At 51.2% G+C, this 57,671-nt stretch carries 33 protein-coding genes (1 of these 33 only partly in view); 20 read left to right on the top strand and 13 right to left on the bottom strand.

The genetic code is table 11. The annotated features are described in order from the left end of the window. Positions 1 to 217 precede the first annotated feature (217 nt). A complete protein-coding gene (locus tag Pr1d_RS14785) occupies positions 218 to 1,126 on the bottom strand; it encodes a PEP-CTERM sorting domain-containing protein (RefSeq protein ID WP_148074246.1) in 909 nt (302 codons plus the stop codon). A gap of 503 nt (positions 1,127 to 1,629) precedes the next feature. Beyond that, a complete protein-coding gene (locus tag Pr1d_RS14780; protein WP_148074245.1) occupies positions 1,630 to 2,790 on the bottom strand; it encodes an AraC family transcriptional regulator in 1,161 nt (386 codons plus the stop codon). A gap of 201 nt (positions 2,791 to 2,991) precedes the next feature. Here Pr1d_RS14780 and Pr1d_RS14775 point away from each other — a divergent pair, with 201 nt between their 5' ends. After that, on the top strand, positions 2,992 to 4,017 hold the full coding sequence (locus Pr1d_RS14775; protein WP_148074244.1) for a DUF1559 domain-containing protein: 1,026 nt from the start codon (positions 2,992 to 2,994) through the stop codon (positions 4,015 to 4,017). A gap of 78 nt (positions 4,018 to 4,095) precedes the next feature. Beyond that, complete coding sequence (locus tag Pr1d_RS14770; protein WP_148074243.1) at positions 4,096 to 4,728, top strand: EF-hand domain-containing protein; 633 nt, start codon at positions 4,096 to 4,098, stop codon at positions 4,726 to 4,728. Positions 4,729 to 4,801: 73 nt separating this feature from the next. On the opposite strand, the gene Pr1d_RS14765 is transcribed toward Pr1d_RS14770, so the two are convergent. Next, complete coding sequence (locus tag Pr1d_RS14765) at positions 4,802 to 6,331, bottom strand: glycoside hydrolase family 28 protein (RefSeq protein ID WP_168205245.1); 1,530 nt, start codon at positions 6,329 to 6,331, stop codon at positions 4,802 to 4,804. A 530-nt stretch (positions 6,332 to 6,861) separates the two neighbouring features. Then, positions 6,862 to 10,968: a CotH kinase family protein gene (locus Pr1d_RS14760; protein WP_238476725.1), complete on the bottom strand. Its 4,107-nt coding sequence runs from the start codon at positions 10,966 to 10,968 to the stop codon at positions 6,862 to 6,864. Between the two features lie 568 nt (positions 10,969 to 11,536). Here Pr1d_RS14760 and Pr1d_RS14755 point away from each other — a divergent pair. Continuing rightward, a complete protein-coding gene (locus Pr1d_RS14755; RefSeq protein WP_168205499.1) occupies positions 11,537 to 12,883 on the top strand; it encodes an alkaline phosphatase family protein in 1,347 nt (448 codons plus the stop codon). Positions 12,884 to 12,962: 79 nt separating this feature from the next. Here Pr1d_RS14755 and Pr1d_RS14750 read toward each other — a convergent pair whose 3' ends face one another. Then, entirely contained in the window at positions 12,963 to 15,587 is a 2,625-nt protein-coding gene (locus Pr1d_RS14750; protein WP_168205244.1) for a hypothetical protein, read from the bottom strand. A gap of 638 nt (positions 15,588 to 16,225) precedes the next feature. Between Pr1d_RS14750 and Pr1d_RS14745 the strand changes: the two genes are divergently transcribed. Genes Pr1d_RS14745 through Pr1d_RS14720 form a run of 6 tightly spaced genes read left to right on the top strand, consistent with a single transcriptional unit; the run spans position 16,226 to position 25,700 of the window. Beyond that, positions 16,226 to 18,385 carry a pectate lyase family protein gene (locus Pr1d_RS14745; protein ID WP_148074238.1) on the top strand — a complete coding sequence of 720 codons (2,160 nt, stop codon included), beginning with the start codon at positions 16,226 to 16,228 and terminating at the stop codon, positions 18,383 to 18,385. Then, complete coding sequence (locus Pr1d_RS14740; RefSeq protein ID WP_210417718.1) at positions 18,385 to 20,883, top strand: alpha-L-fucosidase; 2,499 nt, start codon at positions 18,385 to 18,387, stop codon at positions 20,881 to 20,883. Before Pr1d_RS14745 ends, Pr1d_RS14740 begins: the two co-directional genes overlap by 1 nt. 28 nt (positions 20,884 to 20,911) lie before the next feature. After that, on the top strand, positions 20,912 to 22,339 hold the full coding sequence (locus Pr1d_RS14735; protein WP_148074237.1) for an L-fucose/L-arabinose isomerase family protein: 1,428 nt from the start codon (positions 20,912 to 20,914) through the stop codon (positions 22,337 to 22,339). A gap of 39 nt (positions 22,340 to 22,378) precedes the next feature. Next, the gene (locus Pr1d_RS14730; protein ID WP_148074236.1) at positions 22,379 to 23,212 is read left to right on the top strand and encodes a transketolase; all 834 of its coding nucleotides are present in this window, start codon (positions 22,379 to 22,381) and stop codon (positions 23,210 to 23,212) included. Beyond that, complete coding sequence (locus Pr1d_RS14725; protein WP_210417717.1) at positions 23,209 to 24,225, top strand: transketolase family protein; 1,017 nt, start codon at positions 23,209 to 23,211, stop codon at positions 24,223 to 24,225. Before Pr1d_RS14730 ends, Pr1d_RS14725 begins: the two co-directional genes overlap by 4 nt. Beyond that, positions 24,222 to 25,700, top strand: coding sequence for an FGGY-family carbohydrate kinase (locus Pr1d_RS14720; RefSeq protein ID WP_148074235.1), 1,479 nt, complete (start codon positions 24,222 to 24,224; stop codon positions 25,698 to 25,700). Before Pr1d_RS14725 ends, Pr1d_RS14720 begins: the two co-directional genes overlap by 4 nt. Positions 25,701 to 26,136: 436 nt before the next feature. Here Pr1d_RS14720 and Pr1d_RS14715 read toward each other — a convergent pair whose 3' ends face one another. Continuing rightward, positions 26,137 to 27,801, bottom strand: a complete 1,665-nt coding sequence (locus tag Pr1d_RS14715; RefSeq protein ID WP_148074234.1) for a DUF7453 family protein — start codon at positions 27,799 to 27,801, stop codon at positions 26,137 to 26,139. A 1,215-nt stretch (positions 27,802 to 29,016) separates the two neighbouring features. Further along, positions 29,017 to 30,744: a DUF5060 domain-containing protein gene (locus Pr1d_RS14710; protein ID WP_148074233.1), complete on the bottom strand. Its 1,728-nt coding sequence runs from the start codon at positions 30,742 to 30,744 to the stop codon at positions 29,017 to 29,019. A gap of 126 nt (positions 30,745 to 30,870) precedes the next feature. On the opposite strand from Pr1d_RS14710, the gene Pr1d_RS14705 reads away from it, so the two are divergent. Genes Pr1d_RS14705 through Pr1d_RS14690 form a run of 4 tightly spaced genes read left to right on the top strand, consistent with a single transcriptional unit; the run spans position 30,871 to position 36,026 of the window. Next, on the top strand, positions 30,871 to 32,370 hold the full coding sequence (locus tag Pr1d_RS14705) for a purine-cytosine permease family protein (RefSeq protein ID WP_148074232.1): 1,500 nt from the start codon (positions 30,871 to 30,873) through the stop codon (positions 32,368 to 32,370). Further along, positions 32,367 to 32,558 (top strand): hypothetical protein, encoded by a 192-nt coding sequence (locus Pr1d_RS14700; RefSeq protein WP_148074231.1) that lies wholly within the window; start codon positions 32,367 to 32,369, stop codon positions 32,556 to 32,558. The genes Pr1d_RS14705 and Pr1d_RS14700 overlap by 4 nt, the downstream gene beginning before the upstream one ends. Further along, on the top strand, positions 32,555 to 35,374 hold the full coding sequence (locus Pr1d_RS14695; protein WP_148074230.1) for an alpha-L-rhamnosidase: 2,820 nt from the start codon (positions 32,555 to 32,557) through the stop codon (positions 35,372 to 35,374). The genes Pr1d_RS14700 and Pr1d_RS14695 overlap by 4 nt, the downstream gene beginning before the upstream one ends. Positions 35,375 to 35,411: 37 nt before the next feature. Beyond that, positions 35,412 to 36,026: a 3-keto-disaccharide hydrolase gene (locus Pr1d_RS14690; RefSeq protein WP_148074229.1), complete on the top strand. Its 615-nt coding sequence runs from the start codon at positions 35,412 to 35,414 to the stop codon at positions 36,024 to 36,026. A gap of 23 nt (positions 36,027 to 36,049) precedes the next feature. Here the strand turns inward: Pr1d_RS14690 and Pr1d_RS14685 are convergent, their stop codons facing one another. The 6 genes from Pr1d_RS14685 to Pr1d_RS14660 form a co-directional block, all read right to left on the bottom strand. Further along, the gene (locus Pr1d_RS14685; protein ID WP_148074228.1) at positions 36,050 to 37,132 is read right to left on the bottom strand and encodes a substrate-binding domain-containing protein; all 1,083 of its coding nucleotides are present in this window, start codon (positions 37,130 to 37,132) and stop codon (positions 36,050 to 36,052) included. A 71-nt stretch (positions 37,133 to 37,203) separates the two neighbouring features. Further along, positions 37,204 to 38,637 carry a DUF1501 domain-containing protein gene (locus Pr1d_RS14680; protein ID WP_148074227.1) on the bottom strand — a complete coding sequence of 478 codons (1,434 nt, stop codon included), beginning with the start codon at positions 38,635 to 38,637 and terminating at the stop codon, positions 37,204 to 37,206. A 78-nt stretch (positions 38,638 to 38,715) separates the two neighbouring features. After that, positions 38,716 to 41,883: a PSD1 and planctomycete cytochrome C domain-containing protein gene (locus Pr1d_RS14675; RefSeq protein ID WP_238476508.1), complete on the bottom strand. Its 3,168-nt coding sequence runs from the start codon at positions 41,881 to 41,883 to the stop codon at positions 38,716 to 38,718. A gap of 4 nt (positions 41,884 to 41,887) precedes the next feature. Continuing rightward, entirely contained in the window at positions 41,888 to 42,832 is a 945-nt protein-coding gene (locus Pr1d_RS14670) for a dihydrodipicolinate synthase family protein (RefSeq protein WP_148074226.1), read from the bottom strand. Positions 42,833 to 43,048: 216 nt separating this feature from the next. Then, entirely contained in the window at positions 43,049 to 44,158 is a 1,110-nt protein-coding gene (locus Pr1d_RS14665) for a sialidase family protein (protein ID WP_148074225.1), read from the bottom strand. 206 nt (positions 44,159 to 44,364) lie between these two features. After that, positions 44,365 to 46,812: a sugar-binding domain-containing protein gene (locus Pr1d_RS14660; protein ID WP_148074224.1), complete on the bottom strand. Its 2,448-nt coding sequence runs from the start codon at positions 46,810 to 46,812 to the stop codon at positions 44,365 to 44,367. A gap of 172 nt (positions 46,813 to 46,984) precedes the next feature. Here Pr1d_RS14660 and Pr1d_RS14655 point away from each other — a divergent pair, with 172 nt between their 5' ends. From Pr1d_RS14655 to Pr1d_RS14625, 7 genes are all read left to right on the top strand, one after another. Beyond that, positions 46,985 to 48,130, top strand: coding sequence for a glycoside hydrolase family protein (locus Pr1d_RS14655; protein WP_210417716.1), 1,146 nt, complete (start codon positions 46,985 to 46,987; stop codon positions 48,128 to 48,130). A 1-nt stretch (position 48,131) separates the two neighbouring features. Next, the gene (locus Pr1d_RS14650) at positions 48,132 to 50,609 is read left to right on the top strand and encodes a glycoside hydrolase family 95 protein (protein WP_168205242.1); all 2,478 of its coding nucleotides are present in this window, start codon (positions 48,132 to 48,134) and stop codon (positions 50,607 to 50,609) included. Between the two features lie 68 nt (positions 50,610 to 50,677). After that, positions 50,678 to 53,980, top strand: a complete 3,303-nt coding sequence (locus Pr1d_RS14645) for a glycoside hydrolase family 2 TIM barrel-domain containing protein (protein WP_168205241.1) — start codon at positions 50,678 to 50,680, stop codon at positions 53,978 to 53,980. 88 nt (positions 53,981 to 54,068) lie between these two features. Then, positions 54,069 to 54,836, top strand: coding sequence for a class II aldolase/adducin family protein (locus Pr1d_RS14640; protein ID WP_238476506.1), 768 nt, complete (start codon positions 54,069 to 54,071; stop codon positions 54,834 to 54,836). Positions 54,837 to 55,055: 219 nt separating this feature from the next. Continuing rightward, positions 55,056 to 55,739, top strand: a complete 684-nt coding sequence (locus Pr1d_RS14635; RefSeq protein WP_148074221.1) for a DUF3826 domain-containing protein — start codon at positions 55,056 to 55,058, stop codon at positions 55,737 to 55,739. Between the two features lie 83 nt (positions 55,740 to 55,822). Continuing rightward, a complete protein-coding gene (locus Pr1d_RS14630; RefSeq protein WP_148074220.1) occupies positions 55,823 to 57,538 on the top strand; it encodes a polysaccharide lyase in 1,716 nt (571 codons plus the stop codon). Between the two features lie 24 nt (positions 57,539 to 57,562). Continuing rightward, positions 57,563 to 57,671, top strand: the start of a protein-coding gene (locus tag Pr1d_RS14625; protein WP_148074219.1) for a ribulose-bisphosphate carboxylase large subunit family protein. The gene runs 1,187 nt beyond the window's last position; the window shows 109 of its 1,296 coding nt (coding positions 1–109); the start codon lies at positions 57,563 to 57,565; its stop codon lies off the right edge, out of view.

The raw sequence follows: 57,671 nt of genomic DNA, 5'->3' as shown, positions 1-57,671 counted from the left end.
ATCTCTGGCCAAACACCTTGAGGTTGTAAGTTCGGTCTCTTGCCGAACGAAGATCCTCGTAGGATCTCGAGTAACCTCGAGATCGCTGCCCCTTGATTTGCTTTGGCAATAAATTTGCGAAAATCGCAGATTTCATTACAACGCTAGAGACCTCCCCCCTCGTGGGAATTCACGAAGGGGGGGCCAAGAAACTAAAACTAATCTCTACTGCGAACTATCAGCTTCGTTTTCGGAAACCGACCAAAGCCAAGCTCGCAATGCCCAACAAAGCAAAGCTGGCTGGTTCTGGTATGGTAATCAATGCCGGGGCAAATGCGTTTGCCTTGGAACCGCTGTAAGGGCTAGCCGGATCATTGTTCAACATAGTTTGCTCTTTAGGATTAAAGAGGTAGTTGAAGTTAATCCAATTACCATTGGGACTGTCAGCAGGGTGCGAAACGCCCATGACAACCGTGACAGTTTGATGAGCGGTTCCCTGAGCAATGGCAATTGCTTGGTGCAAAGCACTATTGGGCGGTAGGGAAACTAAATCGAAAGGCGAGCCAACGAGCAAATGTCCACTCGGTTGGAGACCGGCACTATCAAAGGAGTTGCTACCGAGATAGGTTAATCCTGCAGTTGGCGTTCCGGGGGTACCAGTGGGTTTGGTTGAAAAATTACCATCAAAGGCATAGCCAGGTGCTGCTACAGTGCCCGCCATAGCGTTAGTCAGTGGAGCAATCGTTGTTTCATCCCAGTCTGCACCTGCCAGCGTAGGGTCGAGGACGAAATAATCGAAGCCAGCATTCGCTCCATTTTGTACATTGGGGATCTCAATTCGCCCAGCGGTGATATTGGTGTTTCGGATCGTTGTCCTAACCTTAATATTGCCAGCCAATTCTGCAGGAGTAATGTTACCCACGCCGAACTTGAGATAGATCACACTATTGCGTCCGTTTGTTCCCGGGGCAATACGCGATGCAATTTCAGTACCAGTACCACGAGCAGTTGTTGGTGTCGATTCACGCAACTCTGCATCTGCACCACCTGGATCATAGGTGAAGATGCGACCAGCTTGGGCATCGACTGCCAGCAAGCTCATGACGGCAAGCGCCGCGCAAAGAGAAACAGATTTTCGGAAACTCATTAGAACTTCTCCTCAATAGGTGAAAAAGGCCGCTGACCTACCCGTCAGCACAAATAAAAAAGAGATCAACAATTCAACAAAAGTTAGTGACTAGAAAAACCGGTGTTGGCCGGCATACTGCCGCCGTTTGTCGATTAAGGAATAACTGAAGTACGGAACGAAAAGTCAGCTGCCTCTCCTACGATCAGCAAGGGGCCGCTTCCCCCACGTCTAAATTCCTCAACCGACATCATTCATTCTATTTGCCCAATCATTTCGGTAAACATGCGCTTTTTGCAATTTAGTTCTTATTTAACGCAGTGCATTGCGTGGATTGGGCTAATCCTTGCATTCTGTCGGTGCTAACTTGCATGCTTACAAGTCGAATTCACATAGCCAAGAGACAAGCGAAAGTCATGTTTCACTGGGTATTATCATATAGAACAGCATTTAAGGCAAATGAATTTGCAAGATTTCGGAGATATCTTTGTTTAGCTATTGGCTGAAGGCATTCTGCCCACTTACTAGTTTTTAGTTACCCGGCGGTATTCGCGTGGACTCATGCCAAAGTCCTGCTGGAAGGTCATCGCAAGTTGCTTTGCCGAGGAGAAACCGCTGCTTTGAGCAATCTTGTAGATTTTTGTTTTTGGCTCTTCGACCAACAGTCGTTTCGCTCGTGCCAACCTTTGTCGGCGCAGATACTGATACGGGGTTTCACCCAGAGCATCACGAAACGCATATTCCAACCACCGCCGCGAGACACTTGCCTGCCGAGTGATGTCATCAATCGAAAACAAGGGTTCATGCAAATGTTCATGTAGGTACTCAAGTGAATCGCGAAGTCGTGCGTCGGAGACTGCGAAGGTCCTCGTCGAATCCCTCTCGACGATTTCCAATGGTGGGATGGGAAGCAGTTCGTCAGGGACTTCTACGCCCTGCATGAGTTGGTCGAGAAGTTCTGCAGAACGATAGCCTTGGAGGAAATTATTTCTCGCCACACTGGTCAGCGTGGGACGAACGTGTCCACAGACCAAGTCTTCGTTGCCGGTGCCGACGATAGCCACTTCTTCAGGAACTCGGAGTCCCGAATTGTTACATGCATCAAGTGCCTGTCTCGCGCGATAATCGGAGACAGCAAACAATCCGAGCGGTTTGGGCAACGCCTCGAGCCACTGAGCAAGTTCATGATTATGCGACATCCAATCGCTCGCCTCATGGGCATAGGTTGGAGGTGACAGGAACTCATCCGAACTGAAATCGGCGGTTTCTAGCTTGTCATTGAAGCCTTGTTGTCTTTGCCGAGAATACTCAACATCTGCTAGGCCATAGTATGCAAAGGAACGAAAGCCTTTGCTGATCAAGTGGTCGGCGGCAAGCACGCCCATGGCGGCATTGTCGATAATACAACTGGGGACGGGCAGATCGGGCAAGGCGCTGGAAATATTGACAATCGGTACCTTCGAGGCCTTCGCACAAGCGGCTTCCTCTTCGGTATTGATCGCCGCGAGGATGCCGTCGCCTGGCCAGCTCACCAGATCAAGGACGCTTATCACATGGGACTCAAGGGCCGTGATGTAGCACCAGTTCAGCTCTTTCTCGTTGACGTAACTGAGCACCCCTTCGATCAAGAGTTCCAGGTGCCCGCCACGGGGAAATGCCAAGGCAATATCTTGGGGTTGAGTCATCGGTCATTCGCCACTTAAAACGCTTTGAGTTTGATTTATTCTGTTTGAAGAGATAAGATATCCACAGAGATTGCGTCATTTGGTGTCTTTATTGCAAAAACCGACACTGGGATGCAATGTTCTAGTCTTGTACGATGATTGAAAGGCGGGTGCAAGAGCCTTCTCACTTTTTGTTTTCTCTTTTCATGGGAGAGTATTCACATGGGCATGTCTATGCGTCGTACCTCAATCCGGACACTCCGAGGTTTCACTTTGGTGGAGCTGTTGGTAGTGATTGCAATCATCGGTGTCTTGGTGGCCTTGTTGTTGCCCGCGATTCAAGCAGCCCGCGAGGCAGCTCGCAACGCCCAATGCAAAAACAGTCTTCGGCAGATCGCCATCGGTATGTTGAACTACGAGAGTACTCACAAAGAGTTCCCCGCGGGTGGTTGGGGTTTCCGGTGGATGGGAGTTCCTGATCGAGGTGTCGGCCCAAGTCAGCCGGGCGGTTGGATCTACCAGGTTGCCCCTCTCCTGGAGCAAGGTAATGTGAACTTGCTTGGCGCTGGTCTCACTGGGACTGCCTTGAAAGCTGCACTTGCCCAACAACGATCTGTCGTAGTCCCTCTATTCAATTGCGCAAGCAGGAGGGCTGCGAAGCCACTTCCTGCAGTAGAGTTGTCATTCAATGCTGATATGCCTGAAGTAGATGCTAAAACCGATTACGCTGCTTCTGGCGGGCCAGCTAGTGTAGCTACTGAGCCTGGACCGGCGCCTAGTCCTGAATTCAATGACTGCAGAAATAAGTATCCCGCTTGTGATTGGAAAACTGATGACGCTTCAATCAATAATACTTTTAGAGGTATTGTGACTTTGCGGACGGGCGCGAGGATGAGGGAGATCACTGATGGGACGGCGAATACGATCATGGCAGGTGAGAAATTCGCGCATCCTCGCCATTACGAAGAGGTTGTCGTAGGCAATGAAAACCCAACAGGGAGCGATAACCCCGGCGATAACAACTCCATGTGGGAAGGCTACGATTGGGACACGGTCCGGTTTCCCAGTGGGAGTGCTATGCCAACCCGAGATAATGATGTTGAGCTGGGGCATAAATTGATGGGGAGCGCCCACCCTGCGACGGTGAATGTTGCTTACGTGGACGGATCGGTCCATGCTATAGCATACGATATTGATGAGGAGACGTGGGGAAACTTGTCCGCACGAGACGACGGCAAGGTCAATTGATCTCGATTCGTTGACTGGATAACTCGTAACATTATTCGTTGGATTGGATCTATACTTCTTGCGCATTGGATTACCCCCTTGTCAGCTCTAATTTGTAATCGACAATTAGTGGTGATTACTTTGTTGGCACCATTGCTTTCTTGTGGTGGGTCGGGAGCAAGTAATAAGCCTGGCATCGATCCTGGGATAGCTTCGGCGAAAGCCTTTGAGTTGCTCGACAAGAACTCGGACGGTTTGCTGAATGACGCTGAATTGCAAGGTGCACCGGGACTGGCTGAGGGAAAGTCACGAGCGGACACGAATGGTGACGGTCAAGTGAGCCAAGAAGAGCTGGCAAGTCGCATCAAGAGTTGGAACGATTCAATTTTAAGGCTAGTGGGTCCGGAATTGGAAGTGCAATTCAATGGGCGGCTCGTACCGGGCGCCACTATTATTATTGAGCCTGAATCATTCTTATCTGAATGGATTGAACCAAAGACAGTAAGCACAAACGAGCATGGGAAATGTACTCCTCAGATCTCTCGTGAACTCCCCGGCATGAATATGGGTTATTACCGTATCAAAGTTTCCAAAGAAGTTGGTGGCAAGGAAAGAATCCCCAAAAAGTACAACGAGCAAACACAGGTCGGCGTTGAATTTTGCCCGGACCGGCCTAGCGAGGAATACCAGCTCATCGAAATCCATCTTGGGAAGAAGAGCCGTCGTCGTTGAGAATTGCTAATTCAATTGCCACCCTTTTCTCGTATGTATTGAAGAGTAGGTGACCTCTCCTTCCATAATCTGGCTAACGTAACTCTTGCAGATCATCGCCCTCGGTGCCATCGCTAGTCTGGATCTCCATTCGGTCCAATTGGGGATCGCATTGTTCAAAGGTAACACTCTTTGTCTTGTTGCCGCTGGCTGTTACCACCAGGCGTGATCGGGCAGTTTCAAAGTTCACTCGCTTGAAGTGGACGCCGTTTGCGTCAAGCAGCAGAATCTCCGGCTCAGCCGCGTGAAACTGTGAATCTTGAATCTCGACATCTTCCACATCGGCGAGATGGATCAGTCCGTTGCTGCGGATGTCGCATTGATCCAGGGTGATGTCGGAGGCAGGACTCTCGGGGATCCCCTTGACTTTGAGTGCGTCTCCTTTGCACTCACCCTGGAAGCGGCGCAGCGTAATATTGCGATAATAGGGAGTTAGGTCTGTAATAGGCCGTATCGGCAGGCGGTTGGCAAGTTCGCCCACATACATGGTTGCTCCCAGCATGTCGAAGAAGATCGCATGGTTGTAGGCAGAGAAGGCGATTCGCTCGGCCAGGAAGTTTTCTCCTCCTCCACCTCGAGGTCGGCGTGTTTTGAAATAAACCGCATGGCGGACATTCTCGAAGAGGCAATCGTGAACATGGATATTGCGTATTCCCCCTGCAGTTTCGCTCCCGCAAGTGATTCCGCCAAACCCACCGAGGGCGTGATTGTGTCGGAATACGACGTTCTCTACCGCGCGTCCCGTACGTAGGCCATCCAAGTTTCGACCCGATTTCAGGGCGAAGCAATCATCACCCGTAGTGACACGACAGTATTCAACCAGCACGTCGCGACTTGATTCGATATTCACACCATCGCCGTTCACGACACTACGGCTATCAATGGTTACACCACGGACTATCACTCGCTCACAGTAAATCGGCACAATGTTCCACATCGGACCATTTCGAAGCGTGACACCCTCAATCAAGACATCCTGGCATTCGATTAGATTGATGAAATAGGGTCGAAAGTAGTGTCGTCCCTCACGACCGTCAAGAATTCGCTCTGCGACTCTCAGGTGTGGGTCTACCACTTTGTCAGAGAGCCCTGGGCGTGCTTCACGTACTGGCCCTGTTTTTGGCCCCACAAGAATGCCTATCCCCGTAACTGCGATGTTCTTCTCTTGATGGGCATAGATCAGGCCTCCAAGCCCCATGATCTCTACTCCTTCGTAACGAGAGAAAACCACAGGGAGGTAGTCTTCAATGCGGCCAGAAAAATGAAGCTCCGCCCCTTCGGCCAAATGCAATTCGACGCCTGACTTCAATTGGATCCTTCCGGTGAGCCACCGCCCCGTGGGAACAACCACGGTGCCGCCTCCCGCTTGCGAGACTTGGTCGATGCATTTCTGGATGATCTTAGTGACGGGCTCGTTCAAGCCAGGATGGGCGCCTTCATGACGGATGTCGACTGAGTGGTTTGGAAAACTTGGTCGGGCAGGCTGAGTCATTTCAAACGGCGGATCAAGCGTGGCGACCTCAGCCAACATGGCTTGCGGCCCTACAGTATCGAGTGTTGGCATTGGAAATTCTGCCGCATAGGCTTGCGACATAGTGAACAAACAGGAGGTCAACAAAACTAGATAAGTCCGACTCACGATCAAATGCACTTTCTGTGAAATCAGCAATGCCCGCTCTTGCGGACAGTACCCGTTTGTTTGCAAGATTGCCTACTAGAATTCCACCAGCAACTCAGATGATACTACACAATGCTCGTTGATGAATCTCATGGATGCGACAATCCCCAGCAGACTTCTTCTTGTGTTGTGGGGATTGGCAATTGAGTAAGAATCTCACTTCTGTGATACATTAGACTACTGAGTACTTTCGAACAATTCACTTTCAGCCAACCTATCAGAATCTCCAATGGTTGATAAATCAGTGAGGTACCACCGGCTGGATCGCTGTTGCTGGACTGGTCGTCAGCTTTCTCTGGCTGGTGAAATAGCCAACCTCAGCTAATTTACAGGTGACTAAGGAGAGTGCTTGCACTGAGATAGCAAGTGCTGTGTATCGAGCCTATCTATATGCAATATTCGTTTGAGGAATATAACTATCCTGCGAATCCAATTGCATGCTCCGCAAGTAGAGTAAGAACTTCTTCTTCCGCTGGATCTTGATCTGAATCTTGGGTTCCGAATATCGAAAGGGCTTCGTCGTGAGCAGACTGTTCACTCCCAGCAACTTGTCCAGGAAGTTCGATTGCAGAGTCAACAAATAGAAGCTCGATAGTCTCATCTGCGAAAATGGCGTCCTTGTCAGCTGAGTTACTCGTTCCTGAGGAATAATACAAACCAGTCACGCCAGTTAGTTGTGAACTAGCCGTTATAGGTTGCAGCTGCGATGTCTCGCTTTCAGCGACCAAGCTACTGGTCGTAGTCAAGGCAACAGGAACCGTCGAACCATACTGAGCCTGCCAGATGGTAAGATCTGTACCGTTAACTTGGCTGTCTCCATTGGCGTCGCCAGTGGAGTTGCTTACTCCAGAGGTTCTTCCAATGTTTCGCTGCCAAACTAAGAAATCTGATCCAGAAACTGAAGTGTCGTCGTCGAAGTCTGCATCTTCGACAGTGTTGCCGTCCACGCCTGGGGAACCACCATTTTGGGCACTGGCTTGCCAGTTGCTGGCTACCTCAAAAGGATCCCCAGGTGCGCCGTCGAGTGGGTTCTCGCCCGCATTGAGTGGACCGACGTACTCCAAGGACCGTCCCCCGCCGTCGGGCGTGGTCGGCCAACCTGCCAGGCCATCGTCGCTATAGGCGAAGGATTGGATCACGACGCCAAAAGAATCCTTCAGGGTTACGGTCTCGCCGCTATTACTCAAACTACCAGAGAATGGGCTCGCCTCGACATTGGTTACCAGAGGATACTGGCTCTGGAAAGCGGCCACGTCCTGGGCAACGACAATTCGCTCACCGGCCGCCAGGGTACCTCCTGCAAACGTGTATCCGCCAGAAGAAAAGTCAGCGAGCTGAACTCCAGTGAGATCAATGATTGAGGCACCGGTATTCAGTAACTCGATGTATTCCAGATCGCCGGCGGTGGCAGGATTGTACATGAGTTCGACAATCCGTAGTGTCAACGGCTCATCTTTGTTGAAGGTCTTATTGACCTCGGCACTCCAATCATTTGCCGTACCCGACTGGGACGTGTCACGTACACGTGCTCTCACCTGTGTCGAATCCGTCAAGCTGACTGTACCCGAGTAAACCAAGGCGGAAGCGCTGATACCCCCACCTGCCGTGCGAGGGTCTGTTCCATCCAAGGTGTAGTAAATCGTGCCACCGCCGTTGGGGTTGGTCATCGTGAGATTGAACGGCGTCGTAACAGTGCCGCCGAATTGATTGAAATCTGGCGATTCCAAATTTACTAGCCAATCGGTCTTGCCAACGCCCGATCCGCTGGTGTTGTTGAAGATGTCGATCATCTCGTCAGTGCGGCTTTGATAGGAACCATTGGCAAAGAAGAAGTGATCGCTCGTGTATTGCACATTGGTAGCCCAAGTGTCTCCGTCTTTGTCTGGGCTTCGGTTGTCTCCCCATCGCGCCGCCTCACCATTAATGGCGTCGGAGAGTTCGTCCACCCGAGCTTGCCAAACACTCTGTGCGCGGGCAGGTGTCAACACGCCATCGTTTTGCATGAGTTCTTCGACGCGATCAGAGAATCGCAAACGATATTCCTGGCTGCTCATCAACATGTGATGAATGCCGGTCGGACCGTATTGGTGTTCACCAAAATCTCCAGCGACCTGCAAGGTGTGATCGTAGTCTTGATTGCGACTGTCACCAGCGCCCGCGTTTTGATTATTTGGAAACGCGTGTTCTTGGTCCCAGGAGTGGAAATGCCATTGTCCGCTGGGAGCGACGCTGTCAAATGAGGCAAACCAATTGTTCTCTCCCCAATCATAGTTGCCTGCATAATACAACACGACCATATAATCGATGAACGAGTCAATGTCGAGAATGTTTTCGACTTGTTGATACTCGGCAAGGTTCGACATGTTGCCTCCAACGGTATTCAACAGATCGCGGTACGCATTTTCTGCAGTTAAACCGCCGTCGACTTGGAGAAACTTTTCGTGAGTCCCGCCATGGCTCATGTTGATGCCATCAAAGCCCTTGACCACCAGATAATCGTCTTTATCTCCACCATAGTATTCCTCGGCAAAGGAATCGTCCGGGCGTTCGTGGGCATTGTAGATTCCCCAGTACATCCCATTGATATAAAGATGCACCCATCGGCCATGCGGGGCTTCACTCCCCGCGAGGTTGGAGAGATCGGCAACCACCTGATCATGAATGATGGTGGCATACCGACTCTGAACGGACGTATTGGCGTGCGTAAACGAGTAATTATGCTGGGCATCGAGAATCAAGGTGTCGAACGCCGTGGCTGCATTCTGTCCATCGACGGCTGAATTGCCGAACAACGTTTCCGATTGCAATCGCGTATCGTAGGGTTGTTTGAATTTCACCTGGAAAGACAGCTTGTCTTCATTCCAGCGGTTGGCGCTCGAATGGCCCTGGATTTCGACGACTGCATCGATCTGAAATTCTTCAGTCAGTCCCTCGGTGAAATACTCGAGAGACGCAAATCGCTCATCACTGCGATCCCGCCAACCATCGGTCTGTGTATATATGCCGTGGCCATCGCTGCTTGTTCCGTTGCCAAACAACTCTTCCCAGTCCATGACAAGAGACATTGTCGGAATGGATTTCAGATCTTCCTTGAGGTTATCCGCACCAACGGCAGAAACTATGCTCTGATCGATTTCCCAGTCGGGATCACTGGAATGTCCCCAATCGCTAAATGTGGGTAGTCCGCTGCCATCCTGGTTCAAAACTTCGTCCAGGAAAATATACGACTGCGTGTCGACATTCGTTGCGAAGTAGCCTGTCTTGAATGCGGCTGCACGCACCATGACAACACCCGCATCGGAGTGGCTCAAAGTTGCCGGATCGATTGTGATCGGAGTTGTATAAGTTATACCGTTGGTTAGGGTGGGTCTTGTACCATCCGTTGTGTAGCGAATCGTAGTCCCAGGTTCTAACGTGGAAATCGTCAGCGGAAATGGTGCATCGTAAAAGCCACGATCGTGTGAGAAATTGGTGTCTTCGACGATGCCGAGATAACCAGCTCCATTCTCCAAGCCCGGCGTGGGTGTGACCATAAACGTGTCGGCGATAGCACCGTTCGCTCTTTCAGCAGTTAATTCGGCATGAACTAGAAAATCTCCTGAATCACTGGTGTGGTTGGCTGCATAGATAGCCAACACATTGTTGCCTTCCTCGATCGTATCGAGCCACGCAGTGAGATCGATCTCACTTGGCGAACCCGTGATCGTCGAATTGCTTATGTTTTGACGAGAATTCAACTCCCAGTCATTTCCGATTTTCAAGTCGGTCGTGACCCGCTCGCGTTGTACTTCCCTGCCATTGAGAAACAGGATGTAGCCGTTGTCGACACGCAGGTCCAAATTCATCGAAGCAAGTTCTGCCTTGTTCGCTACCGAAAATGGCATACGGACATAAGCACTAATTTCTCCACCCAAAGAGACAGTGCTGTCCTGCCATGGACTGCCATAACCAAACCCGAGGCCGTTAGTCGTGTTCGACCAACCGTCTCCACCAGTCGCCACGTAGTCAATCTCGGTCCAGTGATCGTCAATACTCGCGTTCGGTCCGGTAAACCGCCTGAATTGGGCCGGTGACCCATCGCCAGTTGAGGAGGTTCCACCTCCGAGCAATGTCTCTGTTGTGGTTGAGCCCACTCCGACACCTAACCCATAAGATATGTCAGCAAACTGTTGGGGGTAGAAGTTGTACTGATCTTCGATGGTCGAGCCGTTCGACTGCACCAAAGCCAGAAATCCGGGCTCCTGAGAGAGCTGAAAGTTCGTATGAATTTCGCCCCCAACAAGTCCAACCTCGCCGTTAGAACCCGAAGCATAAACTAACAGGATTTCACCCGGATCAAGCGTGGTAAGTGCACCGGCAGAGGGGATCTGGAACTTGGTAAGGTCTCCAGAATCATCGGTCAGATACCATCCGGCGATATTTTCAGCAACCACGCCCGTGTTCTTTAGTTCAATCCAATCGTGACGATGACCTGCGTTGTCCCTATGGCCATCTTCGTTATCGGAGAGAAACTCGTTAATCACAACGGTCAAAGCAAGACGCTCTTCCAACTGTTCGAATCTAAGTGAATTCGATGAGCCACCTCGGACGGTCGACTTCCTTGATCTCGAACTTCGGGAGATACCAGGTAACCAGGTCTTTAGGGATTTGCCTTTGGTCTGTCGATTGTAATTCATTCGATTGAGCACTCTCAAGGTGTAGATCGGTTGCAAGATTTAGTAAGAGAAAGGAGACCGTCCCGACGGGACGGCATTCGAGAAGAACTGTTCCTTAATACCTTCTTTATAATCGTGAATTGCTCGATTCTCACTAGGAAATGGCGGCAGGAAAGCCGGTTTGCGTTAATTGGTCTTTAGCTTGCAAGATGCTTCTTTTCCAAACGTTCAAGGGTCGAACGTAATGAATTCTCGTTCTTGCCAGTCCGGTCATTTGTGGCCGTCCGAAAAAAAGTAAACGTGCATAGAATGTGATTAGATGTGATAATATTTATTATGTACTGTGTGCTTCATCTCCTTTATAAGCATTGGCATCTCGACGTTTCTTTTCTACTGGCATTCCACAAGGGATTTCGTGATTAAATTTTTTTCATTTATGCGAAGCATTATTGTGGTATTGCAATTGTGTCTTTGCCTGCTCGCTGTGGAGACATCGTTTGCTGCGGTTTCTCACGTCATACACATTAGTATTGATGGACTACGCGGTGACTTGCTCGAATCCTACATCAACTCTTCGCCACAAGACTTTCCAAATTTCAAGCGATTTGTCGACGAGGGAGCCACAACGTTCAATGGTCGAACTGACTACTCCAACACGGAAACGCTACCGAACCATACTTCAATGTTGACCGGCCGCCCGGTGGAGCAGCCTGATGGGGTGCCGAACACAACTCATCATGGATATCTGGATAACGGATCACTTTCTCCAACTTCAACGCTGCATAATTCGGGGAATCCAAACCTTTCTTATATTTCCAGCACGTTCGACATCGTTCACGACAACGGACTATCCACGGCTCTTTATGCGTCGAAAGATAAGTTTGCCATCTACGCACAGAGCTACACTGCTTCCACTGGGGCTCCTGACACAACAGGCGCGGACAATGGCCGTGACAAGATCGACATCCACCTCATCACACCTAATTTCATATCCATGCACAATAGTTTTCTGAGCGATATGGCAACGGTTGGAATCAATTATTCTTTTCTTCACTATCTGCTTCCCGATGGGGTTGGGCATAGCGCGGGCTGGGATTCAGAGTCCTGGAACAACTCCGTGAAAACGATGGATACTTATATGGGAGATATGTTTGACCTGATCGAGACCAATGCCAGCCTCATTGACGACACAATCATTGTTCTCACTGCTGATCATGGTGGAACGGGTACGGGGCATGGAACTGCCACGGATCCCGCAAACTACACGATCCCCGTACTTGTTTGGGGAGCAGGAGTGGCACCGGGGGCAGATCTCTATTCATTGAATCCACTTTCCCGACTCGATCCTGGAGCAAATCGACCGAGCTATACCGCAAGTGCTCAGCCCATTCGCAACGGGGACACCGGCAACTTGGCGCTCCACCTTTTGGGCCTGGGGCCTGTAGCAGGTTCGACAATCAACGCCAACCAAGACTTAGTCGTAGCTTCCGACTTTGAAGCAGATTTCGACGCGAATCAATCTGTCGACTCGCATGACCTCACCATCTGGCAGGCTGGATACAGTATTGCTGGTGGAGCCAAAGTTAACATCGGGGATGCGAATTCGGATGGCAACGTGGACGGCAGTGATTTTCTCGTGTGGCAGCGTCAGTATGGATCGAGTCTGGTGGATACGCTTACTCCGGTACCAGAACCAAGCAGCATGATCTTAATGCTGCTGGGCGTCATCTGCTTCCAACAGCAAACAAAGCGTGCAGGTATCCAGCATTGGCTGCGAATCTGAACTTGCCTCGTAGTCAGTTCAACATCTTGCCAACTCTCTCACGGCCCTTGAGAGACTTCGGTTGTCCCTGACTAGAGACTCAACTCCTCTTCCGATCGCGGAGTAGTGCACCACAACAGGTGACGAGAGCAAGTAATGTCAGCGAAGACGGTTCTGGCACGGCTGACGAATTGGCTGCGAGTGGCGCGGCTAAGCCATAGTTAGTCTGCCAATCGGCGAGATTACCAACACTAGAATCGCGTTGCCAGACGAGGAAATCATTTCCATCAACGTCTCCATCCTGGTCAAAGTCTCCGGAGAGGCCTCCAGCAACGACTTCCAGAAAAAGTGTTGATCCCCCTGGGTTGAGTTGCCAGCCAAGACCCAGGCCGGATATATCTGGCAGATTAAGGGCACTGAAGTTGCTGTTGAATCCCCCGTTGGCAAACAGAAAGCCGAAACTCTCGCCAAGTGTCGGGGTAAAACTATCCGTCAAGGTCACATCGAGCGTTCCCATCAAGTCCGCAAATCCATCGACTTCGATACGGTCGAAGGTAATTCCCGGATTAGTGCCACCAATTTCAATAGCGAGTGAACCACTGTTTATAGTCAGATTACCCATCACATGGGTCAAGCCAGGGCTCGCGCCAGGAGAGATGGTGCCACCACTGTTTACCAGATCAAAGCCCACGGTCTCGGCGCTCAGCGTCCCACCTGTGAAATTGAAAGATCCGCCGGCACCTCGGAGCAGGGTCTTGGTCGTGAGCTTGCCGCCGGAGAGATTGAGTTCGGCAGTCGCGGCTGGATTGTCACCAATCACGGTGATGCCGTCGCTCATGCCATGCGAAGCATCTTGGACTTTTATCCAACCATCTGTGATGTTCAGCGTCGCGTTGTCGCCAGGATTCGTCGCCAGTAGCAAGTTTCCTGCATGCTGACCGACCGAGTCGACCGCCACGACGCCGTTGTCGATAACAGCCGTGTCATACTTAGAGGGTTGCCAAGGATGGACGGAGCCGACATCAGGATTTGCATCCCAATTGAGAATGTGGGCAAAACGTCCGTCGGAATTTGCATTATTGAACACGATCGCATTCGGTGCTGGCCATGCAGCGATTTCGTTAAGGTATTCCTCTAGATTTGTGTATCCATCGTTGTCGAAGTCCCCCGTGTCGTCGCGGGCATTCGGATCGAGTCCATGCTGCAACTCCCAGTAGGTCGGCATTCCGTCTCCCACGCCATAGCCAACACTGGCCTCGGAATCCCAATCCGTAGCGCGATTAGCTTGAGGCGTGTTCTTTAGCGCCCGCCACTCCACGCCTTCGTTCGGATCGTTGTTCCAAGGATCATCCGCCCAGGCCACGATCTTGCCGGTACCTGTGCGGGTCTCGTCAATGATCCGTTCATCTGGTGTGTCGATCACGTCGTCGCGTGTCCACCAATTGGCTCCCACATAGTCGAGCACACGATCGAAAGCATCACGAGCGTTGTCGGTCGTTCCAGCATAAGTTGACGTGCCACCAGACCAAAGAGGATTGGAGGCGCCACCCGATACAACCGTCCCGTCATCAGGATCGTCATCTCTGTTTGTGTCGAGCAGATTGCCTTCGCGGTAGACCCTACTACTGCCACCCGTAACGCTGGTGCCACCGTTAGTTGTCGTAATGCCAGTGTTCGAGCCACCGATTGGATTATCGCCACCGTGGCCGGCGAGGTAGAAGTTGCCGATTAGGTTTGCATTCGTTGGGCTCCTGATGGACCCGGCGGTTCCCATCCAGTTGTAGAAGACGTTATTGCGGAAGTCATAGTAAGCAGCATCGCCCTGGGTCTGAGGCATCCGCGATTTTTGGTGTGCATAGAGGTTGTGGTGAAAACTAATAGCGGCCCCCGTACCGGCTTCCAATAGGGAGCCAAGAGCGTGCCCTGTGAAACCACCCCCTTCGGCATCCCACTGAGGGTAATTCTGTCCTTGGGAGATGTTGCTGTATTGGACTGTGATATTATTGGCAACTTCGTTCATCGAGATCGTTTCGTCGGTAGCATAGAGCGTGCTGACGTGATCGATCATCAGATTCGTTCCAGAAATATCCAACGAGTCGTATACCGTTGAATCGGGAAAAATCCCAGGGCCCAGGCTGCTGGGATTTGGCACAGGCTGCTCGGGAAATGGATCTCCCGGTTTCCACCAATTCCGCATACCATAACCTGAGGCCACCGTGATATTGCGGATGATGTTGCTGTTTCCCTGTGGCTTAAGTCCGCCCCCCATGAAGATGACTCCCGCCCCTGGAGCCGTTTGTCCGACGAGCGTAATATTGGTACCACCGATGGTGAGTCGAGATTGCGCGTCCCAGCCATTTCCGTTGGCGTCCCATTCGGGAAAACTTGGAAGGAACCCTCGTCCGAGATCGAATACCCCGCCAACATCGAAGACGATCGTACGAGGCCCAGCAGGAAAATTACTATTATTTAATCCATAGCGAATAGTACCGAAATCGTTTTTCTCAGAATCATCGAGCGCCGAATTCAACTTCGTGACGTGATACACGATTCCACCACGCCCACCCGTAGAGTACGCAGCTGCTCCATCAGCACCTGGGAAAGCGGGCAACTGGGCCATTGCCTGGGAGGAATTGGATAGAAGAAGGAACGAACTAACTTGCAGGGATAGGAATAGTAATCCAAAGTATTTGAGACAATTCTGAGATAGTATGGTTAATGTCATTTAATGGCGGAATTCTCAATTGGTGGGTTCTGGATGGGACTAGCTGCCACTGAAATGGAACTCGAGATGAGGCCAAGAAGATTCGCTGACAGCAAAAGAATATAGTGCGACCGGCAATCAAAAGGCACTTAACAAATCAATCATAGTCATAAGAGGGTAAGCGATATAGCAGACAGAATTGCAATTGACCGCCAAATATACGCAGTTTTATGAACCTCGTATCGATCAGGGTTTCGGAATGCTTCTTGGACAGTCCTATTCCAGTAAAGTTGAACGTTGCCCTACTTTCCATGGTGATTTTTGCAATTCTTCTTGTCCGAACGAGAGGGATGACCGTTTGGAGGTCGGACCACCCAACAATTGCATTGCAATTTGCCGGAGTGTTTTTGCAAGAAACGCTCGCTGAATGCACGAAGAAAAAGCGGTAGTTTGTACTTGAGTGTTAAATCAGTAGTTTGGCACAAACCATTCCTATTCCAGCCCCTCATTGTTTCGGCTTGTCTGTGGGTACATGATCCCGCTTAAAGGTAAATCTTATGAAGTTCATCCTGTGCTTATGCAGAGTAGTGTCCATCTCAGCATTATTATCGATTGGAACAACTGCTTGCGCGGTCGCCCCGTTACGAATAGATTTGGGCATGGACACGGGTCGCAGCGATACGGCGACTCCAGGATGGGTAGAATGGCAAGTCCCCAATGGCACAGAAGCATCGAAGACTTTCGAAGGAATTCAAGTCAGGCTACGTCCTGCGGGTGGGGGGAAAGCGATCGAAGGCCAATGGTATAAAGCTGCTCTGGCGACCGGGGCAACAATGGCGACCGACGGGGTAGCTGTCCAGAGCAATGAAGGGCCTGCATCCATCGAACTCGAAATAGATGGTTTGAAACCGGGACGCCATTCGCTCGTCACCTACCACAACACAGTTTCAGATTCTGCGGCCGGATCCTATTCCATTTCTATTAATAGCAACCCGGCGGTTGAAGGTGTGACGCCGACATCGCGAGTCCCTGTTAATGAAGATGCGGAGAGCGCGTATCTGGAATTCGATACCAAACTAGGTCAGCCCGTAATAGTTAGTGTCTCCGCCGATTCTGGAGACAGGAACCATGTCATTATCAATGGAATCGAAATCGACGGTTCCGACCCCAAGCACAAGGCACGCGTACCAGCACCCGAAAATGGTGATTCACACGCTGACGGCGATAGCGGGCAGCTTCACCTGACTTGGAATCCGGCCGCATCATCCAAGAAACACTTGGTATATGTGACTTCTGATGAAGATGCCGACCGAGCAGAAAAGAAGATTGCCAATGCAGTGGAAGAGTCTGAGTTGATGCTCGGTAGCACCACGGACAGCAGCTTTGACCTCAAAGTCGACCCCAACGCCAGTCAACTCTTTTACTGCTGGCGAGTAGATTCGGTTGATGGTGCCGGCAAAGTGACTCGCGGCGATGTTTGGAAGTTCCGTGTTCGCCACCTCGCATTTCCTGGAGCAGAGGGCTATGGTCGCTTTGCGATCGGCGGACGTGGTGGCCGTGTGATTAAGGTCACCAATCTTGACGATAGCGGGCCGGGAAGCCTGCGTGCAGCAGTCGAAGCAAAAGGACCTCGGACCGTAGTTTTTGACGTCGGTGGCCGCATAGTTCTTCAAGATCGGCTTATTATTCGTGACCCCTACCTTACGCTGGCTGGTCAAACCGCTCCTGGCAAAGGGATTTGTATCTCGAACTACAACCTGGGATTGTTGGGAGCCCATGATTGCATCCTACGATTCTTAAGGGTTCGGCCCGGCGATACGTCGGGTAAAACCTTGGACGGCATGGGGATGGCGAGTTGCGACAACAGCATCGTGGATCATTGCTCCATCAGTTGGACGCAGGACGAAGCCTTCAGTTCCCGAGGAGCCAAGGATATTACCCTGCAGCGTACTCTAATATCAGAGGCATTGAATGTCGCGGGACACAAGAAATACAAAGAAGGAACCCAGCATGGCTATGCGGCCAGCATCGGCGGCGACATCGGCAGTTTTCATCACAATCTGTTAGCCCACTGTGCAGGACGCAACTGGAGCCTGGCGGGAGGGCTCGACAAGGCAACCAGGCATGCCGGTAGGCTCGATATCCGCAACAACGTCGTTTACAACTGGAGTCACCGCACGACCGATGGTGGAGCCCGCGAGGTCAACTTCGTCAATAACTACTATAAGCCTGGCGCATCGACTAAGGTTTTCCACGTGCTAATGGCCGAGCGCGAGGCCGTGCCGAGCTTCGGTCCCCAAAAGTACTATGTCGATGGCAATGTGATGGAAGGTCGCTTTGATGCCAGTCAAAAGCTCTCTGGCGTGTTCGAAAGACATGGCGAGCCGCATGAAAACTGGATTGTCGAAGAGCCTTTCTTCAAGTCCTATGTGTCAACGACCACCGCTGAAGACGCTTTTGAAGACGTCTTGGCAGACGTAGGATGTAATCGCCCCGTCCTCGACGATCACGACAAGCGCGTGATCGAAGAGACTCGTTCGGGGACGACGACATACGAAGGAAGTGTCACAGGGTATCCAGGTCTGCCTGATTCTCAAGAAGATGTCGGAGGTTGGGAAGAATATCCCGAAACCCATCGCCCTGCCGATTGGGACACCGATGGCGACGGAATGCCAAAATGGTGGGAAAAACGCCAGGGGCTCAATCCCAATTCGGCACCCAACGATTTCTCGGAATCAAATGATGACGCGAATGGCGATGGTTACACCAATATCGAAGAGTACCACCAGTGGATGGCTACCAACGGCTATAGCGAATAATGAATTTTTTTTATCCTCTTAGAGTGGCACTGATCTCATTGCTGACGGTCGCTTGTTTCCTGCACTGTACTGCATCGGCAGTTGCTGCAACCGATGAGCCAGAAGCAGACCAACAGGAAGACGTTTACCTGTTTACTACATTTCGTGGGAACGGTGAGGATGGTTTACGCTTCGCTTACAGTTTTGACGGGCTGCAGTGGGCCAATGTCCCTGGCAGGTTTTTGAAACCACTCGTGGGCGACAGCAAACTGATGCGGGATCCGAGCCTGTTGCGTGGCCCTGATGGTACTTTCCATCTTGTGTGGACCACCGGCTGGAAAGGGGACCAAGGGTTTGGGCACTCGAGTTCCGCCGACCTTGTCCATTGGTCACCACAACAATTCGTGCCCGTCATGCAGCATGAACCCACCACGGTCAATGTGTGGGCACCCGAGTTATTTTACGACGATGTCCAAATGCAATATATCATCTGCTGGGCATCAACCATTCCCGGGCGTTTTCCCGACTACCAGGAAGACCACGACAACAACCACCGGATGTACTACACCACAACCAAGGATTTTAAGACTTTCACTCCCTCCAAGTTGTTCCTTGATCCCGATTTCAGCGTCATCGACTGTAGAATCGTGAAACGCGACCATGATTACGTGCTCGTCCTCAAAGACAATACTCGACCAGAGAGGAATCTACGAGTGGCGTTTGGCGAGACGCCACTCGGCCCCTGGGAAAACATTTCTCCACCGTTTACGCGCAAGTTTACAGAGGGACCTACAGTCCTCAATTTGGAAGATGAGTGGCTCATCTATTATGATGCCTATCAGGATTACTCTTATGGGGCAGTAAAAACTCGCGATTTCAAATCATTTACCAATATTGATTCAGAGGTGGCGTTCCCCGAGGGGCACAAACATGGGACCGCACTCAAAATCACACGCAAGGAACTCGCTTATTTGATTCGTGTGGGAAGCGAGCAGATCCGCGACGTGAGATTACCAGTAGAACCAGCCCTTCCCCAGACGGACATCGATAAGCGCCTTGCTGCCATCGATCAGGTTGCCAAAAAGGGGCCTTTCCAACCGAACTGGGATTCACTCAAAGGCTTCCAGACTCCCGAATGGCTCCGCGACGGGAAATTTGGCATTTTTATCCATTGGGGGCCGTACTCAGTTCCTGCTTTTGGCAGCGAATGGTATCCCCGCAACATGTACTCCAAGGGAACACCCGAATACGACCATCATCTCAAGGAGTTTGGCCCCCATGCGGAGTTTGGCTACAAAGATTTTATCCCATTATTCAAAGCCGAGAAGTTCGATCCAGCTGCGTGGGCAGATTTGTTTCACGAGGCGGGAGTAAAGTATGTGATCCCCGTGGCTGAGCATCACGATGGTTTTCCGATGTACGACTGTGAGTTCACTGAGTGGTCCGCTGCCAAGAAAGGCCCTCAGCGGGACATTCTTGGTGAGCTTGCCCCTGCCCTTCGCGAGCGGGAAATCGTCTTTGGTGCTTCATCCCACCGTGCCGAACACTGGTGGTTTTTTGATCAAGGAATGCTGATCGATTCTGACGTGTTGGACCCACGAAACAGTAGCCTCTATGGTCCCGCTAACAACAAGCGCGTAGCCGAGACCCACGCCGAGATGCCGGACAAGCAGTTTCTCGACGATTGGCTGCTGCGTACTTGTGAAATCGTTGACAAGTATCAACCCGAGGTCATTTACTTCGATTGGTGGATTTGCCAGCCTGTCTTTCAGCCCTACTTGCAGCGGTTTGCCGCTTATTACTACAACCGCGGCGCCGAGTGGGGCAAACAAGTGACCATTGATTACAAGCAATGGGAAGGCCAGTCATTTCCCGAGGGAACCGGCGTGTTCGACATCGAGCGGGGCTTGGCTCCAGGTATCCGGCCGGATTTCTGGCAAACCGATACGTCGGTCTCCAAGAACTCATGGGGATACGTCTCAAACCATGAGTACAAAGATGTAGACAGTATCATCGACGATCTGATCGACGTCGTGAGCAAAAATGGCGCACTGCTTCTCAACATTGGCCCGAAAGCAGACGGCACGATTCCTGAGCCTGAGCAGCGGATGCTTCGCACAATCGGTGCTTGGCTCAAAGTGAACGGCGAAGCAATCTACAGCACGCGCCCCTGGAAAATGTTCGGCGAGGGCCCTACGCTGGCGGTAGGAGGATCGTTTGCGGATACTAAACGTCAGCCATTTACCGGCGAAGATTTTCGCTTCACCACCAAGGGAGACACCTTATATGCTATCGCGCTTGCCCCGCCCGAGAACGAAAAGCTACTGGTCAAATCACTCTCCACGACGACAGGTAACATCGAGTCGGTATCGGTCTTGGGTTCTGATGATTCCTTAGAATGGAGTCAGTCGGACAAAGGTTTGGCAGTCGATCTCCCCCCTGAGAGAATATCAGAGTTTGCCATTACTTTAAAAATCACCGGGCTCAAGCTTAATCAGCCCGCTGGTTCACCAGAGTGACCTCAATTAGATCAACAAGGTTTTTTACATGCAAAAAACAGCCACGACACTTGGTGTGATCATTGGCAATCGTGATTTCTTTCCCGATCAATTGATTACCGAAGCACGAGCCGACCTCAATACGCTGTTTGAGAAATACAATATCCAGCCGATCTGGGTCTCGCCAGAAGAAACCAAACTTGGTGGTGTGGAAACTCACGCCGAGGCACGACTTTGTGCGGAACTTTTTCGTCGTCATCGTGACGACATCCAAGGAGTGCTGGTCTGTCTGCCGAACTTCGGTGATGAGAAGGGGGTGGCAGATGTCTTGAAGATGGCCAAACTCGATGTGCCCGTCCTGGTACAGGCCTATCCTGACGACCTAGGGCAACTGGGAGTCGAACGTCGACGAGATGCTTTCTGTGGCAAGATTTCTGTTTGCAATAACCTCGTGCAGGCTGGAATCAACTTTTCCCTTACGAAAAAACATGTCACTCACCCTTCGGCGGAAGACTTCAAACAAGACCTCGCCCGCTTTGTCGGAGCATGTCGAGTCGTAAACGGCATGCGGGGAGTGCGTCTCGGAGCTGTGGGCGCTAGGCCCGGTGCCTTCAATACAGTCCGCTATAGCGAAAAAATACTGGAGCGACATGGCATCAGTGTCACCACGGTCGATCTCTCGGAAATCATCGCTCAAGTGGACCAAATCAAAGACGCCGAAGATTCGGTCCATTCTAAACTGGACGCCATCAAATCGTATGCCCCTGCTCCAGGAGTGCCAGGCGAGAAACTGCTTCAGATGGCAAAGCTAGGTGTTGTGCTAGAACGTTGGATGCAGGACAACGCCATCGACGCTACCGCGATCCAATGCTGGACCTCGGTGCAACAGAATCTCGGCTGCAACGTCTGCACGTTGATGAGCATGATGAGCGAAAACTTTCTTCCGAGTGCTTGTGAAGTCGACGTACTCGGAGTGCTCACGATGTACGCCATGCAACTGGCTGCCAATTCTCCTGCGGCGATCGTGGACTGGAACAACAATTACGGCGAAGACGAAGACAAATGCACCCTCTTTCACTGTGGGAACTGGGCTAAGAGTTTCCTGCCAGATATCACCATCGCCAACGCTCCCATTTTGGGAAGTACGCTGGGAGTTGAAAACACTTATGGCGCACTAGAGGGCCGTACGCCAGCAGGGCCCCTCACATACGGGCGGCTTTCCACAGCCGACTGCGAAGGACGCATTCGTGCCTATGTTGGTGAGGGTGAACTTACCAACGACGAGCTAGATACTTTTGGCACGCGTGCCGTGGCCCATGTGCCTCGGTTACAGCAGTTGCTGCAATATGTCTGCCGCGAAGGGTTCGAGCACCACGTCGTGATGACCGGCTCGCATTCCGGCAGCATCCTAAAAGAAGCGTTCGAGAATTACCTCGGCTGGGAAACCTACGAGCATCGCAGCAAAGTGCATTGCTAGGCGAATAGAGAAAACTTTAACATAGCATTTCGGCAGAAAATGACCGACCACGAATTACAACTCAAGTCGAATCAGTACCGGCAGAAACTCCTGCGCTACATCACCGAGGCGGGAGCAGGCCACACGGGGGGGAGCCTTTCGTGCGTCGATATTCTCAACGTACTTTACAATCGGGTGATGAACGTTTCACCCGAAAACTTTAATCGACCTGATCGCGATCGCTATATCCAGAGTAAAGGTCATTCGGTCGAAGCGCTCTACGTCGTCTTGGCAGACAAAGGGTTTTATCCGGAATCAGAACTTGAAACCCTTTGCCGCTATCAGTCGCCATTCGTGGGCCATCCAACTCGCAAAGTTCCCGGCATCGAAATGAATACCGGCGCCCTTGGGCATGGTCTGCCGATTTGCGTGGGACTGGCGATCGCCGCCAAACTGGACGGAGCACAGCATCGCATCTTCACGCTGCTAGGGGACGGCGAATTGGCCGAAGGTTCCAACTGGGAAGCCGCCATGAGTGCTGCCCACTACGGCCTCGACAATCTCACTGCAATCCTCGATCACAACACGCTTCAAATCACGGGCCATACCCGAGACGTATGCAGCAATGAACCGGTCGATGAAAAATTCGCCAGCTTCGGCTGGCATGTCGTCACTGTAGATGGCCATGACTTCGCAGCCCTCACCGAAGTCCTCACTGCTAAACCTGTGGAAGGGAAACCGACCATCGTGATCGCCAACACCACCAAAGGGAGAGGCGTTAGCTTCATGGAGAATGTTGTGAGTTGGCACCACGGTGTCCCCTCCCCTGAGCAATATGAAACTGCCCAGGCCGAATTAGTCCAAGCTGAGAACGAACTGAGTGAAATTCGATGAGTGCTCCCGCTCCTTCGCTGTTTTCTCCCGAAGCCCAGGCCATGATTGCGCAACTTGGGCTGGTGAGAGGCCGCGCCAATCTAGAAGAGTTTGCCGCGACGCTCCAGGAGCTTGCCGAGCAAGACCACCAGATCATTGCCGTCACGAGTGACTCCCGGGGATCTGGAAAACTGGGGCCATTCGGTAAGGCTCTGCCGAAGCAAATCGTTGAAGTTGGCATTGCTGAGCAGAATCTAGTCGGGATCACTGCTGGCTTGGCTGCTGGAGGAAAGCAATCCTTCGGCGTCTCGCCTGCCTGCTTCTTGACTGCCCGCGCGCTGGAGCAGATCAAGAACGATGTCTGCTACTCCGATGTCCCGGCCACATTGGTGGGCATCAGCGCAGGGGTAAGCTATGGTGCCCTGGGGAGCACGCACCACTCGCTGCACGATCTGGCCGCCCTACGAGCAATCTCCAATATCACCATCCTGGTTCCCGCCGATAATTTTGAAACTCGCGCAGCGATCCAAGCTGCCGCTGCCTCTCCCCATCCGGTCTACGTCCGCTTTGGTAAAGCAGCCATGATCGACCTGCAAGAACCCGAGGCAAGATTTGAAGTTGGTAAGGCCATCACCCTGCGAGAAGGCACGGATGTGGCCTTCATCGCCACCGGCGAGACGGTGATCCACTGCTTGCTTGCTGCAGAGAAACTGGCCCAGGATGGCATTCAAGCGAGAGTTGTGAGCATGCATACCATCAAGCCCCTCGACGAAAAAGCAATTCTTGAAGCAGGCCGCGAATGTCGGGCCGTTGTCACTGCGGAAGAACACTCCATTCACGGGGGCTTGGGCGAAGCATGTGCCGGCGTCTTGATGCAGGCTGGTGTGGCAGTGCCGCTGCGGATTGTCGGTATTCCCGATGAAGACACCGTGACCGGCAGCCAGGCCGATATCTTCCGCCACTATGGCATCTCGATGGAAGGGCTCTCTCAGACGGCCCTCGAGCTGCTAGAAAAATCGGAATCGCTCGCATGAGTCTGATCCTCGCACTCGATCAGAGCACGTCCGCGACCAAGGCAATCCTGTTCGACGAATCAGGCTGCCTGATCGACAAGGCCTCCGCCGATCATCGCCAGATCTATCCCCAAGCTGGCTGGGTCGAACACGACCCCGAGGAGATTTGGAGCAACGTGCGTGCCGTCGTTGCCAAACTCGCGGAGCGGAACAGCAAGATTCGCGATCAGATTATTGGCCTCAGCATTGCCAATCAGAGAGAGACGTTTGTTGTCTTCGATCGGCAAACAGGAAAAGCCCTCCACAACGCCATCGTCTGGCAGTGCCGACGCGGCGCTCCACTGTGCGAAGAACTGAGCAGTCGCGGCGGTGATAAGCTAGTTGAGGAGCGTACGGGTCTCAAGCTGGATACCTATTTTCCTGCCTCGAAAATCGCTTGGCTGATGCGCGAGAACCCGCTAATCGCTGCCAAACTCCAATCCGGCGAAGCGGTCATCGGCACGATCGATGCTTTTCTTGTTCACCGCCTGACCCACGGCGAAGTATTCGCCACCGATTACACCAATGCCAGCCGCACGCTGCTTTTTGATGTTCACAAACTTCAATGGGACAACGAACTGTGCTCGTTGTTTGAGATTCCGAAGAATGCTCTGCCCGAGGTACGTGAATGCAACGCCCTGTTTGGTGAAACAGACGTAGCTCGCGTTCTTCCCGCGAAAGTCCCGATCTGCGGCGTGATGGGAGACTCCCAGGCATCGCTCTTTGCACAGCAGTGTTACCAGCCAGGGAGGGGAAAAGCCACGTTTGGCACTGGCACGTCCGTGATGGTGAACGTGGGCCAAAAGTCTGAGCTTTCTCCACAGGGTGCCGTGTTGGCTTTGGCATGGATGATTGACGGTCAGCCCACCTATGCCTTGGAAGGACTCATCAACTACTCTTCTGCAACGATCGCCTGGCTCAAGGATCAACTGGGACTGATTGAAGTCGCATCCGAGAGCGAGGCACTGGCAAGAGAAGTCAAAGACAACGGCGGGGTCTACCTGGTCCCCGCCTTTGCCGGGCTCAGCGCACCGCATTGGAACTCAGACGCCCGCGCAGCAATCCTGGGCATGAGTGGCCATACGACCAAGGCCCACATCGTGCGAGCAGCACTCGAGTCCATCGCCTATCAAATCCGCGACGTCCTGGACATGATCCGAGCTGAATCTGGAATCACCCCCCAGTTGATGCAGGCCGACGGCGGACCCACTCGAAATGATTTCCTCATGCAGTTTACTGCCGACATCACTCAGCTTACTTGGAACGTCTCAAGCGTAGCCGAGTCCTCCGCTTTTGGCGCCGCGATGGCCGGTTTGCTGGGGTTGGGAACGATATCAACGCTAGAAGAACTAGAGAGACTTCCTCGCGAAGACAAGCAATACGCTCCTCAATTGTCTTCTGAGAAAGCAGCCGAACTTCACAACGAGTGGCAAGCAGCCGTCCGCCGGGTGCTGTAATCTGGACCAGGACTTGCCAAGCAGAAGAAACCTTCGGACGCACAGTTTCGACTGATCTTACGTGCGTAGAAGGTTCGGCGTTTCGCTCCGAACGCACGAAGCCAATTGCGTTTCTTGCGTTGGTCATTTCGGCCGATTCAGATTAAGCACATATATTATTACCAGCGGATGTCTCGACATGAGCATACGAGAGTCGGAATAACACGATGGTACTTTCCGCCACACTGCGTCATCAAGATGAAGACAGAAAGAGCTACATTGGAGTGCCCCCTGTTAACGCAAGAGGGGACATCTCGTGCGTCGAACAGAAAATGCTAACTCGCAGAGGTGCAATTAATCGCCTACAGGTGGACGAGACTTTACGCTGCTGAAGTTTATCCAATTCTGTCAATCCGAATTCTGACCAAATACGCTCGGTCGAAGTGACCTCAGCACTTTAGCGACGGCGGTGAACTGCCACAAAGATTGCCACAAGAGCGAGGGCCATACCCCTCGGCTCGGGGACAGTATTAGCTGCAGCCGTGGTGGCACTAGCGCCGTAGTTCGCTTCCCAATCACTTAACGATCCAATGCTTGGATCTCTCTGCCAAATTAGAAAATCGAGCCCGTCTACCACGCCATCCCCGGAAAAGTCGCCCGATACGCCTGAATCCAACGACACCAGGAATAGCGCTTGCGACTCGTCGGCAAACTCCGCCCAGAAGTAAGATTCGTCCGCCTCGTTGAGCGTATTGCGCCAGCCGGCGTCGCCACCGTTGAGGCGGACCTCGTTGAATACCGAAAGCTCGGTGATAGTCTTATGAACGCCGGGCGTGACCTCGATGGAGTCGCCCGTCGCAACGAGCAATTCCACGGGGGCGCCGTTGACCGAGGCGAACAGCCCATCCACATATGACGCGCCCGCCCGTAGCTCGCCGACGAAAATCACCGAGCCGCGGTCATTCATGGCGGGAGGGCTAGTCGCGCGGCGGAAAACCATCGCGCCGTTGTCGAAGGCATCGCCCTCCTGAACGAGCAGCTCGATTTCTCCGCCAACGACGCGAATCACCGCGAGATCGTTCTCGGACGTGACGTCGCCGTACCCTTCGGCTAGTAGTCCGGCGAACGCCACATCACCCGAGCGGTTCGCGGTGATGTACCCCAGCAGCCCCCCAGAGTCGGCGCCTAGGTCGAGTTTCACTCCGTGCTGCGGAATGAGATCACCTGTCTCAGCGACAACGGTCGTGGAAACCCCGTCGCCGATCAAGATCGACACGCCGGGGTCGCTGATGTAGTTTGCCGCCACCACCACACGACCGTCCGGGAGCATCGCGTTCGGGTGGGCGAACTGGACGACTCGGCCATCGGAGGTCGGATTGTCGCGAGTCGCAATCGCGACATACCCGGAACCCGCAGTACGGTAGACGCCGGTGGCGCCGGGGTCGTCGACGCCGGTCCAGAAGGCGACCTCTCCCTGAGAGTTGATCAGGGGGTTCGACGCGCTGAAAAATCCGTTGAACCTCCCTCCCGTCGGTGTGGTTAGACCACGGGGCGCGGCGATTGTCAGCCCGTTCTCGTCGCCACGGTAGATGCGGTTGCTGATGCTGTTGCTGCGGAGGGCGATGATCCCAGCGTCACTCAGCTGCGGCCATGAGCCGTAGTATTCCGCGGGACCGGTCACGCCGCTGACCATCTCGCCTTCGCGGACCACCTCATGAAGCGCTTGGGCCTTCTGAAGGTAGATGCCCGAGTCGGCCGGCGTGTCGGTCAGCTGGGCGCTGAAGGCGATGTCACCCAAAGCATTCTGCATCGGCCGCAAGAATTGCCGGAACTTGCCGTCTCCCTCTGGAACGGCGTCGCCCGTGCGGACAATAGTCGCCAACGCGTCGTCGTCCCAGCGGAAGATGGCCTGCTCTACGTCAAGCTCCGTCTGCAGCTCGGCGTGGAACATCATCTGCCCGGGTCCGCCGATGTCCATCATGCGAAACCGTGACAACGTCGCATCAACCTCAGGGTAGTAGACCCCGGTCGCCGCAATTGTCTGCAACCGGACATCCATCGCGTCGGCGCACGAAGAAGTCAGGAGCGTTAAGACCAGCGCAACAACCGTCCGCAGGGACATAGGATAGGAATCCGTCTTAGGGCTTGAGGCTTGCCTACGCGACTCACCGACATTCTATTCTTGGCTGGCAGGCACCGCAAAGCAACCACCCCCTATGGCGGGGGCTAGGCCGGCCGATTTCGACTATCTTCAGCGGTGAGACTAAAGGGAAAGGCATCTTTCGGAAAGCATTTTTAAGGAAACATTGTCGTAAACCTTTTCCTGAAAGAAGTGTCTGGTAAATCCCACGCACCCTGGCATTAGGCTTGGGACGAACTTGCCTATCCTTTATCGCCCTGAGTTAACTCCATTCCTCGTCCCAAGGCTCCACTTTGTAACGCACTATGTTTGAAGCTCCCCCTCATTTTCCCGTGAAGAACAGGCGGAGCCTGGAATGCATTGCGTCACGAGGCGGAGCCTCGGGACGAGTTGATAATAAGCTTTCACACGTGGCCCAAAAAAAGTTGTGGAAAATCTCCCCCGCATCCTGATAATGGAGCACGCTAAATGTCCTGAGAACGCACCAGCACCCGCAAAGTCTCACGGGTTTGCTTGCGCTAGGTCTGCGCGCCGCTTGACATTGGCAATTTTGACGAGCAAGCAGCGACCTATATAAAGGAATTGTTTTTCAAAAACTCCACAAAACCGAGAAGGAGACGTTTTCGCAAGTTTCTACTCTGCAACGCTTTGTGGCAATTCGTGACCGGCAGAATGAATTATTTATTTTTTGGATTTTGTGATTTCCAAGAAACGGAGCAAGACAACACCACCCTTTTGGTGCGCAGGTGTGAGATAGAATCAACCAGTTTGCACAACCCACGCCACCAAGAATGCCCCATGACCAACAGCTAATAACTAATAGCTAATAGCTATCTAAGTTCTTTGACAATCGAGCTATTACGAATACTTTCTTCCGAAGGAGCGTCGGGGAATGTAAGTCCCCTGCAGGTACTCCGTTTTGGATAGCCGCCGGCAGGGAGTTGTTACTCCCCGCTCGCTTTCGGAGGCGCGAAGCACCTGTAGTGGTGTCCATCAGAGAAGGGAGTTTTGTTTGCAATACTATTGGCAAATGTCGCTAGAACCCGGGAAAAACATGGTTTGTCGCCAGAGTTTTGTTTTTTGTTTCGTGGTTTTCAATAATCTGAAAGGGTCTCAACTCTTGTCGCGCTTGCACAGAAGCAAGCAGAGATGGTCGGCCTTGCGCAGTTTTAAATTGTTGAGTAGCGACACTTTCACTCAACCACCGTTGCGCAAGATTAGCACCCAATCCGTCTCGCGATCCGGCGGAGTGATTTTGACAGCCTTGGTGCCTATGCGACGTTCGTCCGGGTCTTCAGAGGAGAGTTCCTTCGCGGTTGCCTTCAAGGTTGGAAAAGGACGCTGTTCGCCGGTCTTGGCATCAACCCAAACATTGTCCCCATAGTTGCCCTCAGTGACATGCAGCCAAAATGGTTCACCAGCACAAGAAAACACGAGATATTGCTTACCAGTTTCCGCCAAACACCAGACCCTGAATGGATCATGATGAGTCAACAGATGATCCTGGGGACTCATACGGAAAAAGGCAACTTCATCGGCCATGACTTTGCTGAGAATATCAATATATTTCGCAGACACGGTAAAAGGATTGTCCTCTCCGTGGAAAGGAATGCCCTCGGGACCGCGAACAGCAAGCTCATATTCCTTGGCATGGCCATTCCAGCAGAAGGATGACCCTGCGGTGGCACATCCCCAGGCGGCTTGGCGCAGGTCGTCCTGCGTCGCTCCGGTTCGTTCATGCCAGTAGCGGCGCCAAAGGGCATTGCCCTCGGACATGAACACGGGCTTTCCAGGGACGTAGCCCACCAGGCAGGCTTGATGGTGCGTCCAAGGTGTTTTGCGATAGAGTCGATCGAGTGGCTTTTCGGGAGCGGCAATGAAATGGTTTTCAATCGCCGCGAACGTGTACTCGGGACGTTCGTATTCATTGTCACGCGGGTGCTCATCTTGATAGGTGCGCAAGTGATTGAATACGTCGTACTTTTCCAAAAGGCGTGCAAGCCCCAGTTCATGGCTTTCGCGATGCCCTGGATCTTCCCAAACAAAATTCCAGCCCGCGACATTCGCGAAGGGGGCAACCCGGGCTACCACATAGCGGACATAGAAATCCTTTTCCTCTTCACTGAGCTTTTCCCAACTCGCTCCTTCATTCTTACGACCTTCAAAGCCGAGAAACATATGCACGCCAACATTTCGCTCGTTGAGCCACCCAAGGTGGCGCTCCATCATTTTCCACACATCAAGTCGCATCGTGCTAGACGCCCTGCCCTCTTCGTAGAGCGCCAAGTCTTCGGTCGAGGGCGCTGGACCATCGAGATAGTACTGGCCAAAGCAACAGAGCGAGAGCAGCCAATTCACTTGCAAATGGTTGTAGCCACGATCAAGCATGGGCTGATAAACATTGGCGGTAATCCACTCGAAAGGCTGAGCGATCGAGCCATGCCCCGTTTCGTAGTAGGATTTGATCCAAACCGGCTCGGTGCCGTTGTACGCAAACCATTGGGGATTCTCTTTGTAGGGTCGCAGAATGCCCTTGCCTGCTCCTTCAGCGACACAGGTAAATGTTCCCGAACCGCCGGAGGTGCCGTCGCTCCAGGACCAACTGTATTGCCACTCGCCCAACTCGTCAGGCAAGAAGCGAAGTTTCCATACATTGCCAGTTTTGGCATCGCCGCCCCCTTCGCCATCGCCGTCGAAGAAGCCCGCAAACTCCACCTCGCGCGAGGAAGGGGCGGTGTACTTGCAACGAAGTTCCGCGTCGTTGAATTTGTTCTCGTAGGCTTTGTCGTTTTCAATCGAAGTTTCAAATATTCGATAAAGTCCTACCTCATCTGTTGCAGCAACAGTACTCAATGCACTAAAACTGAGGAGCATTGCTGCGGCAAGAAACAAGAAGTGGTGACAGGCTTTTCTAGGATAAGACATCACATTGCTCGCTGGGGTTTTCCCTAACAATACGCCAAACGCTGGTAAGTATCAATCAACAATCTGTGCTTAGTTTCCATGGTTGCGAACTTCCGGAAGTTCGGTTCGTTAATAGAGAGTGTGTAGATGGACTCCACCAATTCGCAAACGCTAATCGAGCGACTCGACGCCCTTTATGAGTACGACCGTGAACCGGTCAAAGAGGACAAGCTTTATGGCTGGAGTACCTTCATCGCGATGTTTGCCAGTGAGCATATCGCCGGAACCGAATTTGTGCTGGGAACGCTCTTAGTTCTGCATGGAGTGACCGCTTACGACGTGTTCGTGGGACTCGCCTTGGGCAATGTGCTGGCGGTACTAAGCTGGGCTCTGATGTGTGCTCCGATCGCCGTAAAAGAACGACTCACGGTCTATTGGCAGATCCGCAAGATCGCCGGACCTTATCTGACGGTCCTTTATTCAGGCTTGTTTGCGTTAATCCTGTGCCTGCTGGCTGGCTCAATGGTCAATGTTTCGACTACCGCAGTTTCGTTGACGCTAGGCATTTCAAGTCCCAATTTCGCCGCAGGTGACACCTTCCCAAGTCTGCCATGGATAATGGTCGCGATAGGCGTCGGAACCGTCATCGCCGTGTTGGCAGTCTTGGGATTCGAGCGACTGACCCACTTTGCCAAGGTTGTTGCGCCCTGGATGCCTTTTGTGTTCCTGGCAGGCGCGATCGCATCCCTTCCTTCACTTGGTGTGTCGAATCTGAGTCAGTTTTGGGATGTGGCCAACGAAAAGATTTGGACCGGTGTCGCACATGAAGGACATATGCAATACGGATTCTGGTCGTGTGTCGGTCTGGCATGGCTTTGCAATATCACCCAGCATATGGGGATGGGAGACGTTACGATCTTTCGCTATGCCAAGAAATGGCAGATGGGCTTTTGTTCGGCATTCGGCATGTTCTTGGGTCATTACATGGCCTGGATTTGTTCAGGCGTTCTGTGTGCGGCTTTTGTGCAATCAGAACTAGCCGCCGGTATAAACGATCCCAATCCGACACCGGCGAATATCGCCATGCTTGGTGCCGGCTACGCTGGGATTGTTTGTGTACTGCTGGCCGGGTGGACCACAGCCAATCCCACGCTCTATCGAGCAGGTCTCGCGTTTCAGGTAGCAACCCCTAACTGGCGACGGTGGGTCGTCACGCTGATAGCAGGTGTGGTGATGATCATCACTGCTTGTATCCCTGCGGTGCTCCACTATCTCGATCGCATCGTGGCCTACTACGGTCTGTTCTTCATGCCATTGGGGGCGTTTATCTTCATCGACTTTTGGCTCTTTCCCCGCCTGGGTCTTGTGCGCAACTATGCCGAGCGAGAGGGGCTATTGGCTAGCTGGCCCGCTGCGGTGGGTTGGTTTGGATCCTTTGCAATTTGCTTTATGCTTTACGCCAAAGACAATTACGAAAGTTTTGCCTGGATCAACGATCGCCTGCCAGCGACGTTGGCAAAATACCATGCCGATTTGTTCTCGCAGGTCCTTCCTGCGTGGGTGATTGCTGTAACTCTCTATACGGTTTGTAGCATGGTACAGCAGCGAACTTCCGGTGTTGATTTTTCCCAGGAGGTGCCCCAATGAGTAACAATGCCCAACGCATAATAAAGTTGATTTCCTATAGCGGATTAGCCCTCTCTTTTCTTCCTGCGGTGTTTGTGTTTCATGGCAGTCTCTCTAAGGATACCTATTTTCAACTTATTCTTGTTGGCATGCTGATGTGGTTCAGCACTGCCATTCTGTGGATTAAGCCCGACAATCTCGGCGAATGACAACGACTGCAAGTTCTGCCATGGATGATACTACGAGAATCGAACATCTTCGCTGCGAGTATTTGAAGAATCCTTTGGGGATTGACGAACTCCGCCCTCGATTAAGTTGGATCATGCAAAGCGGTCGACGTGGAGCGCGCCAAACCGCCTGGAGAGTTCAAGTTGCCAGTGCTTTGGATAAGTTGACTGCCGGGCAAGCTGGCTTGTGGGACAGCGGTCGAATTGAAAGCAATCAGTCTTGCCAAATTGAATATGAGGGAGCACCCCTTCAATCGCGAATGGTGTGCCACTGGCAAGTAACTACATGGGACGAGCGAAACGACAGCACGACAAGCCAACCCGCTCTCTGGACAATGGGGCTCTTGGATTCCAGCGACTGGCAAGCACGTTGGATCACGCACGATCCTGAAATAATTCAGCGTGATCCCGAGGCGATGCTTGGAACGGAAACCCAGCCTGGCACACCGGCAATCTTCCGTAAGACGGTTGACGTGCCATCGTCGATTCTTCGCGCTACATTATATGCCACGGCGCGCGGCATACTCGATCTGAGCCTCAACGGTGCCAGTGTCACTCACGATCGCTTCCTACCCGAGTGGACCGACTACAACAAACGCCTGCAGTACCGCACATTTGATGTCACTAGCCTGATCAGGCCGGGTACGAATGCTATGGGCGCTACCTTGGGCGATGGCTGGTGGAGCGGATACATCGGTTGGCAGGAAACTCGCGGCCAATATGGCACCTTAGAAAACAGTCTTCTGTTGCAACTTGAAGTTGAACTCGAGAATGGTCACACTTTGACCTTCGGCAGCGATGGCACATGGAAGTGCAACTCAGGGCCGATACTTTTTAGTGATTTCATGATGGGAGAATCTTACGATGCCCGTCGAGAGCAAGAGGGTTGGGATAGGTCAGACTTTGACGATGCCATCTGGTTGCCAGCGCTGGAAGCAGATCCTCCGACGATACATATTCCCAAGTTTGGATTTTCGAACAATGTGCAGGCAGAGACATCTGAGCCATTGCCGCTAGTTGCTCAGCGTAACGAACCGGTGCGTGTAGTCGAACGGCTCACCCCCATATCAGTCGAGCAGGTCGAGCCAAATACGTTCATCTACGATCTCGGCCAGAACATTGCCGGCTGGGTCGATATCTCGGTATCGGGTACAGAGGGCACACGTGTTCAGCTTCGATACGGTGAGCGATTGAACCCGGATGGAACGCTCTATACTGAGAACTTGCGTCGAGCCAAGGCAACCGATGTTTATGTTCTCAAGGGCGAAGCGGAAGAGAACTGGCAGCCGCGATTCACTTTCCATGGGTTTCAGTACTTAGAAATTTCTGGCCTTAGCTCACCCCTTCCGCTTGAGTGCGTTCGTGGTTGCGTTGTCATGTCTTCCATGGAGTCCGCAGGGGAATTCGAATGCTCCCACCCCCTCGTGAATCGACTTTGGAAGAATGCCCTATGGGGTCAAAAAGGTAACTTTCTCAGCGTTCCCACAGATTGTCCTCAGCGCGACGAACGCCTGGGTTGGATGGGGGATGCCCAGGTCTTTCTGCGGACCGCTGCCTACAACATGGATGTCGCCGCGTTCTTCACGAAATGGATGACAGATGTTATCGATTCGCAGGACTCCGACGGTATCTTCCCGGATGTAGCACCTCGGCTGCGTGAAGGAGACAACTTCGTAGGGCTCGATGGCTTGGGCGGTGGCGCGGGGTGGGCTGATGCAGGGATCATCATTCCTTGGACCCTTTGGCGTGTCTACGGAGACCGGCGAATCGTCGAGCGTCATTGGGACGCGATGGTAAGCTGGCTCGACTGGCTCGAAAAAACCAATCCCCAGGGAATTCGCTGCAACCACCTTGGCAACAACTACGGGGATTGGCTCTGTATTCCATCGGACACCAGCTTCCGTACGCAATCAGAAATGAAGACCTTGCTCGCCACCTCCTTCTGGGCCGATGGTGCCGCCAAAATGGCTCAATTGGCACGGATGCTCGGCAGAACAGAGGAGGTCGAGCGTTTTGAAGCGATGCACGAAATAGTTCGCAAGGCGTTTCAAGACAAATGGCTCGAGGACGATGGTCGTCTTGCGGTCGATACCCAGACGGCTTATCTGTTAGCTTTGGAATTCAATCTAATTCCCGAAAACTTGCTAGAAAGAGCAGCAGCTCATCTAGTTGAAAATATTGACCAGCTAGATTGCCATCTGAGTACCGGCTTTATTGGAATACGATTTCTGAATCCTGTTCTGACGAACCTGGGATATTCCGACGTGGCTTATCGTCTACTGTGCAATGAAGATTACCCTTCCTGGCTCTACCCTGTGCTCCATGGTGCGACAACCATTTGGGAACGTTGGAACGGATGGACAGAAGAAGATGGATTCTTTGATCCACAGATGAACTCATTCAACCACTATTCGCTCGGCAGCGTTGGTGAATGGCTCTATCGTCACGTTGCAGGAATCGAATTGGATCCCGATGGCGTGGGCTTCCAACAAATTCTGATCAAGCCACATCTGGGGGGCAACCTTCAGTACGCCAAAGCAAGCTATAATTCCATCCATGGAACCATCCATAGTCACTGGGAGCGACAAGGAGCAAAGTTAGAACTGTGCGTAACGATTCCAGCAAACACAAAGGCTCACGTTTTCCTGCCTTGTGAAGCCAATACCATTACGCTGGAAAACGGCGCGTCCATTGATGCATGTCCTCACTTGCGCTATTCTCATCGTGAAGGAGAATTCACCGTCATCGTAGCGGACTCTGGAACTTATCATATTACCGGGCAATGCCCCAACACTTGACGCGAAATCATTCCGAAAGACAAAGGTGAAGTAGAATATGAGATACTATCCACTTGCGATTGCCACATATTTCTTGCTAGCAGCCATCAGTTGTCTGCTTAACCCTCAAACTACATTTGGACAGGAATTGCCTTCCGCTTTCAATGGCAATGATCTCTCCGGTTGGCAAGTGCCCGAGGACAACATCTGGTGGAAAGTCGATGGGGGAGTCCTGACGGCTGAGAACGATCTAAAACGAGTCGGCTCAACATTATGGACCCAGCAAGAATACACCAACTTCATTTTTGAGTGTGAGTTCAAGTTCGGTAGTGGGACAGTCGATTCTGGAGTTTTCCTGCGAAATTCAAATGAGCAGATTCAAATCGGCATATCAGGTTCGCTGAAGCGCGATCTGACTGCTTCTCCTTATATCGCTGGAAAGGGATATCCAGTGGAGGCTGAGGGAATTGAAGGTTTATTGAAAACCGATGACTGGAATACGTTAACGATTGTCGCGATGGGAGAAAACTACACCGTTTGGCTCAATCATAGAAGCGTAATGACTTACGATTCTGAAACCGCTATCAAAACAGGCCCCGTGGGACTGCAATTGCATCCTGGCAATGAGATGTCGATCAGCTTTCGAAAGATACGGATCGCGAACCTTGAGTGAGGACCTGTCGTACCAGTGACGGGCTACTTGCCGGGTTTTTCGGGTTTGTTTGTACGCGCCAAAAGTCGATCCTTGAACTCTTTGAGTTCTTCCTGATGGATCGGCTCGGCGTTGATGTTCACCGTCCCTCCCCCAACGATGGGAAGTTCTTCCACTCCACTGCGGCTCAGTGTTGAAAGCATCCGAGTTGCCTCAAATCCATACTTATAGGGATCCTGGGCGATGGTTGCGAAGATGTTCCCCTCTTCAATGCCTTCCAACGTTGCAGGTTCGGCATCGAAGGTTACCACTTTGATCTTCCCGAGCTTATCTTCTTCTTTGAGGACATCCATAATGATCGCACCATGTTGCGAGTTCATGCCAACGATGCATGACAACTCTGGATGCGATTTAAGAGTAACTAGAATATTTTGCTTGCTGATGCTTGCGTCTCCGTTATCGATCAGAAATCCAACGATGTTGTACTTTGGGGCAGCTTGTTTTTCTTCTGCTTTTTCCTCTTCTTCCTCTTCTTCCTCTTCTTCCTCATCTTCCTCTGCTGCTACTGGTGGTTTGTTAAGAGTCTCTTCAAAGCCGATTTTTCGATCGATCATATTCTCTTTGGTCAAATTCGCCATCAGCACGAGCACATCACCACCATCCGGCAAGGCTTCAGCTACCAACCGGGCACAGATTCCTCCCGCCCCAAAATTGCTGGTTCCCACATGGCCGCGGCGCAATGAATGTGGAGCGTCGGAGTCAAAGGTTACCACGTTCGTTTGTTGTTGAATGCGGTTGATCATATTCGTTTGCCCTTCGGCATCCAACGGGCTTAATGCAACACCATCCAGTTCTTCCAGGTTGAGTCGCGTTAGGATGGCCATTTGCTGATCAAGGCTTTCGTCATCCTTTGGTAATTCAATGTCGACATCGCATTGCAAGGATTCTGCAGCAGCTCGCGCTCCCTCGGCGGTAAGCTGCCAATAGGGCCCAGAACCACCCGTAACAAAAGCCAACTTGGGAGTCGTGGGTACAGGTTTTTCCTTAAACACCTGCTGGCGATACCACATTGCCATTCCAATGGCACCTACTGCAACGGCAAGAAAAAAGAGATTCGAACGAGACATTTTTAACACCCTTTATGATACTTTTGGGAAAAGAGAGAATCTTCTAAGAGATTTGTGATAAGTTTGGCCTCCTAGGCAATCAATTTGTTAACCACATAGGCCTGTTCCACGCCTGTGAGCCTCTGATCAAGACCTTGAAACTTGTATGTCAACCGAGAATGATCGAATCCAAGCAGCTTCAGGATCGTGGCATGCAGGTCTCGAACATGTACCGGATCACCAACTACATTGAATCCTAAATTATCAGTCTCGCCAAGCGTTAGCCCAGCATTTGTTCCTCCTCCTGCTAGCCACATCGTAAATGCATTGGGGTGGTGATCTCGACCATCATTGCTGTCCCCTTCGACCATTGGAGTACGGCCAAATTCTCCTCCCCAAACTACTAAAGTGTCTTCCAAGAGCCCTCGTTGCTTCAGATCTGTAATCAAAGCTGCAGCGGCTTGGTCGGTATCCACACAGTTCTGTTTGATGTCTTTTACCAATTCACCATGTTGGTCCCACGCCTCATGGAATATCTCTACAAAGCGTACACCGTTTTCCACCAGCCTACGAGCCAATAGGCAAGAATTTGCAAAAGAGCGAACGCCCGGTTCAGCGCCATAGAGGTCTAGAATATGCTGAGGTTCCTGAGTCAAATCAGTCACATCAGGCGCGGTAGCCTGCATTTGGTAGGCCATTTCGAACGAACGAATTCTTGCCTCAATTTGCGGATCACCAAATTCATCGAAATGCTGCTGATTAAGAGCATTAATTGCGTCCAAAGATTCACGCTGAAGTTCTCGGTCTATGCCGGGTGGGTTGGATAGGTAGAGTACAGGGTCGCCAACCGTTCTAAACGGAGCTCCCTGATAGACCGGCGGAAGATAACCGCTTCCCCAATTGGCACTACCCGCGCTAGGCCCCTTTTTTCCGGTATTAAAGACGACGAAGCCAGGAAGATTATTACATTCACTTCCCAATCCATAGAGCGACCAGGCACCCAAGCTTGGTTTGCCAAACTGCTGAGACCCCGTACTCATTTGCAACTGCCCCGGCGCATGGTTAAACGCATCGGTGGTCATTGACTTTATGATCGTGAGGTCATCAGCGACGCCAGCCAAGTGGGGCAGTAACTCAGAGATTTCTGCTCCACACTCACCATGTCTTCCGAACTTGAATTTTGGCCCCATCAGTTTGGAATTGGGTTTGATAAAAGCAGCTCGATATCCTTCCAACAACTCGGGTGGCGGGAGAGTGCCATCAAACTTCACCAAATCAGGTTTATAGTCAAAGAGTTCCAGGTGGCTGGGCGCACCAGCCATAAATAGGAAAATGATATTCTTGGCTTTAGGGCTGAAGTGTGGTTGCTTGGGAGCGATCGGGTCGCTACTAGCTTGAGCCGTGGGAATTCCAGCTAGCTGACTAAGAGCAATAGCCCCCAGGCCAACTCCACAATCTCTGAGAAACCATCGACGAGCTAGCTTCTCGGGAGCGATATGTCGATTTAAGTGTGATTGACAGTTCATAGTTTCATCGCCCTTTTGGGGGTTGAACTTGTCTTTAGCATATCAGATTCGAGCTCAGTGGGGAAATTGGTCAGCCGGCTACTCATTGGTGACCGTTTCGTCCAGATTCAGCAGAACTCGGGCAACCGCAATCCAGGGAAGTTCTTTTGGCTGGAGTTCTGATCGTCGCGAATTACTCGGCACTCCAAATTCGGTGGCAACGAGATGATTGTTTCCCGAATTGGTATTAGAGAAACGCAAAGTTTGACGATCAAGGAAGTCCAGCAAGACCGCCAATTCCTCATCTGAGGGCGAACGAGTCAAGCATCGGCGGAAAGCATAAGTCAGACGCTCCTTATCAGAGTTCGATTCCAATGACAGGGTTTTCTCCGCCAGTCCGCGAGCACATTCGAGAAACAAAGGCTCGTTCAATGTAGTCAAAGCTTGAAGTGGGGTGTTAGAACGTGACCTGCGCACGCAGGAAACGTTGCCACTAGGAGCGTCAAACGTTTCCATCACTGGGTGGGGAACAGACCGAAATCTGAAGACATACAACGAGCGCCGGAATTGCTGGTTCCCAGCGGTGAAGGGCCATGATTTCGGCTCATAGCTGGCGGGAGGTACAAACAAGAAATCAGGTGCCGGTGGGAAAACACTTGGTCCACCTATTGTTCGATTCAGTAATCCGCTGGCAGTCAACGCAACATCACGCACTAACTCCGCATCGAGTCGATTACGAGGGCCACGTGCAAGGAGTCTGTTCGATGGATCAATCTCTAGTAGTTGGTCAGTTACAATTGATTGTTGGCGATAGGTTGAAGAAGTCACGATCAGTCGGTGAATATGCTTTTGACTCCAATTGTTGTCCATCAATTCTACTGCTAGCCAATCTAGTAGAGCAGGATGAGTAGGAGCATCTCCTTGAAGACCAAAGTCGCCAGAGGTTTCCACTAAACCCGAACCAAAATAAGACTGCCAGATCCGGTTTACCAATGCACGGGCAGTTGTTGGAGAGCGTCTGTCGGCCAGCCAACGCGCAAAGTCAAGGCGATTGGGTGAAGTGCTCTCGAGAGGGTGCAAAAACTCAGGGACGCCTGGTGAAACTTCTTCAGCAGGGCTTAGAAAGCTACCCCGGTCGAGACGACAAGTCTTCCGAGGCTGCTCTCGTTCATGAAGCACGAGTTGAGAAGTCCCTTGAGGATGTTGCTTCCAGAAAGCCTCTATTCTCTGGTTGGCAACTTGCCATGCAGGTATTGTAGTCCGCCAATAACTGAAAACTAACGCGACTTGAGCCGGAGTCCTTTGTCTGACAGGAATTTGCAATATTTCGCGGATTGATGGTGGAATTGGGTTGGCTCTCGGACTGCGCGCGGAACTTACTGACAGGCGAAAGCGACCAAGATTGTTTGTCCGAGCAGAAGTAATCTTCTTCCCACCGTGGGACTGGACGAGAGTAATACTAAGCTGAAGCGGTTTGCTAGATTTGATAGGTTTTTCAAGAACAAAGACCGCCTCACGTGGGACGTTACTTCGCCCAGGTCCGATATCGATTCCCCAGGCAGTAGTTTCATCTTCGTCAACTGCCAGTTCGACAGGGCCAATAAAGCGGTCCGGCTTAGATTCATCGTCGGTTGTCCTCTTCAGCACTTGCCTAGCTGGATTGACGTCCGCCGTAGCGGAAACAAACTTTAAATCGTTCTTTTTTTGAGGATTGCTGATTGGTGCAACGACTGCCTTCAACTCTGACAATGCACAGAGTCCCAGAGAGGACCGACCCGGACCACCACGTGGCAAATTTGGATCGTTGAGCAATTCAAGCCGAATGGCAGTGATATTAGGCTGCTCAGTATCCACCTTGAAAGTGGAGCTCAGCATTGGAGGTGCATATCCCTGTGCCAGAATAGACCCGTCTTCCAGGAGATAGTGCTTCTGACCTCCGCTGCCATCGATATCAGGACGAACGATCGTCCAGTTGTCCACCTGATCTACCAGCGATTTCTCCCACTGCGACATTTGCTGCTTCCAGTCGGGAGCACCTCGTTGCAAATCCCTTTCAATTTCTTCGATCTCCCGAAGAATCTGCTGCCGCTGCAATCGCTGCTCTTCGGTGTACACCGTATTCTCAGCCTCGTCACAGTTGTTGATGAATGCGAACATCCGATAGTAGTCTGTGTGCGTAATCGGATCGTACTTGTGGGTGTGGCACTGGGCACATTGCACAGTAAGACCAAGTACCGATTTGCCAATCGCATCCATCCGGTCGAACATGGCTTCCATCCGGAATTCTTCAGGATCGATGCCACCTTCACGATTCGTCATCGAATTGCGCATAAAACCCGTAGCAATCAACTCATCCTGTGTCGGATCTGTAAGTAAATCCCCTGCGATTTGCTCGACGAGGAATTCGTCGTACGGCATATCGTTGTTCAATGCGTCGATCACCCAGTTTCGATACATCCACACATTTCGCGGCAAATCCTTTTCATATCCATCAGAGTCTGCATAACGTGCCGCATCGAGCCACTCACGAGCCCACTTCTCACCAAAATGAGGCGACACCAACAGTCGATTGACCGTTTTCTCATACGCTTCATCAGCCGACAGGCTTTCAAATTCTTCGATCTCTTCAATTGTCGGCGTCAAACCAATCAAATCGAGCGACGAACGCCGCAAGAGAGCCAGCGGGGTTGCTTGAGGAGATGGTTGCAGACCATCTGATTCCAGCCGGGCCATCACAAAGGAATCAATCGGATTGCTGACCCAGTTCTCATTTCGTACGGCAGGAATCTGAGGACGGGTGGGAGCTACAAACGCCCAATGCTTTTCGTAGCGAGCCCCCTGCTCTATCCATGCCGTGATGAGGGCCTTTTGCTCGTCAGAAAGAGTTTTCCCCGAATCGATCGGGGGCATTTGTATACCCGTATCGTCGGAATAGATTCGAGAGATTAGTTCGCTCTCCTCCGGCTCACCAGCAACGATAACACCACTAGCCGCGTAGTCGTCGTCGGAGTCCCAAATGTCGAGTCGTAAATCGGCCTCACGATGTGATGGATCAGGTCCATGACAATGAAAGCAATTGTCAGAGAGAATAGGCCTGATATCTTTACTAAAGTTGACTGTTGCCTCAGCAGATTCCACTTTTTTGGCAGTGAAACAGAATAACAACATAACGACTATTACGAACCAGGAACTAAGAGTTGGAGGAAAAGCTTGGCGGCCATGAGTGGCACGACTACCTAATTCGTGTTGTCGGCAACAGTCTTTCATGATTTCAAGCTATTTGGGATTGGGGTATGCCAGCGTGAGATTGGCCTGGGATTCTTCCTAATTGGACCAAAATCTGCGAGATTCGTTCTCGCTCTTTGCTGTTTGTTGGCAATATAGGCGGAGCGGTCGTTTCAGTGCATATTTGGCAAATAGACAGTGCCATTTTGGTGCGGGCGATCGTTGCAGTAATCGATTCGGGGCCAACTTTGTAGATCTCGCCCAATTGTACTATGTACGAATTCAAAGGGGAAATATCAACTGATTCGTCGCTAACTGAGGCTTCATACAAATCGACAAATATAGAAGGCCATATGTTCGCTCCTCCAGCCACACCACCGTCACCACCCAAGGCAAGAGTCTGAGCCAACAAATGCTCAGGGCCAACCATCACGGAGAAGTCCTCACGCACCGAAGCAATTTTCAAGATCTCTTTAAAGTAGTCTAGATCTCCCGAACTGTCTTTGAGTCCAACGACCTTTTCTTGATCGAGTAAACTCCGAACGGTTTCAGGGTCGATCGATAGCCCGGTTACGGAAGGCATGTTGTAGAGCATCGTCGGTAAAGGCAACTCAGCGAGGAGCTGCCTGAAATAAGCAGTTAGCTCGACTTGACCGACGGGAAAATAGTATGGAGGGGTAACGACTACAAAGTCGCATCCTGCATCTGCAGCAAAGCGAGCCAGTGATACAGATTCAATGATCGCCGTATCAGAGATTCCGACATAGACTGGGAGCCGACCTCTAGCGATACGGCACGTGTGACGGATCATCTCACGTCTTACCTCGCAACAAAGCGAAGGACCTTCGCCAGTCGTACCCAATATGAACAGGCCGTGAACACCACCGGCTACAACATGTTCGATTAGGCATTCAAGCCCAACAAGGTCGAGTCGGCCCTTTTCTGTGAGTGGAGTGACTAGTGGAGGAACAATTCCTCGGTCGGATCGCATGGGATCTGTCTTCATAGAATCTTTAATTTGCCGAGGGTTATGTTTTCGAATCAATACTACTATTGTTTACCACAAAGTAGACAGAGTCCACCTTTCGTCCATCTCTGCTGCCGGGTTGTTGTAGTACTTTCTGACAAGCAAGATCTATAAGTCTTATGATTCTCTGTCTCAGAGTGGGGTGCTGGCTGTCTACCAGTAAGGATACGAAGGACAGAATCACAGGTCTTCCCGAGACGCATGGGGCCACTTGCCTTCCTCAATTGGCTGAAGACTCAGTGCGTTAGGGTCAACTACGACATGTTTGATTAGCTTGCGATTCCATGTATAAGTGATATGCACTAAACCATCTCTTGTTTGGATAACCGCAGGATAGGAAAACTCATTCGCAGGCGTGTCTTCCAATACAAGTGCCGCTTGCCAGTTCCTGCCGTCTTCAGAGATTGCTACGTTCAGAGGACTACGGCCTTTGTAGTTGGGGTTGTGGTTGTACACCAGCAATTGACGACCATCAGCGAGTGTCACTGCATCTGTACCGGCACTCGGATTGGGAAGTGTGAGAAGAGTCATTTCTTCCCAGGTTTTTCCCCCGTCCTCCGACCAAATCTCAAAGATGCCGCTGGAGCGTGTGCGACCTAAAGCCTGGAGGCGATTTTTTCCATAGGTCAAGAGACTTGGTTGGATTGCTCGAATGTCTTTTCCATCATTAACCGGCGAAGTCGCTTGCCAAGTATGTCCCATGTCGGTCGAGCGCTCGAAATGAACTCGCCAACCATCATGTTCTGAGCTTGAGGGAGAAACTATATCTCCATTTGTCAGTTGAATTGGCTTGTTCTTGATGGGACCTAGTATCCCGTCCGGCAGGCGGCGAGGTTCTGACCAACTTCTGCCTCCATCTGCAGAAGTCATAAGCATCCCCCACCAGTCACTGGGTGTGGGGCCTACTTTGTAAAACAGTAGCAACGGTCCAGATGAAGGTTGAAATAACACAGGATTCCAACTGGGATAGCGCTCACTTTCTGAGACTACTCCGTTGGCAACCTCTTCGGGGATGGACCACTTGCCATTGTCGCGTCGAGAAATCCAGATCCCAACATCGGGGTTTCGTTCATGTGTGCCACCGAACCAGGCGGCGATGAGTCCATTGGAAGTCTCTTCGATCGTTGAAGCATGACAGGATGGAAAAGGCGCGGTATCGTAGATAAACTCGCTCGATAGGTATCCGGGTTGTTCTGCAAGCGACACGGCAAGTTCTTCAGCTGCAGTAACAAAGCCCATTGAGGCGAGCAATGTGGCGATGCTTGAAATTAGAATCGTGGAGTTAATCATGTGATTTGCTCAGGGGGCAAGACAACTCTCGCCCATGTTGCATCTTGTGAAATCCGAAACACTCAGTGTGTAGGCTTATAGAAGAACCTATCACTTCATCGTACCGCCCTTGAAATTGCAGTCTACCGCCGCATATTGCAAGAAATGCTCCATATTTCGCAGTAGGAATTCCACATGGTGTAGAATAGAAGCAGTCGCGTGATTCCCTAATTGACTAAGTTCTTGGCACGAATCGTCGTATTTGCACTCTTGAGACCAGTAGAACAGGCTTCTAATTCAATTGTTCCAGGGGCATCTGAGGATCGAATAATCACAAGAGATCTCCCTTGGAAGACATGGCGAGGATTCGCTAAATAGCTTTCAAGCGTTGCGAGGTCACCACTACCGATGGCGGCCAACCTGCCGGGTCCATTGATATTGTATTCGACAATTGCTTCCGATTGAGGACAGACTCGTCCTTCATCGTCGACGACTTCTACCGTAACAAATGAGAGATCCTGCCCATCCGCAGAAATCGTACTTCGATCGGGCAAAAGCCTGATGCTGCTTGGTTTACCTGCTGTTGTGAGGACCATCTCTTCCTGTTCAATGCCGTTCTCCACTCCCACTGCTCTGAGGACACCTTGCGTGTATGTAGTCTTGAATTCTGTTCGAAACTCATACTCCTTTGATGTCAGTTGCTCTCCAACTAACTGATCGTTCAAGTACAAACGCACAATCGGATAGCGCGAGTAGACTTCCACTGTCAACTCATCACCTTCATGACTAGGCCACGTCCAACTTGGCAAAGAGTTTGGTTGCGCCCAGGCGGAAAGTTGCCATTCATTCTTGCCTGGTGATGGAACTTTCACAGCCATGTATAGCATCTCTCCGCGGTCCCACACAATATTGCGATAGTAGGACAGAGGTTTTCTCCAACCGGTAATATCAATGTCTCCACAGATGGCGCCGTGCCAGGGGTAGTGGCTTCCTTCCCAATGAGGCATCACTCGTTCGCCGGAGGGGAATACTCGACCAATGCCCGATTCACCAAGATAATCGAGCCCACTCCACACGAAATCGCCGATCACATAAGGAAACTCATCAACAGCTTTCCAGTTTGCGAATACGTCCTGAGGATAAGACTCTGCCGACATGATAACACGGCTAGGAGAACGTAGATGATCAAGTCTGTGACGTTGCAGCTCGTAGTTGTAACCAGCTACATCCAGCTTATCAAAAAGGGGATCGAGTTCAGACCATTCATTTTTATCTCCGAGTCCGTTTATTCCGGCGGTTATGGGGCGAGAGGAATCCAATTCTTTGATTCGCTTGGTCATCGCTTTAGCAATCGCCAATCCTTCCGAATTTCCTCTCTCATAAACCTCATTGCCGATGCTCCACATGATAACTGAAGGGTGATTGCGATCTCGCCGAAGCATTGCTTCAAGATCGCGTTGCCAGCATTCATGAAAGACGATGCCATAGTCATTGGGTGTTTTCTTAGCAGCCCAACCATCGAAGGCTTCGTCGATCACAAGCATTCCCACTTGGTCACAGGCATCCAGGAAAGCAATGGAAGGGGGATTGTGAGCAGTGCGGACGGCATTGAAACCGGCGGCTTTGAGAATTTCAACCTTCCTGGTTTCAGCACGGTCGAACGCCGCAGCGCCTAGTGGCCCATTGTCATGGTGGACGTTCGCACCACAGAGCAGGACTGATTTTCCGTTAAGTAATAGGCCATGAGTGGCGGAAATATCAATCGTTCTCACGCCAAACTGGATCGAGGTATTGTCGAGTACTTGATCACCTTCCGCAATACGGAGGCGAGCAGTGTAGAGATCAGGAGTATCAGGTGACCATAATTGTGGGTGGGGGATTGTAATCGACCGCGCCACATTGGCCTGTGAGTGAGGTGCAACTAGGCATGAAATTGTATCCGATGCAATAGTCTCGTTGTCCGAATCAAGAATATCGGTCACCAAATTAAGTGACTTTCTTCCTGGAGAGTTATTTGATACTGTCACCTCCAAGGCAATCAATGCTTCAGTCTCGGAAATAAGCTCAGTCTGAATCGAGATGTCCCGTTCATCAAGATATACAGAGCTATTCACGTGCAACCACACATGCCGATAGATCCCCGACCCACTGTACCACCGCGAATTCGGTTGTTCGGAATTGTCGACTCGCACCGCAATAGAATTGGCTTCACCATATTTCAAGTACTTTGAAAGATCGTAGCGAAACGGAGTATATCCATAGGGGTGCTTTCCAAGAGGTACTCCGTTGATCCACACTTCGGCATTGCGATAAACTCCTTCAAACTCAATGCTTATTCGTTGATCCCTCCATTCGTCAGGGGCGACCAACTCACGGCGATACCATCCAATGCCCGTTGGAAAGAATCCGCCGCCACCTGCTGCAAGTGCTTGAGGATCAGTAGATTGTTCGATGCTCCAGTCATGTGGAAGTTGAATTACTTGCCATTTTGAATCGTCAAACATAGTCTCGTAGGCCTGAGTCTCTTCACTCAGCCGGAACTTCCAATTCGCATCAAGTGAAATTTTCTCGCCTGCGAGAGAAATCGCTGCAAGATATGACCAAATGCAAAATAAGACCGAGAGTCTCAGCAATAGTTGAGAGACCGCAATAAGTTGGATAGCTGAGAGTTGCATGTAAATTGGTCAAATGTAAGATGAATATGAAATAGCCACCAACGGACTGAATAGTCTATCCAATACAAAGTGATTCAACATGATATCGAAATGGACCTCTCGTAGAAGTTGCGAGACAGAGCCTCAATACTTCTCTCAATAATTCACAGTTTCTCATAGGATGCTCACTGTCATGATAACAAACTCAGACATTCTCTTGTCATTAAATGAGAAACTTACATTGAATTTATGCTTGATGAGTTGCTCGTTGCTCTTCTGCATGAGTCTTTCTGCTGAGACTTCTTGGGCCGCGCCCAAAGAAAGAGAAGTCGTTGAAGCCCGCCAACGAGATCCCGAGAGTACCGTAACACAGGAAGAGATGAAGGCGATCTACGAGGAAGTCAAAACACCATATAAATATGGAATCGTAATGCGACCCAGTGAAGGTCATTCGATTGATTGCCCGAACATTTTTCGTGGAGATGATGCCTGGTATATGGTATACGTAGGGATTAAGGGCAAGATTGGTTACGAAACCTATCTGGCACGCAGCGAAGATTTGCTGAATTGGAAACCACTAGGGACAATTCTTCCTTTTCGTGAGAGCGGTTGGGATAAATGGCAAGCCGATGGAAGCATTGCTTTGGTCGACCCCACTTGGGGAGGGTCGATGAAGCTGCAATCCTATGACGGAAAATACTGGATGTCTTACTTCGGCGGCGCCCTGCAAGGCTACGAAACCGATCCGCTGTCGTTAGGGCTAGCTTGGACTACTCAGCCCCAGAAACCACAACCCTGGAATCGTCTGGAAGAAAATCCAGTGCTAACTCCGAATCAGCCAGATGCCCGCCCTTTCGAACGCGCTACGCTCTATAAGAGTCAGATCCTTTGGGATAAATCGGAATCGTTGGGCTACCCCTTTGTCATGTATTACAACGGGAAGCAGCAGGGTGAAGGAATTGAACGAATTGGAATGGCGGTATCCAAGGACATGAAGACCTGGTCGCGCTATGGCTCTGGACCGGTGATCGACAATGGAAAAGGAATCTCTGGAGATCCTCAGATCGTCAAGATCGATGACTTATGGGTCATGTTTTATTTTGGTTTAGGATGGGGGCCAGGAGCGTTCGATAGTTTTTCCTGTTCCAAGGATCTAGTGCATTGGACTCAGTGGGATGGAGAGGTCCTAATTCAACCTTCGGAGCCTTGGGATAAGACTTTTGCCCACAAGCCTTGGATGCTCAAACATGATGGCGTGGTTTATCATTTCTACTGCGCAGTCGGCAAGGAAGGCCGCGCACTTGCCCTGGCAACTTCTGTGGATCTTCGGAAGAACTAACATGAAAATCCATTTGTGGGAGATTGTCTTATTTCTACTCGCAATTAGTGTTGCGAACTCAGTAGCTCGTGAGTCGGAAAGCGAGCTAGTATGGTTCGACAGACCAGCGACTCATTTTACAGAATCGTCCCCTCTCGGTAACGGTCGGTTGGGTGCCATGATCTATGGAGGCACGATCGACGAAACGGTTGTACTCAACGAGAGCGGGATGTGGTCGGGCTCGACTCAAGAAGCCGACCGACTTGGTGCTGCGGAGTTTCTTCCGGAAATTCGCCGCTTGCTTTTCTTGGGTAAAAACGTCGCAGCTGAAAAGCTTATGAACGAAGAGTTTACTTGTACTGGCCAGGGGTCAGGTCATGGCAGTGCCGCCGAATTGCCTTATGGCAGTTATCAGACACTGTGTAAGCTTCAGATCAAATTCCTGCAGAATGAAACCGCTCCCTCGGTGCAGAACTATCGACGCGAGCTCGACCTGCATGATGCAGTTGTTCGAATAGAATATTCTCGGAATGGGGTTGATTACCTGCGAGAGGCCTTCGTTAGCTTCCCTGACCAAGTATTCCTATACCGATTTACTGCCAACAAGAAGAATTCTCTTTCTTTCGATGTTTCGCTGTCTCGTTCCGAGCGAAGCAATACAAAAAATGTTGGCAAAGATGAACTGCAAATTGAAGGACAGCTCGACGATGGAAAAGAGGGAGAGACAGGTGTCGGCTTTTGCAGCCGCGTGAGAGTGTTGCACGATGGTGGTATGGTCACCACTCAGGATGGCACACTAAAAGTTCGAAGTGCGAATTCGGTCGTGTTGTTGGTAAGTGCTGCCACGGATTTAGAAGCTCTCGTGAGTCAAGTGGATGAAGATATATATAAAGCCACAGAGGTTGTACTTGATCGCGCAGCAGCCAAGCCGTTTGCTGATTTGTTGAAAGATCACATAAGCGACTATCAGAACTATTACAATCGCGTCGGTCTCCGGCTCGCTCCTACCCGCATAGATTCTCGTTCTAAGTTGCCGACGGAAGAAAGATTGCATGCCAATTGGAGAGACACACAAGACAATAGTCTGGCAGCGCTCTATTTCAATTTTGGCCGGTATCTTTTGATTTCGTCTTCTCGGCCTGGGGGAAGGCCCGCAAATCTCCAGGGAATTTGGGCATCTGAAATCCAGACCCCGTGGAATGGTGACTGGCATGCCAATATTAATGTCCAGATGAACTATTGGCCCGCCGAAGTCTGCAATCTCGCTGAACTTCATGAGCCACTCTTTCGTCTCATAGAATCCCTTGTGGAGCCGGGGTCACAGACTGCACAAATCTATTACAACGCGAGAGGTTGGGTGTCGCATGTCTTGGCGAATCCCTGGGGATTCACTTCTCCTGCCGAGCGGGTCAGTTGGGGATCTACAAATACCTGCTCAGCTTGGCTTTGCCAGCACTTGTGGGAGCACTATCTCTTCACTCAAGACCGGGAATTCCTTCTGAGTGTCTACCCTATCATGAAGGAAGCTGCTCAATTCTATTTGGATACCCTGGTGGAGCACCCCACCCAAGAGTGGTTCGTTACTGCACCTTCGACGTCTCCAGAAAACCGCTTCTTGCTGCCCAATGGTGAAGAAGCTTCCATCTGTATTGGCGCTACAATGGATATGCAGATTCTACGTTCATTTCTCTATGCATGTCGTGAAGCTGCCAATGAATTGGACTGCGACGAAGTATTTCGTACTCAGCTTTCTGATGTCATTGGGCGATTGGCACCGACGCGAATCGCCTCGGATGGGCGTATCATGGAATGGGACCAAGAGTACCCAGAAAAGGATCCAGAACATAGACATGTCTCTCATCTGTGGGGGCTCTACCCTGGCGACGAAATTAGTAATAGTCAGACTCCGGAATTGGCTGCAGCGGCCCGCAAATCGTTGAATGTCCGAGGAGATTCAGGCACCGGGTGGGGACTGGCCAACAAGATCGCTATGTGGGCGCGCTTGCACGACGGAGATCGGGCACATCGATTGCTCCAACAACATTTACATCCCGTTACCCATGGTCAACGGAAGCAACAGTGGAGTGGTGGAACTTACCCCAACCTGTTCGATGCACATCCTCCATTTCAGATTGACGGTAATTTTGGAGCAACGGCAGCGATTGCCGAAATGTTAGTACAGAGTTCCATAAGCGACATTGATAACATCAAGCACGTCAATATTGAACTTCTGCCTGCTCTTCCCACTGCATGGCCGGAAGGAGAGGTACGGGGGTTGTGTACTCGAGGAGGGTTTGAGATTGCGCTGAATTGGAAAGACGGCAAATTGGGCGATGTTGAGATTCACAGCCGTCATGGCTTACCGCTCCAACTTCGCTACAAATCTCAGGAAGTCACATTGACGCCAGCACGCGGCGAGAAGGTACATTTCGATGGGGATCTGAAATTATTGAGTACACCTAAATCTGCAGTGGTCCCACCATCAGGTTCAAACAAGTGATCACTTTTTACTTCCAGTTGCCTAGCTCAAGACATTTCTCTGTTGCGATGGCTTATTGCCTTCTGTGGATGGCACTCTCTACGCCCGGCTTTGCACATACCGCCCAGCCCGACTGGGAGAATGAGCAAGTCTTGCAGCGGAATCGCTTGCCTGCGCGAGCCTCTTTCATTCCCTTCGCCACTAGTGATCAAGCGCTTGACGGAAACCCACAGGACTCCCCCCGATATTTGTCCCTCAACGGCGATTGGAAATTTCATTGGGTCCCAAAGCAGGAGGAACGGCCCGTTGATTTTCATTCCTCTGAGTTTGATGATTCCGATTGGCCGACGATTCCTATACCGTCCAACTGGGAGTTACATGGCTACGGTACACCGATATACATCAGTGCGGGTTATCCTTTCAGGGTTGACCCTCCACGCGTCACCTCTGAACCAGATCCGAAATATACTTCTTTCGATGAGCGAAGTCCTGTAGGGTCCTATCGCAGGGAATTCACTCTGCCGAAAGAATGGGACGACCGTCGAGTATTTCTGCACTTCGCTGGAGTTGATAGTGCGTTTTATGTTTGGGTCAACGGGCATGAAGTCGGCTACAGTCAGGGCAGCAGAACGCCGGCTGAATTCGAAATAACTTCGTGGCTGCGTGCCGGTCGAAATCAGATTGCCGTTCAGGTTTATCGCTGGTGCGATGGCAGCTATCTGGAAGATCAGGACATGTGGCGGCTGAGCGGAATCTATCGAGACGTATTTGTGTACTCAACCGCTGCCGTACGCATAAGCGATTTCGCCGTGCGGACCGAATTGGATTCTGATTACGAGAACGCGACTCTCTCTATCAAACCGGAAATTGACATATCTGGCAGTGAGACGCTGGAAGGTTGGACATTGCATGCCCAGCTATACGACGGAGTCTCCCAGCAGGTGTTCGATGTCCCAATGAAACACAATGCAACAGCTATCGCAAATCGAGATTTCGACGCCGGTATCCTCAATGAGCGGACTCCGCAACGAGGGTTGGCCAAATTTGGCTGGCTTGAAGCAAAGATTCAGAATCCTGACAAATGGACCGCGGAGTCACCAAATCTCTATCGGCTTGTTCTTAGTCTGAAGGATCCGCGAGGTTTGGTCGTGGAGGCTATTGGATGCGACGTGGGTTTTAGAAAGATAGAAATTCACGATGGCCAACTCTTAGTGAATGGTCAACCAGTTCGGCTACGAGGCGTCAATCGCCATGAGCATCAACCTGAGTCAGGGCATACCGTTTCGTTCAGCAGTATGGTGCAGGACATCCAACTGATGAAGCGTGCGAACATCAATGCCGTTCGCACTTCCCACTATCCCAACGATCCCCGTTGGTATGAGTTGTGTAACCGGTACGGGTTGTATGTCATGGACGAGGCAAACATTGAAACCCACGGGGTTCGAGGTCTTTTGGCAAGCGATCCACGATGGAGCCAGGCTTTTCTGGATCGTGCCATACGCATGGCAGAGCGGGACAAGAACCATCCCAGTGTAATCTGTTGGTCGATGGGCAATGAGTCGGGCTACGGCCCAAACTTCGCTGCCATTTCCGGCTGGCTCCATGCGTTTGATCCCACGAGGCCCGTCCACTATGAGGGGGCACAATCGTCGCCGACCGATCCAAAAACTGTAGACATTGTTAGCCGCTTCTATCCGCGCGTACAGCAAGCTTATCTTCAACCACCGCTACCCAATGGCAAACAGCAAGAGCGGGCAGAAAACGCTCGCTGGGAAGAATTGCTGCCTCTTGCAAAGAGTTCGACAGATGGTCGACCGGTACTCATGAGTGAGTATTGCCACGCCATGGGCAACGCGGTTGGCAACCTTGCCCAGTATTGGGAGGAGATTTATTCCCATCCACAATTGCTGGGAGGATTTATATGGGACTGGGCAGATCAGGGTTTGTATCGAAAAGACCCTAGTGGAGGAGAATTCATTGCCTATGGGGGCGACTTTGGCGACTACCCAAATCTAAAGGCCTTCTGTTTGAACGGGATAGTCTTTGCCGATCGTAGTTTGACACCAAAATATTATGAGATGAAAAAGATCTACCAGCCAGTATCTTTCAGCCCTATGCGGTTTTCTCCCCACGAAACAACCGTGCGTTTATTGAACCGCTTTGCACACACTAACTTGCAGCAGTTCGAACTCCGCTGGAAATTGTTCTCAGGAGGCAATGGCTTGCAGTCGGGTAGTCTCGATCCTGTTAACCTTGATCCAGGAAAAGAGGCTATCCTAACCATACCCTTTAGCGAAGTGGGGATACTCCCGGCAGGTGAATCTCTTTTCTTGCGTATTAGTTTTCACTCTCGTGAGAAAACTCAATGGGCCGATCCGGGGCATGAATTTGCCTGGGAACAATTTCCTTTTCCAGTCGAGCACGCTCCAGCTCTCCAGGTTTCCACGTCAAACCTAGCAAAACTGAGTGTCATTGAATCAGCGGATGAAATCGTAGTTAGTGGTAAGGATTTTGCTGCTAAGTTTGATCGCAATCAGGGAAAACTGGCGTCCCTCAGGTATGGTGAAAAAGAAATACTGGCAACCGAAGCAAGTAAAACTTCCCATTCGTTTGCACAGTATTTCCGTGCTCCCACTGACAACGATCGCGGGTTTGGCAAATGGCTCGCAAAAAACTGGGAGCTCGCGGGGCTTGCCGCTCCGGTCTGTAGTGTCGAATTCTGCGACATTTCTGAATCGGATACCGGCAATGTAATGGTGACAACTCGCTCCAACTACAAGTTCCACGACGGAAGCTACCAACACGTGTCACAGTGGCTTGTACAGCGAGATGGAACGCTTGAACTCGAGAATACATTTACACCGGAGGGCTCACTCCCCCCCCTGCCACGTGTTGGTGTTGTGCTGCAACTTTCCAGTGAACTAGAAAAGCTACACTGGTTCGGACATGGTCCTCACGAAAACTACGTCGACCGCAAGGATTCTTGTCCCTTAGGACTCTGGTCTAGTACTGTTTCACATCAGTACGTGCCCTATCCGAGACCTCAAGAGACCGGGAACAAGGAAGGGATTCGTTGGCTCGCCTTAACTGATGACGCTGGCAGTGGAATAGTGGTCGTAGCAGATGAACCCTTCGCCGCTTCAGCTTTACATTTCACTGTGAATGATCTGGCCTCAGCAAGCCATGCTTATCAACTTCAACCTCGCTCTGAGGTAATCCTCTCACTGGATGCCCGCCAATGTGGACTCGGCAACAGTAGCTGCGGCCCTGGTGTGCTGAAGCGGTTTGCAGTTCCGGTCCAAACCTATAAACTCCATGTTTCAATACGACGGGTTGACGCCGGAGAAGATATTTCCACCAATGCCAGTAGGGAATACGACAGTGCTAAGTGAGAACACTAGATAGCGAAGAATACCTACCGAAACATCCGAAAAAGCGAACTACGACTAGTATCCATACGTTTAAGAAGAACTACATTGAATGACAATGAATAGTGTTAACGAAACGATCGAAAAACTCCTTGAGTTGTCTCATCGCATCGGTACGACCGAACAAATGGCGATTCTGGGCGAGGGTAATGTCTCTGGGCAGCTCAACGCTGATCAGTTCTTAATTAAGGCCAGTGGTACCGAGCTTGGTTCGCTAACGGAGAATCAACTTGTTGCTGTTCATTCTAAACCGATTCTCAAGGCTCTCAAAGGAAGCAATGTAGAGGACGATGAGATCGAGGATTTGTTGCTGACAAGCCGTGTTGACTCCACAGCATTGAAGCCTTCAGTGGAAACCTTATTCCATGCATGGCTTTTGCAATTGCCTCACGTGTTATTCGTTGGACACACGCATCCTGTATGTGTTAATCAAGTCCTCTGTTCACCGCGAGCAAAAGAGTTTGCTGAGCATCGGCTATTTCCTGATCAAATCGTTTACTGTGGAGCAGAATCTGTACTGGTGCCCTACGTCGATCCAGGGCTAGTTCTCGCTACTCGAATTGCAGATCTCGTCGATGATTTTATCAAGCGAAAGAAGACCTTTCCAAAAACCATTCTCTTAGAAAACCACGGACTCATTGCACTGGGAACAACAGCCAAGCAGGTGGAAGCCACACTCAGAATGACAGAAAAGTCGGCACGTGTGTTTGTCGGTGCAATCGCAGCAGGAGGTCCAATCGTTTTGCCTCAAGAACAAGTAGATCGCATCGCCTCTCGTTCTGACGAGCATTATCGCCAACGTATGATCGAATCGAATTGATTCACGCTCTGGCAGTATCTGCCCAGCTGCTCCATTGCAATTTCTTCGTGGGTACTGTTTCTAGGTAATGTCCGGCCTACAACTAGCTCGTGTGGTCACTCCGCCACATCGTCGATTTCCCGTCAATAATTGACGCGATTTCGCTGAAGTACCTTCTGCTGCGGTTTTGCGGAACAGCATTGCAAGGCGGTCTCCTTTAATATATTGCAACCCCTGAATATGCTAAAAGAACCGGGATTTCTCAATAACACTTTCTTATTCATTATGTTTTCCAAGCGTCACATCATACTGTCACTTAGTTTCGCGATTTGGTTGCAGCTTTTTACTGCAACACGCTCACAAACTGCCGTTGACGACAAAAGCAGTCAGGAGGAGGCGTACTCTCAGGCGATCGCTGCAAGATCCCGCGCCATTGTTGATAAACTCGAACTCACTGACGAGGACTGTGTCCAACGCACCGAGCAATTGATAGCAGAACAATACCGGGCTTTGCGAGAAATTCATGATTCGCGCGATGCTGAGATTGCGAGCCTGAAAGACACGGCTGGAGAGAATGAGCAAAGAGTTGGAGTCTTGATCGAACGAGTGCGACAGGACTCACTGATCAAACAGTTTAACTTGCATCGAAGCTTTGTTGCCCAGTTAGCTGTGGAGTTAAATTCTGACCAAGTGAATGGCGTAAAAGACGGTATGACATACGGGGTCGTACCTGCGACGTACGCTCGCTACCTGCAAAAGCTTCCTAATCTTAGCGAAGATGAAAAACGTACGGTCTTGGCATTTTTAATAGAAGCCCGTGAGTATGCTATGGATGCTGGCACTTCGGACGAAAAACATGGTTGGTTTCGTAAATACAAAGGCAAAATCAACAACTACTTATCAGCTGCTGGTTATAAGATGTAGCTTGGGGCATCCTTTGCCCAGATTAAGACTATGACTAAGAATTCACTTTGCTGGCTTCCAGAGGGTGAATCGGACAAGGAACCATGACTCGTATTTTGAATATCCTCTATGGAGCCACGTTTACGCTTCTGACTTTGCTGGCAGATGTATGCCTTGGCCAATACCCCGATATTAGTCCTGAAGTTGCTGCGGAGTCAAAGAAGCGTATGGACGCTATCCAGGAGCACTCAGACGCCGCTTGGCGAAAAGCACTGCCCACAATACGCCAGTGGGAAGCCAAGGATAAGCCCTATATTCCTTGGGCCAAAACGCCGAGCGACTTACCTCAGGCATCGATTCCTTCATTTCCAGGTGCTCAGGGGGGAGGCATGTATAGCTTCGGCGGTCGTGGGGGGAAAGTGTATGTCGTGACAAATCTCAACGATAGGGGTCCGGGAAGTTTCCGGGATGCTTTGGAAGCTGGAGGGCCTCGGTTCGTCGTCTTCAACGTGGCAGGAATCATCAAGTTGAAAGAACGAATTTTAGTACGCGCTCCTTACCTTACCATCGATGGCAGCCACGCACCGGGAGATGGAGTATGCATCGCCGGCGACACTGTTGAGATCGAGACGCATGATGTCATTATTCGTCACCTGCGGTTTCGGCGAGGGGCGACGTGGGTTGGCGATCGCAACGATTCCTTAGGAGGTAATCCAGTAGGGAACATTATTATTGACCACGTTTCGGCAAGTTGGGGTTTGGACGAAAACTTGTCAATGTACCGCCACATGTATGAGCCGCCTGATGGTAGTCGGGAACAGAAGCTTCCGACAGTAAATATTACGATTCAGAACTCCATCTTTAGTGAAGCTTTGGATACCTACAACCATTCCTTTGGCAGTACTTTAGGAGGCTACAACAGCACGTTCCACCACAATCTTTGGGCCTGCAACACAGGGCGCAACCCCAGTGTTGGAATGATTTACGATTTTACCTTTGCCAATAACGTCCTTTTTAATTGGCGGCATCGAACGATTGACGGCGGTGACCATCGCAGTTTTTACACAATCGTAAACAACTATTTCAAGCCTGGCCCTATTACTGACCAATCACGTCCGATCAGTTACCGAATCCTCAAGCCGGAGAAGCGCAGGAGTCCGAGCTTCAATCTCGACTTTGGTAAGGCATATGTGGCCGGCAATGTAGTCGATGGAAATGAACAGGTCACCAGGGACAACTGGAATGGCGGGGTCCAATTTGAGGAAGAAGAGCTGTTGGCTAGTTCTGAACAATTAACTCAAAAGCAGCTTAGGTCGGGAATGGCTGATCTTTCACCGAAGCAACGCAGGTCTCTTGTAGAGGAAACACGGTCTGAAATTCTTGCCCAGGTAAGAGCAGATCAGCCCTACCCCCATTCTTACTTGACAATCCAGACTGCCGAGGAGGCATATGCATTTGTCCTGGACAACGCTGGAGCTACACTTCCAAAACGCGACGAAGTTGATCAGCGCGTGGTTGAAATGGTTCGAACGGGGGAAGTCGGCTATCGGGAAGGCAAGGGAATAATTACTGATATCGAACAAGTTGGTGGGTATCCCAATTACGAGGGCGAACCTTATCAAGATACCGATGGCGACGGTATGCCCGATCAGTGGGAGCTGAGTCATAATCTTGACCCAGTTGATCCATCCGATGCCACTGGCGATCTCAATCTCGACGGGTATACACATATCGAAGACTTTCTCTATGGATTAGATCCCGGCACGCTATACGACCCCTGGTCCACTCCGAAAACCTATCGGGATTTATTCTGGCAGTAGTTTCGGCCAGGGTATTGAAACAACATGGAACGATTCTCCGCAACCTATCTGATCGAGACGCCGCTAGATATCGCGGCTGCGGCAGAGTCGTTGGCAGGCGAGCAATCTTCCGGTACCTTTGTTTCCGTGCCGG

The sequence above is a fragment of the Bythopirellula goksoeyrii genome, from assembly GCF_008065115.1.
Classification (GTDB): domain Bacteria; phylum Planctomycetota; class Planctomycetia; order Pirellulales; family Lacipirellulaceae; genus Bythopirellula; species Bythopirellula goksoeyrii.
The sequence above is the reverse complement of the archived record's forward strand: the minus strand, read 5'-3'. Positions and strand labels throughout refer to the sequence as shown.

Coding starts and splice junctions, on each gene's coding strand:
- Pr1d_RS14780 (WP_148074245.1), bottom strand. CDS start 2,790: ATGACTCAACCCCAAGATATTGCCTTGGCATTTCCCCGTGGCGGGCAC.
- Pr1d_RS14785 (WP_148074246.1), bottom strand. CDS start 1,126: ATGAGTTTCCGAAAATCTGTTTCTCTTTGCGCGGCGCTTGCCGTCATG.
- Pr1d_RS14755 (WP_168205499.1), top strand. CDS start 11,537: ATGCGAAGCATTATTGTGGTATTGCAATTGTGTCTTTGCCTGCTCGCT.
- Pr1d_RS14690 (WP_148074229.1), top strand. CDS start 35,412: ATGAGATACTATCCACTTGCGATTGCCACATATTTCTTGCTAGCAGCC.
- Pr1d_RS14635 (WP_148074221.1), top strand. CDS start 55,056: ATGCTAAAAGAACCGGGATTTCTCAATAACACTTTCTTATTCATTATG.
- Pr1d_RS14670 (WP_148074226.1), bottom strand. CDS start 42,832: ATGCGATCCGACCGAGGAATTGTTCCTCCACTAGTCACTCCACTCACA.
- Pr1d_RS14720 (WP_148074235.1), top strand. CDS start 24,222: ATGAGTCTGATCCTCGCACTCGATCAGAGCACGTCCGCGACCAAGGCA.
- Pr1d_RS14745 (WP_148074238.1), top strand. CDS start 16,226: ATGGACACGGGTCGCAGCGATACGGCGACTCCAGGATGGGTAGAATGG.
- Pr1d_RS14775 (WP_148074244.1), top strand. CDS start 2,992: ATGGGCATGTCTATGCGTCGTACCTCAATCCGGACACTCCGAGGTTTC.
- Pr1d_RS14660 (WP_148074224.1), bottom strand. CDS start 46,812: ATGCAACTCTCAGCTATCCAACTTATTGCGGTCTCTCAACTATTGCTG.
- Pr1d_RS14675 (WP_238476508.1), bottom strand. CDS start 41,883: ATGAAAGACTGTTGCCGACAACACGAATTAGGTAGTCGTGCCACTCAT.
- Pr1d_RS14730 (WP_148074236.1), top strand. CDS start 22,379: ATGACCGACCACGAATTACAACTCAAGTCGAATCAGTACCGGCAGAAA.
- Pr1d_RS14630 (WP_148074220.1), top strand. CDS start 55,823: ATGACTCGTATTTTGAATATCCTCTATGGAGCCACGTTTACGCTTCTG.
- Pr1d_RS14640 (WP_238476506.1), top strand. CDS start 54,069: ATGACAATGAATAGTGTTAACGAAACGATCGAAAAACTCCTTGAGTTG.
- Pr1d_RS14725 (WP_210417717.1), top strand. CDS start 23,209: ATGAGTGCTCCCGCTCCTTCGCTGTTTTCTCCCGAAGCCCAGGCCATG.
- Pr1d_RS14715 (WP_148074234.1), bottom strand. CDS start 27,801: ATGTCCCTGCGGACGGTTGTTGCGCTGGTCTTAACGCTCCTGACTTCT.
- Pr1d_RS14700 (WP_148074231.1), top strand. CDS start 32,367: ATGAGTAACAATGCCCAACGCATAATAAAGTTGATTTCCTATAGCGGA.
- Pr1d_RS14695 (WP_148074230.1), top strand. CDS start 32,555: ATGACAACGACTGCAAGTTCTGCCATGGATGATACTACGAGAATCGAA.
- Pr1d_RS14655 (WP_210417716.1), top strand. CDS start 46,985: ATGATAACAAACTCAGACATTCTCTTGTCATTAAATGAGAAACTTACA.
- Pr1d_RS14750 (WP_168205244.1), bottom strand. CDS start 15,587: ATGACATTAACCATACTATCTCAGAATTGTCTCAAATACTTTGGATTA.
- Pr1d_RS14645 (WP_168205241.1), top strand. CDS start 50,678: ATGGCACTCTCTACGCCCGGCTTTGCACATACCGCCCAGCCCGACTGG.
- Pr1d_RS14765 (WP_168205245.1), bottom strand. CDS start 6,331: ATGCCAACACTCGATACTGTAGGGCCGCAAGCCATGTTGGCTGAGGTC.
- Pr1d_RS14740 (WP_210417718.1), top strand. CDS start 18,385: ATGAATTTTTTTTATCCTCTTAGAGTGGCACTGATCTCATTGCTGACG.
- Pr1d_RS14650 (WP_168205242.1), top strand. CDS start 48,132: ATGAAAATCCATTTGTGGGAGATTGTCTTATTTCTACTCGCAATTAGT.
- Pr1d_RS14680 (WP_148074227.1), bottom strand. CDS start 38,637: ATGAACTGTCAATCACACTTAAATCGACATATCGCTCCCGAGAAGCTA.
- Pr1d_RS14665 (WP_148074225.1), bottom strand. CDS start 44,158: ATGATTAACTCCACGATTCTAATTTCAAGCATCGCCACATTGCTCGCC.
- Pr1d_RS14735 (WP_148074237.1), top strand. CDS start 20,912: ATGCAAAAAACAGCCACGACACTTGGTGTGATCATTGGCAATCGTGAT.
- Pr1d_RS14705 (WP_148074232.1), top strand. CDS start 30,871: ATGGACTCCACCAATTCGCAAACGCTAATCGAGCGACTCGACGCCCTT.
- Pr1d_RS14685 (WP_148074228.1), bottom strand. CDS start 37,132: ATGTCTCGTTCGAATCTCTTTTTTCTTGCCGTTGCAGTAGGTGCCATT.
- Pr1d_RS14710 (WP_148074233.1), bottom strand. CDS start 30,744: ATGTCTTATCCTAGAAAAGCCTGTCACCACTTCTTGTTTCTTGCCGCA.